Origin of the sequence: Paenibacillus sp. FSL H8-0079 (assembly GCF_037991315.1) — a bacterium.
Taxonomy (GTDB): domain Bacteria; phylum Bacillota; class Bacilli; order Paenibacillales; family Paenibacillaceae; genus Paenibacillus.
The window spans coordinates 4,208,772-4,266,442 of the sequence record NZ_CP150300.1; the positions used below are offsets into that span (position 1 = coordinate 4,208,772).

Genomic DNA, 57,671 nt, shown 5'->3' on the forward strand with positions numbered 1-57,671 from the left:
CCACATCTACAGCAGTCATAGCCATGCCAAGATAAGGAACGGCTTTTAGCGGTTTCAGTATGGACTTACCTAACTTACCTAGCTTCGCCAGTTTACCGGGTATTTTCTCACCCCGTGCCACTCTTTCAGCATTAATCTCACGCTGAGTGATAATCTGATTACCGGTTCCACTGCTATTCTGCTGAGTTCTAAGTACATTACCGTTTGAGTCACGAATAGGTGCATCGTTGTTAAAAAAGGCTTTGCGATTACCGGTTTCCTTCATATCCCTGAATCTTTGAATTAATCCTCTCCTCTTAGGTTTGTCCTTCTTTTTATCCGAACCGAAATCCATAACTTCCTCGATCTTTGATGTCGCCATATCCTTGATTACATCATTGATAAGATCTTGATGTCTCTCTATAAAAGGTTTGTTTGCTGAATCTTTCTTCTCGTCCTCTGTGCCAGCTCCAACGCTTCCCGCAATACCAGGAGTAACTAGCAATCCACCTGAGCCATTCATCATACTCGCGAGCTGAACCTGTTCGAGTTCTCTCAGTTTGGATATGTATGCTGTAGCATCAATCATGCCCTGTCTAAAAGAAGCATTTAACTCATTGACTTCGGTTCTCAGTGTGGAGAGAACATCATTCAATAGAGCTGACTGCTTACGTAGCTTCTGGATCTCGGATTCGTACCGTTGAACATCGGTTGAACCGTATTGAAACTCAGCGTTTAGAAAATACAACTTATTTCGTAGTTCAACCGCATCGAGGTCCATGTCATCCATCGCCATCATCAAAACTCTAGATTGGTGTTCAAGTTGCATCATTGCTCTACTCGTGTCATCCAGTTCTTGTCCTAGAAACTCAAGACTTCGCTTCGTCTTTGCGATCTGAATATCGAGAGAATGCATCTCTTCTCGCAACAGAAGAAGTTCTCGACTATACGTTTTGACTCGCTTCTCAGCTTCGTCACGTTCTTCCGCATGAACGGAAGAAGCCGTTGTATTCCCATCTTGTATAGCCTGATTGTACATTTCATGTTGATGATCTCGGTTAGTCCGAGCCTGAAGTACATCATTTTGCTTGGCTGCGGCCCTGCTTTGAATTTCTGTTTTGCGATGATCCAGAGTCTGTAAACGACTCTGCTGTCTGCTCATTTCCTGCGTTACACCAGCACGCTGCACATCCGTGACTCCAAGTCGCTCGGGAACATCGCTTCCCGTATTTCCGACTTTCCCCGGCTCTGATTTTGTAGTAGCATACTGTTTCTGATCGCCTTCATTCATCACTTCACCGAACTTGTCCCACGCAACCTGAACACCGACTTCATCCATAATTCGGTTAAGCAGTTCCATATGATCAACAATGCCACCCGTACGATCTCCAATTAACCGCATGACTGCGATAAGATAATCGCCCAGCTCGGCAAATTCCTCTTTCAACCCTTGCATCGCCTCATGTGTTGCAATCTGAAATGCGATTTCGATCTCTCGTTGTCGGAATTGAAGGTTGTCTCTACTACCGGTGCGCTGATGAATCGACGCTTCTGCATCCGCAGTCTTCAATTGTTCAGCAAGAAGATCGAACATGACTCGATTTGAAGCAAAAGCTTGCTGCGGAGCCATATCTCCGGTTGCCTGAACCGACATAGCTGCCTTACTAATCCAGTTGGCTAATGCATCCTCTTGTGCAAGCGTTCCATCAATGTTACCAGCCATCGGAAGGGTCTGACGCATCATATCCATCAAGTCCTGAATGCCGACATCCAACATCGTTGAAGCCCTGATCATCATGTCTGTGACTTGGGACAGATCAAAGCCACTGCTTCCCCGTACCGAAGTAACAGCTTCCAGACCTGTTGCCATCTGTTCTACATCTGTATTGCCCGCTGAATGCAGCTTGGCTACTTCTTCAGCAAACGCGACAGCTTCAGATGCATGATCATAATTACGAGAACCAATGCGATAGGCAAGACCTACATCTTCCTGGTCCATACCATGTTGCAGTGCAATTCGTTGCAGGTTTTTAACTGTTCCCGTTTGTGTGTATTGCCTACTATCATCCGATGTTCCAGACCATCTAAGCTCGAAATTCTGGTTGGCCCGGGTCATCTGTTGATCCATCTGTTGCGACGAGTCAAGGGATTTCTTGAGTAGTGTTGATGAATACCCCTTGGTTTCACCTGATGAAATATATTTCATCATATTCATAACGGAGTCTAACAACTCCTGTGATCCAGCTGCCGACACATCCTTCATTTCACTGAAAGCTTCACGATAAAAGTGCTCCAAATCAGTAGTCAGCGTTTCAATCATTTGCGACTGCATATCACTTCTGATTGTTTCCACACGTCTAACCAACGTGCTAACACCTGAAGGGGATCTCCCTTTCAGCGCTGCGTTTTGTCCAGTTAATTGATCCATATCCGTTAATATTTCTTGTGTTAAGGAGTGTTTCTCTCCTTGTCCTTCTGTTTCAGTCAAAAGAATCACCGCCTTTATGCATAAATCCCGTTCTACCTGCATTTAGGCAAAACGGGATGTCTCTCTCTTATCCTCCGAGCGCTTGTGCAAGCATACCGATATCATCTTCTGATATCTCAGTGTAATCCTCATCATTGAAGGTTCTTTTACGTCTGACGGTGCCATCTTCTTCGACTTCCTCGCCTCCACCGCCACCGAACATGCGGAAAGGTGCTGTCATAAGTTCAATTTCAAATTGAATATATTTCTCGGCTGACTTGCACAGCTCCGCAACCTGAGGGAGTGTGTACTCCCAAATCTCCCACTTGTTCAGCCCACAGTGTTTATGGAGGGTGAAGAAGATTTCTCCCCAGTGAACGGGTTCCTGTGTTTCCGTATCACGGATTTCGGTTCCCTCCAAAGACTCCCCCTCAGTGCGTTCTACTTTTTTAAACCATTGAGCCCTATGAGCATATCAATGACTTTGCGAGCTGTGTTCAGATCAAGATACTCATCCAGATATTCTCGATTGATGATATACTCACCGTGCTCGTCTTTGGTCACGATATGAGGATAATTTTTGAACGCCATTGCCAATACATCAAATAAATCCTGCTGCCGCTTTTCGTCCAGTTCATCATTCTCAGTCGGAATGAAGTTAAGAATAATGGCATCAATATTCACCGTCTTCAGTAACTTCATCAGACGACGGGCATCCTTCAGGTTACATGGCGGAATACGATATTTCCGTCGATCCCGCAGCGTAATAATTTCATCATCTTCAAAGAATGCACGCTCAGCAGCTTCCACTTCCTCCGGAGTAACCCGTTTGTTTTCCGGATCATCTTTGATTCGTTTCGCCGCTTCCTCATTCAGCTTTTCCGCAAGTTCACGCTCGGCTTTTTCTTGTTCTGTTTCCATGAATTTAAAGACCTCCCCAGGACATTCTCCCCCATATAATAAAGAACCTGGCAAGGCAAGGCTCTGTGAAGGGGAGGACACAGATGCCATTTGATACCTTGCCAGGAGCAATCAACCTTATTTAGATATTAGATCTTGCTTGGTGCACTAAAACGTTTAATACTGCCGATTTTTCCGTCAGCACGTTCAGGATCAAGAATCTGCAAGGAGATTGCAGATGCAGAAGCGGCAGCGCGCTGCGCATTGATGCTGAATGTTCCTTTTGCACGGCACATGTACAGCTCGGTTTCAACACCTGCATACGAACCATCTTTTTGCTGGAACGTACCGTGATGAATGACAGAGATCGGGAATGGTACTTCGTCAACCAACAGATCAACCATGTCTACAATTTCTTCACGTTTGTAGTTCAGTACAATCTCCTTGTCGATATGGGCAGCATTCAGAATGACTACACCTTCCGCTTCATCGTAGAAGAACGCATTAGGTGCCACCGCCGTTCCTTTGGTGCTGAGTTGTTTCAGCAACGTGTTGGAATCTTTGAGACGAACTGTAATACCGCCGTTCTTGTCATAGATTGTACTTGCGTATTTCGGCTTGGCTTCAGCAAATCCAGAATTGGATACACCTGCAGCCACTGTAGACTGCTCATTCAGCACCCATACATAAGACTTCACTTGTTCTTGTACCGTTGAACCCATCATCAGCTGGATCGCATCCAGATCGAATTTGGCGTCTGTTGCCGATACTTCGATCGATTTGGACTTCACCAGTACATCAATGGCGAACAGACCGTCGCCACCAAAGATGTCCTCAAGCTCCACGTTAAGGTCAATTTTCAGATCTTGCAGGGTACCCAGGGTAACTACCTCAATTTCGCCCATCGGATCTTTGGGAAGGCGTTTAGCCATAAAAGTACCTACACCTTTGATAATCATTTTTTTAGCCATTGAACAGTCCACTCCTTAGGATATTATGTATTTTTAGCTACGGAGACTTGCTTAAGTCTGTACCAGGTTAAAAGACTTCATGATCGGGAGATCCTTCTTTAACCCGTCTGGCTGTTCGCTGTCTCTGCTTTTTATAGTGTAGAACGCTATCTTCATTCCCTAACGATAATGCAAACGAAATATATTGAAGCACGAATATGCCTGTCATTGCAAAAGGAAAAGGCCTATATACGATCAAAGAAAAGACCCCTACATTAGAGGGGCCATTCTGTTTGGCAAAGCATCTATAATTTGGGCTACCTGTTCTGCTCGTTCTTTGATCTCATATTCATCGGCAGTAACCAGATGAACATGTGAGCAGTATTTGCCATGCTCATAGATTCTCTCAGGTGTAATGAAGACAACGTCAGCAACTGCTTCCATCTTGTGTTTGTGCTTCTCATATTGATCGGGATCGGTCAACGAATCGAATACGACCAGATCAGGATATGCTGTCTCGACAGAACTTGCCAGCCGACTATCGTTCACCCAGTAGATCACGCGATCACCTTGAAACAGCGTACGGACATTCTGTCCTACACGGGCCACGACAAAGTTTGGAAGCGCCGGATGAGGATACTCCAAGGCATCTACCTGATAGAATTCATCACTGGAATTGATATATATTACATTGTAGCCTACTTCCGCGAGTGCCTTTAACAGCCGCTGTGGTCGACGCCCAAATCTTTCACTATGAAAATCGATCGCAGGCAGATATACAATCGTTGTATCCGTGTTTGGGATGTATGTCGTAACATTGAACTCCGTCGTGTCAATCTTTATTTCTTCAAGTTCAATTGGCGGTGGTGTAGATTGGCTACCAAACATTCGCTTAAATATCTTTTTCATTTTTTCTGCCTCCCATGACCTGATTAATCATCTTCACTGCATCCAGTGCCCTGCCATCCCAGCTATTAGACTTTGCCACTCTTACTCGTGCTGCAATTTTGGAAGCACTATTCTCACGAATCGCTTTCTCCAACATCAATCCACAATTATGCTGATCCATAAAGTAAGTTACATCGCTGTATTTATGAACAATTTCCTCCATACGAGTCGTCAACACAGGCTTGCCCGCAGACAAGTATTCGTAATATTTGATTGGATCGCAGCCACGGATCATCTCTGTCAGCTTGAATGGAACGATACAGACATCAAATTGGGCAATGTAGGCGGGAAGCACTTTGTAATCTTTGTGCGGAAGACAAGTCACATTGGGATGCACAATATTTTTTTGATAGAGGGCATTGTTTCCAATTAGAACGACACGATAACCTTTATCTGCAATAGCGGTAATCAGTGAATAATCCACCCACGATGCCATTGCCCCATGGAAACCCACGATCTTTTGCCCATCATGAACATCGGGAAAGTCCGCCGGTTTGGGTAGAACTGCCCGTGCTTTCTCAAAATGATGAACATCTGCCCCGTTCGGGCACATAAAAATCGGTTTGCCGTCATGTTTGTGGGCTTCATACATCACCTTGGCAGTCGTAGCAATAAGATCCGCACGGTCAAAACATTTCGGGATATAGGATTTCCACACAGCAAACTCGTCAGCCGAATTATCAAGGTAATCAAATACGGTAAAATCAAACTTCCTTCCATTCGAATAATTGTACTGACCTGGATTCGAGAACCAGAGTACCTTCTTTCCTTTGACCAGGTGATCGTAGTTCACACCTTTTTGCACAAGGAACAGATCCTCATTTAACCTTTCAATCGGGCGGCTCTGCTTTCTGTACGTTTCTTCATTGATAAAGATAGCCCGTATACCTGGAATTTTGGAGAAGGCGGTCATCAATTGCTGAGGACGTTGGAACAAGAGGTTCCAGTCAAGGGCGGGCGGGTAGACAATGGTCATTTCTAAACTTTCAAAAACCGGATTTTCTCGTTTCTTTCTACGAAGCAGCCAATTGAGCAATCAACTCCACCCCTTCCGCATAGGCATGAACGGGACGCAACCGAGTATCTACAAACAGTTCAAACCCCAATCTTCGAGCTTGCTCACAGAATGGTGCATCTTCACCTGTTGGATGAGAACCATATCGAACGCCTGCTTCGATCACTTCACGCTTAATTAAATACACGGCACCTGTCAGTTCTACCGGGAACAAACCCGCTTTGAATTCAGGCATATGTTTTCCGCCGATCATGGCATTATGAGCCTTCAACTTTGGATGATTCCGTATAAGCATGGCGCATACATCCTTGTCATTATCCATTAACTGCTGCAAGCTGTGCTCCGGAATGATGATATCCGTATCAATCGAGAACAGATAATCACAGTCCGATTTCAGAAACTCATCCAGCAGCATATTTCTCAACAACGCCAGATTGTGGTAGGAATATTGCCCACGCATATGACCGTATGTTCTCCCCAAATTGTGAGTCAGATAAGGAATCTGATAATGATCAAGGATGTGCTCCGTCTGATCTTCACTATCATTCAGGATGTACATATAATGCTTCTGCACAGCTTGTTGCTCAAGTGATTGCAAGTGCCGTTCCATAATCCAAGCCCGGTTTCGCACAGGACTACCTATAAATACGTTTTTCACAGTCCATCCCCTCTCCCTTTTTACCTAGTCTAGACTGTTCCTCAATAACCTTCGCACGTTGAACAAAAAAGGAATGATTCCTCAAAAGAAGAGAGAGAACGAAGCATTTTTCCTATCCTAGTACAGAAGGAGTTGATGAATATGTATACCGAAGAAACTATTATTCACACATGGGAAGAAGGTGACATGCATGCTCGGAAGTGTCGAATTAATCCGTAACTGGTTCCAAATGGCCTCTGATGGAGAAGCCCATGCTTCTGTTCGATTTGGAGATGCTTCCAATACCATTCTGGCTCACGATACCGTTCTAACTATGGATTTCATTAAGTCTCATTACGGCTGGTTGAACGATCCCACCTACTGTGGCATAACCTTACCCAATGCGAGTGCGAGAGAAATTATCGTACACTGCCTGCGAAAAGCGGATTACGTCGGACATCTGATTCAGACAGATCACTGGTATTTCAAGCCGTTGTTCGATATGTGTCTTGCATATTACAAGGTTGAACCCAAGGAAACCTTCTATGCTTTTGAGAATAATTACATCGCCCGATTCAAGTTATTCTATGAAACATTCAAGAATATGCCTATTCTAATCTGCGGAGCCAAGGCCGAGCAATATCGAGAAGTTCTGGAGCGGAGATACGGGTGGACAAGCATCGTGGGAACGGTGGACTGCCCCTCGTGGTCTCATGTGAGCACGGCATCCAAACAAATGGAACATATATACCAACAGACACCGTGGAAGCTCGCTCTGGTGTGCGCAGGTGCACCCGGTAAAGTACTCGCTATTAAGGCGAAAAAACTGCAAACCGTGGGTGTGGATTTCGGCTCTGGAGCAGATGTTGCCATTCAAGCTGACATCGAAAATCTGAATGCCTGGGATTACAACGGATTTCCCGACTATTGGGAAGGCAGACCCAAAAAATGACCCTCTCCGGGTCTTTTTTACTGGGTAAAACTGTGATTCTATTCCGATTTCATCGCCTTAGTGGCTGTTGATAATTTAAACTATCTGCCTTATTATTGTTAAGATAACTCCTAATCTAACCTGGTTTAAACTTGCATGAAGAGGAGCTCTGCTAAGATATTCAAACCGTTGGAGGGAAATGTAATGGCGTACTCGCAGTCAAAGACCGAAATAGTAGCAACTCATTTACGAACAAGATTTATGGAAGGTAACGTAGAGGGACATGAGATCGTTGTTGCCTTGATCAGTATGGTCAAAGCTGAGAAGATTAATTTAGATGAGGTTGCCCCTATTCTCTCTACAGTCTTTTTTGAACAACCGCAAGGTATTCTGTTGGCACTCGAAAAAGCTAGCACTCTGATTGATGATGAATTAATTGATTCCATTCTCCACGAAGTAAACGAAAAGGCTTAATCTTACATACAAGGGGAGAGCTTATCATCTGATTTTAATTTACATCAATCAATTATTCTCTCCACACTTTTAGATTGAATAGATTCATCACTGAGAAATTGGACTTTCTCGTTATTTTCCGTCCTTCTCCGCTTATTCTAGTAGTATTACGAAGGAGGGGACACCGATCGAGACAGTGAATAAAGCCATTTTATTTCTAGCAGTTATTGAAACCATGCTTGAAGCGCTCCACCATACTGAAGTAGATCAGACCGAACTTGTGGATTCGCTGGTCATGTTAGGCTTTGATCCTATTGAGATGTTGTACGAGACAAATACGATTAGATCTTTCCAAAAGATATGCAGGGCTTTCGCAGAACTTCATCTTACAGATGAGGCCCTGAACACGTTCTCAAAAGAGTAGTTACATAGGCAGAACCCCACATCACAATGACGTGGGGTTCTGCTTTTCTATATTTTAATTTTCAACCCGGTTTGACCAGTTCAGCTTAACCTTCTCCATCCTGCCTCGTATAGGTCATCTAGGGACCATGGACATCTCCATCGCCCCTGTTGACTCTGACTTAATTAACGAAAGGATGGTTGTATGAGCCCAGCCAAACCAACACATGTGATCGAAACGAATCAACTCGCTGTTATTGGAGTCATCGATGCATCCTCGATTCAGACCCAATATGAACTTGAGTATCCTGATCATATCGTGATAATACAACATTATTATTTTTTAAAAGATCCAGCTCACTTTAACTCCTGGTTAACAAGCAGGCAGGCATAGCCCCTTTTCAAGATGCACTTTAGGTCAGGCTTTTTTTGCGTCTGCGCTCATCAATTAAGACCTTCAGCAACAATAACTCTCCATAAGTCAACTTCTTCTTACGTGCCTTCTCTACCCATGCCCAATCGTCAATTACTTTGTCGTTGTAGGCATCTCCGATGTACTGATCAAGTTCATTCCAGGCCCATTGTGCGTAATCCAGAACGGTATTCATATCATCATCCTCCATGACTGCTATTTCTTGCAGCGGGTTTAATTTTGTATGTACTGCTTGCTTAAATCTTTCATATTCACTTGGTTGTTTAATCCATGGGAGTGGGCATTCCTTCCATCCAACCACTTCTTTATGTGTGAAGAAAACGGGTGGGAAGCCCCGTTCCCTGATGAGGTATACCGCGAGGTCTACAACGTTATTGAATGTATCTTCATGGATACTGCCATCCTTTTCAATGCACATCTCAATGCCCACTGTACTATTGTTTGGATATGTCCCAAGCTTGGCTAGCGCTTCCTTCGTGTATGTTGCGCTCCCGCAGTGGTAGGCCAGTTCATCATCCGGTAGACTGTTATATATCGATGTTCGATCTACCGAGAAATGTGCGCTTGCATAACGGCCTTGCACTGCTTTATTGGAATCTTGCTGTGCCAAACTTGCAAAGTATTTGCTAATGTTCTTCGCGGGCGCTCCGGGAGAAGCCGTATAATGCATCACAATTCCACGTTTCGCTTTTAATTTCAGTCCGGCTCGACTGTATTTATTAACAGGTATGTAATCCTTGGTGATCTGTATCATGACATCTTCTCCTTGTCTTCAACTTGATCTTCATTACCTCGAAGCTTAAAGAGAGCTGAAGTGATAAACTTCGGTACAGGCAGGCCTAGTTTCCCCAGGTTCTCCAATATACTGATTCCTTCGGTACCAATGATGAACATTAACATCGCATCTCTCATAAAATCATTTGAATTGCCTGCAACCATATCCAGTTGATGTGCAATAATGACAAAGACAAATGTCAATGACTTACGAGCAAGCCCCCACCATCCAACCCTACTGGATAACTCCTTCCTATACCATGCAGACAGCACCCCTGTGATGTAATCCAGCCCCACAAAGATGGTCACTGCAATAAACAGGTGATCAATTCCTCCTACCAAATACACGACTGCCGATAGCAGCCAGCCAAACAAAACCATAAAAACGGTGTCTCTGTGCATTCACGTTCCCCCTTCAATAACCTATTTCATGTCTAGGTTAGGCGGATTACAGATATAAGTCTCATACGATACGGAAACCTCCGAAAAATCACTCACTATTCGCTAAACAAACAGCAAAAAATCCCTCACGCTGGGAGGCGGGAGGGATCATGAGGAGATGATTCAGCTATAGGTTGATGGATCTGGTGTAACAGGTACACCTGTTGTATTCGTTGGCGTTGTTGTATTGCGTTGGAACATACCCTGAATTCTGTCGAGAACATAAGGGGTGGAGTCAATGAGTTTCTCAAATAGATGTGTTGAATTATCGAGTGGTACGATGTGCACGCCCTGTTTGCCTACGACCAGGAACGCGATAGGACGAATGGATACACCACCACCACTACCACCGCCAAACGGAGAAGCAACTTTAGCTGAACTAGCATGTTCAGTTGATGTACCTGTAGCACCACTTTTGCCACTACTTCCTTCATTGACGTTAAAATCACTGCCACCAGCAGCGAACCCGAATCCTACCTTACTGATCGGCAGAATCACGGTACCATCTGGTGTTTCGACTGCATCGCCAACAATTGTATTGACATCCACCATGGCCTTGATATTTTCCATAGCAGTTTCCATTAAGCCTTGAATTGGATGATCTGACATTTAAATTCCCTCCAGTTTCAATGTAAGCTAGGTTTGATCTAACCATATCATCCCCAAACTTGAAGGGACTTATGTAAATAAGCAATTGAAGTATACACAGCGAACTTACAACTCATTTTTCAAAACAAAGTAGCTGTGATGGGGATTTATAGTGTGGTCCCACTAAGCTTCCTCTTTTGCTTCTCCTTATGCTTGCGGCGCTGTTCCTGAAGAAGTTTGAACCACATCCGCCATCCGCCTTCGACTTGGAGCACACGGGTGAGTAGCGTAACTCCAGCGATCAAAAGGGCTGTAATCCGAATTTTCACTCTGCAATCGAGCTCTGTTCTGAACTCCATTTCGTCTGACCATACCGGCATAACTTGAAGCACGGGTGTTTCATCGAAACGGATCTGATAGGTGAGAAAACCAATGATAATGGACTTGATGCTCCACACCCAGCCCGTCAGCACCGCTGTGTATGCTGCATCGCCAACACCGATGTGGGTAGACCAGGAAAGTTGAGTCATATGTACACGTGTGAGTGTTTGCTTGAGCCACAGCTTGAGCGCATCGGTCGCCCTTAGCATAACCTTTACATCTTTGGCCCACTTCTTGACTTTACGTTTGTTAACTTGCTCACTTCCCTGGGCTTCTCCTCTGGAGTGATTCATGGATTGTTCGGTCTTGACCAGAAAACCTTCCTTCATATTGCGAAAAACAATACTCGGGATCTCATAGTTAATCCGCACGATTCCATAGAGAAGACGAACATTAATATTGGCGTAATCATCACTTTTATGTTTACTGAATGTAAAATGTACATGAACATTTGAGATGAGGACTGCGGCAATCAGCAATGCGAACAATAAACCGATTCCTCCAAGCCAAATCCACACAGGCCTTACCTCCAAGCCCTCAATTCTTTTCTCGTCTAGTATGGCACTCTGGATAGGAAAAAATTCACGCCTGACCTAAAAATCCCATTTCATATTTGTTTGGAAACTATTGCATTCACCGTTTATCTAAAAATAATGCACAAAAAAACCGACTCCACTGATGGGTGTCGGTTAATATGAACTTGCAGATTAAAGTGAAGAATCCGTATTATCGTCATCGCTGTCGATATGATTTGCATCATCTGCCGGATCAGCACTTTCCGGTTCCAGTTGTTGCAAATCCAGTTTGTTGAATAACAGTTGTGTCTCTTCCTCCAGGTTTTCCGAATCTTCGAACAAGCCTGGTTCCGGAAGGTCTTTAATTGAAGCCAGTCCAAAATAATCCAGGAATGACTTGGTCGTTCCGTACAGAATTGGTCGTCCGATCGCCTCGGCTCGTCCTACTTCAATAATCAGATCCTTATTCACAAGTGTATGAATAGCCCGCTCTGATTTCACACCGCGGATTTCCTCAATCTCAACCCGTGTAATCGGCTGCCGATACGCCACGATGGCCAGTGTCTCCAGAGCCGCCTGGGATAAGGAAGTTCGTGCAGGAGAGTACGCGAGTTTCTCGAAATACACAGCATGCTCAGGCAAAGTTCCTAGCTGGACTACACCAGCGATTTTGAGAATCTGTACACCTCGTCCCTGCTGTAAAAATTCACCAATCATCTCCTCAATCGCGTCCGTTACAAGCTCCACTCGCTGGTCGACGATCTCGGCAATTTGTTTGATACTCAGACCTTCTTCTCCGGACAAAAACAGCAGGCCTTCAATAATCGATTTCAATTTCCGAAAATCCATGATTCTTTGTTTCCCCTCTCCACTCCATAACGATATCCTCAAACATCCGCTCCTGATAACAGACAATCTGCTTCATCTTCATCAGTTCCAGCACCGCCAAGAAAGTCACGACAATCTCATGGCGATAGATATGCTCATCCATCAACTTGGAGAACAAAAGTCTGCCTCCCGGCCCCATACTTTCCAAAGCGCCGATGACATCCCGTATCCGGTCCTTAACCGATATTTCATCCCGTTTGATCCGGGTTACGGTTGTACGCTTCTCAGCCTTGCGTAGCGCCTTCTGAAATGCAGCAATCAGGTCAGAGGTGTGTAATCCCTCAACTGGGTTCGAAGGGGCTTCTACAGGCATATAAGGGCGCAGATCCTCGGGCTCTTTGGAAAAAATAAGGCTGCGTTCCCACTCCCGTTCATGAAGATGACGCGCAATCCCCTTGTACTTGCGATATTCTATCAGACGTGCGATCAACTCTGCACGTGGATCATAATCTTCTTCTTCCATATAATCATAATCCTCGAAATCCTCAATTACCGGTGGTTTTGGCAATAAAAGTTTGCTCTTGATCGACAGCAGTGTTGCTGCCATGACCAGAAATTCACTCGTAATATCCAGTTCCAGTTCCTGCATCGAATGCAGATACGCCATGTATTGATCGGTAATATCGCTGATGGGAATATCCTGGATATGAATTTCAGCCTTATCAATCAGATGAAGCAGCAGATCCAAAGGCCCTTCAAAAGTCTCCAGTTTGTATGTAACTACCGTCACTAGACGAATCCTCCCGCCAGAAAAATACAAAACCCTGCTAAGCCGTCCGAATCCGGTTTCCCGTTTTCGTCTGCGCAAAGCAGGGCACTACTATTAAATAAGCACTATTTTAGCTGTTTCGTCAAGTTTGCCATCTCAATTGCCGCCGTAGCTGCATCCCAACCTTTGTTACCCGCCTTGGTTCCGGCACGTTCAATTGCTTGTTCAATATTTTCAGTTGTAACCAGACCGAAGATCGTAGGCACGCCTGTTTTCAGGTTAATTGCTGCTACCCCTTTAGCCATCTCGTTGCACACATAATCGTAATGAGTAGTTGATCCACGAATAACAGTTCCCAGAGTAATCACTGCATCATACTTGCCGCTCTCTGCCATTTTCTGCGCAATCAAAGGGATTTCGAATGCACCTGGAACCCAGGCTACATCCACTTCATCATCCTGCACGCCGTGACGTTTGAATGCATCAAGTGCTGCGCTAAGCAATTTGCTCGTGATGAATTCGTTGAAACGTCCAACAACAACTCCATATCTTGATCCTTCTGATACTAAATGTCCTTCAAAAAATTGTGGCATTCAAGTCATCTCCCTAACGGTATAATATAATGTAAGCAACGGAAATTCCGAAGTAATCACTTCCATAAATTACATGGTAAAAGTGTGTTCATCTACAACGCATTTACTCTTCGTTCTGCTCGATATCATCAAACTTCAGCATATGTCCCAGCTTGGCTTGCTTGGTATGAAGATAAACGGTGTTATCCTCGTTCTCCTCCATCTGGATCGCGACACGCTCTACCACTTCAAGTCCATATCCTTCAAGGCCTTTGATCTTGCGAGGATTGTTTGTTAGCAATCTGATCTGACGAACCCCAAGGTCTTTCAGAATTTGAGCGCCAATCCCGTAATCACGCAAGTCGGCAGCAAAGCCCAGCTTCAGGTTTGCATCCACCGTGTCCAGACCTTCTTCTTGGAGCTTGTAAGCTTTGAGTTTGTTGATCAGCCCAATGCCCCGACCTTCCTGTCTCATATAGAGCAATACGCCGTTGCCTTCCTCATGGATCTGTTTGAGTGCCGCATCAAACTGCGGACCACAGTCACAACGATGAGAATGGAATACATCTCCTGTCAAACATTCAGAGTGTACACGCACCAGTACGGGTTTGGAACCATCAATCTCACCTTTGACCAGAGCCACGTGCTCCTTGTTGTCCACAGCGTTCGTATAGGCCACCGCTTGGAACTCACCAAAGTCTGTTGGCATGCGTACAGCCACTTCACGATGAACCAGCTGCTCTTTTTCGTTACGGTAACGAATCATGTCCTGAATACTGATCAGCTTCAGATCATGCTTGCGGGCAATCTCCTGCAGATCCGGAAGTCTGGCCATCGTGCCATCTTCCTTAATCACTTCACAGATAACGCCAGCAGGGTAGGAACCACACATGATAGCGAGATCTACAGCCGCTTCCGTATGTCCGGCACGACGAAGTACACCGCCGTCTTTTGCAATCAGCGGGAACATGTGACCAGGCTTACGGAAGTCCCCGGCTTTTGCCTCAGGATCGATTAGACCTTTCACGGTAATAGAGCGTTCATGTGCCGAGATACCTGTTGTTGTATCTTTGTGATCCACAGAGACGGTGAAGGCTGTTCCATGGAAATCCGTATTTTGTTGAACCATGGGTTTCAGGTTAAGTTCATCCGCACGTTGCTGTGTAATCGGAACACAGACCAGACCTCTACCTTCAGTGATCATGAAATTAATGACTTCAGGTGTCGCCTTTTCGGCCAAAGCGATAAAATCGCCTTCATTCTCCCGATCTTCATCATCCACAACAATGACGGGTTTACCACGCATGAGATCATATATGGCTTCTTCTACCGTGTCCAGAATGGATTGTTCTGACATTGGTCCACCTCCAGTTTATTTCTGTTCTCTACTTTCTTTATGCAAATCCGTGATTGGAGAGAAAATCTTCACTGATACTGCGGGGCTTGCCAGCACCCGTCTCCTGATGTCCTCTCCCATACTGCAGCAAATGATCCACATATTTCCCCAAAATATCGCATTCGATATTGATGGTATCCCCTGTCTTTTTGACATTTAGTACAGTCTCACCAATCGTATGAGGGATAATGGAAACTGTGAATGCGGTCTGTGAAGTATGGACAACGGTCAAGCTAATGCCATCCAGTGTAACTGACCCTTTGGGGATCAGATATTTGAACAACTGGTGATCATCCGGCTTGATCTCAAACACAATTGCATTCTGATCACGAGTGATACTGCCGATCACTCCAGTACCATCGACATGGCCCTGAACGATATGTCCGCCAAAACGGCCGCCTGATTGCATGGCTCGCTCCAGATTAACTTTACTGCCAGATTGCAACTGACTGAGATTGGTATGACGATACGTTTCAGGCATTACATCGGCGGTAAAACCTCCACCTTCCAGCGTTGTCGCTGTCAAGCATACTCCGTTCACTGCCACACTATCGCCAATCTTTAGATCGTCCATGATGGCGGAAGCCCCGATATTCAGGACCATCGCTTCGCCCTTCCGACCAATACGCCGAATCTGACCAACTTCTTCCACCAAACCGGTAAACATGCTGCCGCCTCCCTCGATCATTTCTAAGGATCCTTACTTATTACTTTATGATCCATTTATTTATTCAGGCCACACCGGAATACCGCCAATGCTGATATTATCTCCAACTTGTTCGATTTCCAGCTGATTCAACTGAATCGCCTGATTCATACGTTCCACACCCTCGAAGCGGAAGCTTCCAGGTGTATCATAACCGCCTACAATCTTAGGAGCGATAAACATCAGCAATCGATCGACCAACCGTGCCTCCAACATGGCTCCATTCAGAGTGCCTCCACCTTCAAGCAAAATTGAACCGATCTCACGCTCACCCAGCTTGCTAAGTCCGCTTAACAGATCAACACGTGGTCCAGGACCACAGCGTATAATTTCGATGCCGTAGGCTTCCAAACGCTCAGCAGCTTCAGGACTGGCTTCGTCTGTTGTCAGTACCCATGTTGGGGCTAGACCATCTTTAACCATCTTGGCACCTAAAGGAAGACGCAGCTTGGAATCCACCACAATGCGTACCGGACTAATGCCTTCTACTTGCAAACGGGTTGTAAGCTCCGGATTATCGGCAATAACTGTGTCCACGCCAACCATAATTCCCTGGTGACGATGACGAAGCGCATGAACAATCTCACGAGCGGGCTCGTTGGAGATCCACTTGCTGTCTCCGCTGCGAGTAGCAATCTTTCCATCCAAAGTCGTAGCCGTCTTCAGCGTCACGAAAGGTAGACCCGTTGTAATAAATTTAATGAATTTTTCATTCATGCGTCTTCCACGCTCACGCAATACACCAACTTCAACTTCAATGCCTTGTTGACGGAGCATGCTTATGCCCTTGCCGGATACTTGCGGATTTGGATCTTCACAACATACCACGACACGTTTCACCTTTTCATGAATCAGGCGTTCACTGCAAGGTGGCGTCTTGCCATAATGACTACAGGGCTCGAGTGTAACGTATACCGTACTGCCCTCTGCGTCGCTTCCTGCCATGTTAAGTGCATGCACTTCCGCATGACCGGTTCCACGTTTCAGATGGCTTCCCAAGCCTACAATACGCCCTTCTTTTACAACTACACATCCAACGACCGGATTAATTCCCGTCTGTCCCTGTGCTCGTTCCGCCATATCAAGTGCCAGTGCCATATAAAATTCATCATTGATCATTTCCAAATCCGTTCACCCCGCGGTTTAAAGTCTTAGTCTTAATTATAAAAAATCCCCGTCGAACAATCAGTTCGATGGGGATGATGAGAGACAAATGTCAACAGCAGGAATGAAATGGATACAGCACGCCAACACTTTGCCCAAAACTTCATTTCGAGCAAGTGAAAATAGACACATACCTTAATGAACATCAATTACAGGTAAAGAGCTTCTATAGTGTGGCATATGTATGGAACTGTCCGGCGTATCCGGATCTTCCCTGCACAGTGCAATACATCACAAATAGTGACTGTGCAGCAATACTCCTGCTGAATGCAAACCCGTTAGGTCTGCACCTCTCCTTCTCCCATCCAGACTATACTGTCGGTTCTGGAATTACACCAGATCAGCCATCTGCCATAGGCAGACAGGTCACGGACTTTGCATCAAATGCTGGACTTGTGTCCTTACACTTCTTGCATCACCGCCGGTAGGGAATCGCACCCTGCCCTGAAGGATTGCTTTCGTTATTAATTGGATGTTAGCACTTTAATGCCAAAAAATCAATTGTTTTTTGTTCCTTTTTGTCACATACTAACTTTTAATAAGCTAAGAAACAACAAAAAAACTGCTTCCTCCCAAGGAAGCACGGTTTTTACTTGGAGGCATTTCACATCCATCCATCGCATCATCCTACATATCAGGAAAACACCAGCTCGCCATATGCTTTAATTCTTTGGCATTATAAAATGGAATGCGGTCAGGTTCTTGCAGGGGCGAAGTCGGAAGCGGAAACTCTCTTGTCACTCTTCTGACCCAACTTGTGGAGTCGATCGCGATAGCAGAACATTTCCAGCGTCCATTCGTTCTCGGTCGAAACGTCCCATGCAAATTTGCTTTTGCCGGCATCTCTGGAAAGACACCATCCAGATATTCGACGATGACACGCTTGTCTCTCACTTCATGACAGTATACCGTCACCCATACCCCATCCCGGACCCGAACAGCATATACATCTCCAGACTGAACCTCCCCGGTACCTGCATCAGGAGATGCCTTTGGTACTTTCCCCCGAACACTCCTCTTCTTCTCTAGTGCTCCTAAGATCGTGTCCTTTACTGCTGGACTCACTTCAGGCTTATCCGCAAGAGATATGTTACTCAGATCAAAATCATGGAATATCTTGTTCAGGTTGTTCTCATTGATTCCGACAGATGAGTCCCACCACGCCAGAGGCGCCTGCACTTCAACCCGAACATTGGGGCGCTCGTCACGCTGTATGTAAGTCGTAAATTGAGTTATCATTCCGGGATGTTCCGGCGTATCCAGTATGCCAATCAGAGCTAACGTCTCAAGTAAGTCACGGTAAGCGTATTCCTTTTGTGTAGGCAAAAGACGTTCCTTCTTGAGCGCAACTGCTGCCTTACTATAGCGTGTTTTGGGAGGTAATTCGCGTAGCACCGTTAATACTGCACGGAATGTCCAGCGGTCGTATTCATTGGGTATTGGAAGCTCCTGTGCGGCAGCCAGCTCTCGAAGTGCCAGCATTTGTCCAAAGGGATCACCGTCCAACGGGGTTCCATTGGTCATGCGCCAATACCATTGCAACGTCGTGTCGGTGGCTTGATCTACACTTAATCCGCAGATCTTACAAGTGCTCGAAGATGGATACGGCGTGTGTTCATGGTCTGGCATACTACTTGCAATAAGCTTGCCCGTAAGAAGCGAGCGCCAGATCATGGGTGCTGACCACAAAGAAGAGACAAAGGCCTGCGCTGCATCCTCTATCGTCCATTGATTCGCAAGTTTTTTCAGCTCAGTAATCGTTTCATCATGTTGCGGACGCACAAATCGATTCGGTTCATGCCCGGCTGCCTCAAGCGCTTCTCGATCCTGTGCGGGTACACTATCCGGAACGACATGTCGCGATGCCTGCAGTTCTTCATCCCACAACGAACGATCACTATAAATTTGCTTTAACAAGCTTAGCTGAGTAACGATATCCAAGGTTCATTCATCCTTTCCAATCATCGATTTCGAATACGTGACATGTAAAAAATAAAAAAAGTGCTTCTATAAAAGAAGCACTTCATGTTTGGATCCAGTTAAGCTGAAGGTATTAAGCTTCTACGACTTCAACAGTTTCCATTTTGTCTTTACCTTCTAAAGCGTCTACGAACTCCATACCTTTAGTTACTTTACCAAATACAGTATGTTGTCCATCCAAATGTGGTTGCGGTTGGTAGCAGATGTAGAACTGGCTTCCACCTGTGTTACGGCCAGCATGTGCCATAGCGAGTGTTCCGCGCTCATGTTTGTTCGGGTTGATTTCACAGTTGATTGTGTAACCTGGGCCACCTGCACCGCTACCGTTAGGGCATCCGCCTTGAGCTACGAAGCCCGGGATAACGCGGTGGAATGTAAGACCATTGTAGAAACCGGAGTTAGCCAGTTTCTCAAAGTTTGCTACTGTGTTTGGAGCTTCTTGATCGAACAGGTCGATCAGAACTTCTCCGCCGTTTGCCAATTTAATTTTCGCTTGTTTCGCCATATGTAAATGACTCCTTTCGTATTGACCATCGTTAATGGTACCAAAACGCATGACCCTGGGCCAAGCATTACAGCACTTTTCTTAGTGTACACCGAAAATGTCTGGATCGCAAAAAAAACGGCAACTTTTTTCATGAATTAGCTCAAATACGCAAAAAGCAGACGAAAAAGGAAGTTCCCTTTTCATCTGCTTCAACCGTAAAACTCATATATCCTGAATAATGTAGAGACACATTATCTTTTGACGAATTAGCGAGTTACTGGCTGTTTGCCAATACGTGCAGGTACCAGGTCATTCTGGATGATATCCTGATACGTCTCACGGCGTACAACAACATCCCCTTGACCGTCTTTGACAAATACAACGGCCGGACGACGAATCCGGTTGTAGTTGCTTGCCATGGAGTAGTTATACGCGCCTGTGCAAGCTACAGCGAGCAGATCGCCACTTTCCACTTTTGGCAAGTCCAGATCCCAGATCAGCATATCTCCACTCTCGCAGCATTTACCCGCAACGGATACGGTTTCCTGAGCAGCCTCATTCGCACGGTTGGCAAGCACAGCTTCATACTTGGATTCATACAAAGCAGGACGTGGGTTATCGGTCATACCACCATCAACGGCAACATATTTACGCACACCTGGAATGTCTTTGCTTGTTCCAACGGTATACAGCGTTGTTCCCGCTTCACCCACGATGCTGCGGCCTGGTTCAACCCAGATCTCAGGTACGGCATAGCCGATTTGAGCAAAATGATTTTTAACTGCATCTGTAATAGCCTTCACGTATTGCGCAACTTCAAGCGGCGTATCTCCATCGATATAACGGATTCCGAATCCACCACCAAGGTTAACCACTTTGAAAGCAACGTTAAGACGCTCATATACGCTTGCTGCAAATTCAGCAACACGTTGAACAGCCATCTGGAAGCCTTCAACTTCGAAGATCTGGGAACCGATGTGGGAATGCACACCGAGCAATACCAGGTTAGACTGCTTGGAAGCCAGTTCAATCGCTTCAAATGCTGTACCATTACCGATATCAAATCCAAATTTCGAATCCGTCTGACCAGTGGAGATATATTCATGCGTATGTGCCTCAACACCAGGCGTCACACGAAGCAAAATGTTTACTTTACGATTTTTGTCCGCTGCTACAGCCTGCAACAGATGCAATTCATTGAAGTTATCAACAACAAAGCATCCGATCTCTGCATCAAGAGCCATTTCGATCTCTTCCAGCGTTTTGTTGTTACCGTGGAAATGAATGCGCTCAGCTGGGAATCCTGCTTGCAAAGCAGTAAACAGTTCACCGTCAGATACAACATCCAGGGAAAGTCCTTCTTCAGCTGCAAGGGCACACATCGCCATTACACAGAATGCTTTACTTGCGTAAGCAACCTGGAAGCCCAGTCCGGAAGCACGGAATGCTTCCATGTACTCTCTGCAACGCTCGCGAACCAGTTGCTCGTCCACGACGTACAGGGGAGTTCCAAATTGTTCTTTCAGATCAGTTGCATCGACTCCGCCAATCTCCAGATGTCCTTGCGCATTTATTTTACTTGTACCATGTAAATACATAATCTGCATTCCTCACTTTTTATATACTGGAACAATTGATATTCCAATGATTTTACACCAGTATATCAAATTAGGCAGCGAGATGAATGGATTTTTCGGAAGATCATTTGTGTTTTTTACTTTTTCGCAGTTCCCCGTCCGGATCATCGGACATTTTGGTGTTGTCACGGGTTTTATTGAATGATGGACGTTTTTTATTTTCCAGCAACGGAAGCCGGAATAAAAAGTTGCCCAGGGCCTTTGCATTAAACGGTATAAAAGGCCAGAGATACGAAGAATTGTACGACCGGTGAACGGTAAGCGCCAATATAAGCAATGTACAGCCCACGACCAATCCCGGAACCTTGAATATCGCTACGGCAATGAGCAGAACTAACCTGACCAGCCTATTGGCGAGACCCAGCTCGTAACTCGGCGTGGCAAACATGCCGATGGCTGCGATGGCCATATAGAGTACAACTTCATTGACAAAATATCCCGTTTTCACGGCGATATCCCCGACTAGAATGGCCGCGATCAAGCCCATGGCCGATGCCAGAGGTGTAGGCGTATGAACCGCTGCCATCCGTAATAAGTCGACGCCAAGTTCGATCAGGAGAAACTGTAGAATTAACGGAAGCTTTACATTTTCCTGTGGACCAATGAAGTCGAGTCCCATGGGTTTAATCGAAGGGTCGATAACCATGAGAAGCCATAGTGGTAGCAAAAACAACGATATAAGAATCCCTGCAAAACGCACCCATCGTAAATAGGTTCCCATCAAGGCCGTCTGTCTGTTCTCTTCCGCATGCTCACACAGGTCGAAGAAGGTCGTAGGCAGAATCATCACACTGGGGGAAGTGTCTACGAAAATGACGACTCGTCCTTCCAGCAAATGAGAAGCTGTAACATCTGGTCGTTCTGAATAACGAACGAGTGGGAACGGATTCCATCCCTTGTTGATAATCGCTTCCTCCAGCTGCTTATCGGCGGCGGGAATACCATCGATATCCACTCGCTGAATTTTTTCCCGGACTGAATCCACCTGCACTTTATCCACAATATCATCAATGTACACCACGCAGACGTCCGTTTGTGTTCTCCGCCCCACCTGCATGATCTCAAACTTCAATCCAGGGTCGCGTATTCTGCGACGCACTAATGTTACGTTGGTCAGGAGCGTCTCGGTAAAGCCGTCTCTGGAACCTCGGACTACCCTTTCCAATGAAGGTTCTTCCGGTGAACGTACCGGGTAACTGCGGGTATCCATAATTAGGACCGAGCGATCCCCTTCAACGAACATTGCGCTCATACCGGTAAGAACCTTGTTGATGACAGCACTCATCTTGTCGACTTTTTCTACCTGAATATGGGGAATATAACATTCAAAATAGGATTTGAGTGCGTGTCCGGACACGTCATCCGGTGTGAGATAGGTCAATCTTTTTAACACTTCAAGCAATATCTCATCCTTCGCGAAACCGGTGATCATCAGCAATCCAACGTGCTTGCCACCCAGAACCATTTCCCTCATGTTAACGTCGAATGATTCTCCGAGCCCGAGTACCTGTTGCAGGGTATATCTGTTCTCACTCATGCGTGGTGAAATATCATCATTTTCTTGCCAATACTGCACTGATTCCTCAATACTATCGGACATCTCATTCTGTTTTTTCTTATTGTACGCTTTCTCCTCTTCCTCCTTTTGAATCTCATAAGCCGACTTGTGTAACATCTCTTCCGTTATACCTTCACTATTTTCCTGGTCTGTATGTTCCGTTCGTTCATCCATTTTCCATCCTCCTATGGCCCCGAGCTACCGCTGATATATAAAAAAATCAAACAGGGAACCTGTCATTTTGCCCAAAATCATGGCGAGCAGTAATCCAAACAAATAAGGTTTCATGCCCAGCCTTTTGGCTAGCACGGGCAGTACATTGAGTACCTCAGTGAGCGCCGCGGCCAGCAGACCGATGAACACACCACAGAACAGACCAATGATCGGGCTGAGCAATAGCACTCCATGCATTTTCCAGTGCCAGAAATCCGCCACAGTACCGAGCAGCGAACCACCAATTAGTGCCCCTTCGTACCAATGGGTTTTGTCATACGATTGCGTAATTTGAGCCAATCTGGGAATCATATCGAGCACCAAAATGAGCGCAATTACGCCGCTTCCTACGGCAATCCCCCCTGCGATGCCCAGTACAATGCTGATCGCTCCATTAAGAACGCTCATCCGCATTCATCTCCCCGCGTTCCTGCTCATGCATCCGTTCGCTTTCTTCAATCACCACATATTTATCTACATTTTGTTGGTACAAAAACATCTCCACTTCGAGCGGGGTAGGCTCCTCATTCCACTTCTTCTTGAACAAATGGTTAAAGAATACCGCCATCCCGAATCCAATGCCGATGGAATACGCCACTTGGAACAGATAGGGATGTTCATCCCGATGCCCTGTAAGCATCTCCACAATACGAATCTGTACTTCCTGCATGTTCACATCGGCATGAAAATTCATAATGGTTAAGGCCGATCCAAAGAAAAGTAGCAGCCAAACCAATATGAACAGGGACTTGGAGGGTTGACCATTTCCCGCAATGACTTCAACAAGCGTATGGCCGGATCCAATCAGTTCCACGCTTACCTCCGGCAAGATGTGCCGAATGCGGGGAATAATCTGCAATATATCAATGAGGATCAGATTGCCGTCCTCCGGTCCAGGGTGCAGCAGTTCAAGCTCCAGTAGCCTGTCCTCCTGATCTTCAGAAGAAGTCAGCACATGGGCAATATCTCCAAGCTTGACTGCTCTGCCCCTCTGGATGCGAATACGGCTGCGTAGACGAACGTAGACCATTGGAGTGGGTGTCTGGGACATCCATAGCACTCCTTTACTGCGTAATTTAGGTTAGTATTTGAAGAATGTGCAAATTTATTACAAACGGGTTGGAAAAAAGGTGGAAGGCTGAGTTGGCGCTGCGGGATGGATCGGTCATTGGTCGCTGTTGCTCGGGGGAGGATACACGCAGACACTCCGACGGCAGACCAACCTTCTGATCGCTGTTGTCTCCAAATTCTTTTGATTGATTTCTAAGTGTTAGAAATTTGGAGACAAAGGCGAACGCTTCGCTTCTTCAGGTCTAATCTGCCGCCTGCGTTGCTTATGTATCCTTAGATGAACCCTCACGCTTCGCTCCTTTTGACCGATTCCATCCCTCCGCTGCCCATCGTCCTCCCATTTCCAAACGTTTGAAATAAATATGCTGGGGAGTAGGCAGTAAGGGAATTAAAAGAAGAGCTTTTGGGGGTTATTTTGCTCAAAATTCTATGACTCTTGAAGTTATCTTCTGGAACCTTTTACACTACAGCTGTGTAGAAAATTGGTGACAAAGGTGAAGGCTTCTTCAGGTCTAATCTGCCGCCTGCGTTGCTTATGTATACTTAGATGAACCCTCATGCTTCGCTCCTTTTGACCGATTCCATCCCTTCGCTACCAGTCATCCTCCCGTTTCCAAACGTTTGTAGTAAATATACTGGGAGGTGGCAGGGAGGGATTTAAAAGAGAGGGGAGGTTATTTGTTTCACTAACAACAAATAACCTCCCTCGCCATAATGCGCGATAGAAGGTTGTTAGTTGTCGTATATTGGTGTATAAACGCCAATACTGTTGTTTGCAATCCCGAATCACTGCGCGATTTGGTCGCGGATGGATTGCAGTATTTTTTTCTCCAGACGTGATACCTGCACCTGAGATATTCCCAGTCTGCTGGCAACCTCGGACTGCGTCTGATCCCGGTAATACCGAAGATAGACGATTAACCGCTCCCGCTCGCTGAGACCACCGATGGCTTCGTTCAGCGCCAGTTTGTCAAACCAACGTTCTTGAGACTCGTCGGCAATCTGATCCATTAATGTAATGGGATCGCCGTCATTTTCGAATACGGTCTCATGGATGGAGGTCGGTGGTTTGTTCGCTTCCTGGGCAAATACGACTTCCTCCGGGGTTACCCCCAGCTCCGCAGCAACTTCCTTGATCGTTGGCAAACGATCCAAATGCTTGGACAGTTCGTCCCTTTTCTTGCGGACTTTATTCGCCATCTCTTTCAGTGAACGACTGACCTTCAGGGTACCGTCATCCCGCAGGAATCGCTGGATTTCTCCGATGATCATCGGCACCGCGTAGGTCGAGAACTTCACGTCATAACTGAGATCGAATTTGTCCACTGACTTGAGCAGACCGATACAACCAATCTGGAACAGATCCTCCGGGTCATATCCCCTGTTCATAAAACGCTGTACGACGGACCAGACGAGTCTGATGTTGCAGTTCACCAGCGTATCCCGTGAGACATGGTCACCCGACTGACTGAGCGCAATCAGCCGTTTGACCTCGGCATCGTCCAAATAGGTCTGTGAAGATGGTTTCACTTCAGCATCCATAAGAACACCAACCCCTAATTATACAATGCTTTCTTGGATTCAATCCTTTTTTTCATCTTGATGGAGGTGCCTCTGCCGGGCTCACTGCTGACTTCGAATTCATCCATGAAGTTTTCCATAATGGTGAAGCCCATGCCCGACCGCTCAAGTTCGGGTTTGGACGTATATAGCGGCTGTTTGGCAAGTTCAAGATCTTCGATTCCTTCACCACGGTCTTCCACAATAATCGTAATCATGTCTTCCCGAATCTCGGCCTGGATGGACACCACACCCTCGGAGTTGTTGTTGTATCCGTGGATGATGCTGTTGGTCACGGCTTCCGAAATGACCGTCTTCAGGTCACTGAGCTCGTCCATCGTTGGATCAAGCTGAGAGATAAACGCAGCAACGGTTACCCGCGCAAACGACTCATTCTCTGACTTGGCCGCGAATTGCAGATTCATGAAATTTGTTCCTGTTCCTTCATTCATGAGACGACCTCCAGACCTGAGAGAGCAGTTCCCTCATTTTCGTATATCGGCATAATCTTGAACAACCCCGACATTTCCAGCAAACGGTACACTGGCGAATTGACGTCACAGACCACCATCTTGCCACCTTTATTCTTAATGAGCTTGTATCTTCCCAAAATGACACCCAGACCTGAACTGTCCATAAATTGCAGATCTTTCAGGCTGAGTACGAGATGCTCGCTTTGTCTCCGCTGGATGGCTTCATCCATCTGCATCCGTACCATGTCAGCTGTATGGTGATCCAGCTCCCCGGATAATCGTACAATCAGAATCCCGCGATGGTGTTCCATTTCCACATGCAAGTTCACGTTTGCTCACTCTCCTCCCTGTCTTAGAACAAGGATTTCTACGTTTCCGAAGGCTTTTCCTGCCCCCCGACAAAACTAGAAGAAAACCCCTATTTAACTACAAAATATGTTCGAAGGATGCGTGCAACTCGCGGAAATCGCCGTTTTAGTCAAACAGGTTGGACGTCGTCCGCTTAAACAGCTTCCACCAGCCAGCCTTATTCACATCCTGCGGAGCCTGAATGTCGAACTCCTTAATCACGTCATTGCCCTGGTACACCACAAGTTTACCAATACTTTGCCCGGCTTTGATCGGAGCTTTCAATTCTTTGGCGACCAGCAATTCATGCCGGATGTCGTTGGATTTGGCTCCTTTGCGCATCAGCACACTATAATTTTGCGTGGCATTCAGAGGCAATTCAGCAACTTCCCCTTTTTCGATTCTCAGACTGCCCAGCAGATCCCCTGCCTTGTATAGAGCCTTCATCGTATATTGACTAAAAGCATAGTCAAACATCGAAGACACCTCACTGTTCCGTGTTTTGGTATTGGGTTCACCGAGTACCACGGAAACGACACGCAGTCCATCCTTGGACGCTGTTGCGGAGAGGCAGAACTTCGCTTCGGACGTGTAACCTGTTTTCAAACCGTCTGCCCCTTCATAAAAACGAACCAACTTGTTCGTATTAACCAGCCAGAATGGTTTTTCCGTATCTTTGCGAAGGTAATCCTGATATGCACCGGTGTACTTCGTAATGCCGGAATGCTTCAGCAGTTCACGGCTCATGACGGCAATGTCATGGGCGGAAGAATAATGATTATCGACCGGAAGGCCGTTACAGTTGGCAAAATGAGTATCCTTCATCCCAAGCTCCTTCGCACGCTCATTCATCAGCTGTACAAAGGCTTCTTCCGAGCCAGCGATCTTCTCAGCCATGGCTACCGAGGCATCATTGCCCGAAGCCATTGCGATCCCTTTTAACATATCGTCAACCGTCATTTCTTCCCCGGGCTCCAGGAAGATCTGCGAACCGCCCATGGAAGCTGCGTATTCGCTCGTTCTTACCTTGTCCGTCAGCTTCAGCTTGCCCGAGTCGATCGCTTCGATCGTGAGCAGCATCGTCATAATCTTCGTAATGCTCGCCGGAGGCAGCTGATCATGACTATTTTTCTCATAAATAACCGTTCCCGTATCTGCATCCATTAAAATCGCAGACCGCGCCGACGGGGCCAGATCCGTTCCTCCCGCTGCCTTCGGTGTTTCTTCAGCCAATGCCGTTGATGCCATAAGGGACAGCAGGATACAAAGGGTCATGAACGATGCCATTATTCTTTTCTTCACAAGGTTACCTCCTCAAATGACTTGCTTACTGCATGTTCCATGCATGTACTGCTAATCATTGTCGGCCCGTTTCCAGTAAATTATTCCATGTGAAGCATGATTTCCCGAACTTTTATTGAAAATGTGGTCATAGCCAAAAAAAACGCACTGCACTCAAGGAATGAGTAACCGTACGTTCAACACAACAAAAAAAGTTACCCCGATGATTTCTCATCCAAAGAGGTAACCTTCTCTACTCAAATCTTAATTACATTTGTGGAATAACTGCCAATACCAGCGCCAGGAACGACTCACGCACACGTTCCGTCGTTTCCATCACCTCATCATGTGACAGCGGCTGGTCCAGAATTCCGGCAGCCATGTTGCTGATACAGGAAATACCGAGCACTTCCAGGCCTGCATGGCGCGCCACGATCACTTCAGATACAGTGGACATACCCACTGCGTCTGAGCCCAATGTACGCAGCATTTTGATCTCTGCCGGTGTCTCGTAGTTCGGACCGAGCATGCCTGCGTATACCCCTTCACGTACGTTAAAACCTTGTGAGGCGGCCGTATCCTTCGCCAGTGCGCGCAAACGGCGGCTATATGCTTCCGACAGATCCGGGAAACGCACGCCCAGTGCAGCGTCATTTGGTCCGATCAGTGGATTTTTGCCTGTAAGATTCAAGTGATCCGAGATCAGCATCAAGTCCCCAGCTTCATATGACGTATTCACGCCACCTGCAGCATTCGTTACAAGCAGGCTACTTACACCCAGTTCCTTCATAACACGTACCGGGAAGGCTGTCAGTTCCGGACCATAACCTTCGTACATGTGGAAGCGGCCTTTCATCATCACCACTGGACGACCTTTGATGGTTCCGACCAATAGCTCACCTTCATGTCCTTCTACTGTAGACACTGGAAAATGTGGAATATCCTGATAAGCGATGCTTACGCCATCTTCAATCAGTTCTGCCAGAACACCAAGACCCGAACCCAAAATCAAACCGACTTCCGGCTTGATGGAGCTTTTGCTTTGAATATAAGATGCTGCTTCCGAAATCATTTGTTGGTTTAATGCTGTCATGCGATGTATGTTCCTCCTTGAGTTGAAACGATCCGTCTTATGTATAACGGCGTTTAGATGTATTCAATTTATTTTATCCTAAATCGGCCCAATGTTCCGCATTTATTTGTGAATGCCATGCGTCAAAATCTATCTTGCCCTCGGATGATGGGTTTCATAGATTTCTTTCATGGTTTTGCGACCATGATTGCCATATTGTTGTCCCGGCTGCTCCACATGGCCCAGCATGTCCTGTACGGCACGTGTGTCTGCCCCATTGGCAATCAGGTGTGCTGCGAACGAATGACGAAGGGTATGCGGCGTAATTTCTTCCGAAATCCCCGCATCCACCGCCGCTTTTTTGAGCAGCTTCCAGAAGCCTTGCCGGGTTAAACGCCTGCCAGACACATTCACGAACAGTGCCTGCTCGTCCGAATCAGTTTTGAGCAACTGATTGCGGAATTCCTCCACATATACACTTGCCCAATGTGCGGCTGGCGCACCGATGGGAAGAATGCGTTCCTTGCCTGCCCCACCGCACCGTATAAAGCGCATGCCAGGCTGTACATCCCGAATGTCGAGCGCAATCAGTTCCGATACCCGAATGCCTGTAGCATACAATAGCTCAAGCATCGCTCGATCTCTCACACCCTGCGGTGAACGAATATCAGGTGCTGTCAGCAGCTGTTCGATCTCCGGAATGGTTAACACCTGTGGAGGCGTCTTATCCGCCTTGGGGGCTTCCACATCAAACGTAGGGTCCTGTATAATATCACCCCGCCGCATCAAAAAATGAAAGTAGGAGCGCAGAGATACGATGCTGCGGGCAATGGTTGCGTTAGCACGTCCTGCCTGTTTGAGTTGACCTGCAAACAGGACGACATGCGTACGTCTGACCTGATCGGCTTCGCGTATGCCATATTCCTTATCTGCAAATTCAATGAACTTGTCCACGTCTCGGAGATACGATTCAAGTGTACTGCTTGACATCCCTTTATCATCTTCCAAGTATAAGGCATAGGCGTGTATCGTCTGTTTCATGTACAACGCTCCTCAACTGACAGACCTGCCGCAATGGCAGACTGCTCCCGTATTTGCATCCCTGGCTGTTCGAAGCTACTCCCCGTACCAATAGAACAGACGGAGACGCTCTGCCATCGTAGGACGTCCTTCCCCATTACCCGGCCAATCCGTTTCCTGAAATACTTTGATCGCATTTCCAGTCGGCATCTGATACTGATCCACAGGTGAGATCCAGCCATTAAACAGATCCAGAACATGATAGAACAGATAAACTAATGCGGCAAAAAATATAATAAATCGAATAAAACGGAGCCCTCTCCGCACTGATATAATCATGGGCGTGTCCCCCTCCTGATTCGAATCCGGTATTGTCCTTGAATCAGGGTATGTCCATAAACACAGGTTTATGCCATTCGGGGTAAACTCCAGATCACTCCGGTGCCAAAAAAGCTCTCCCGTCAAAACCGCCGGTGAGAGCTTGAAGATATGCTATGTTATTCTTCATCTTTGGGTTTCTGTTCATTTTTAGCTTTGCAACGATAACAAATTCCATGAAAGTCCAGTCGGTGATCTACTACCGAAAAGTTAAATTCCCGCTCCAAACGCTCTTCAAGCGGTCCAAGCCAGTCTTCACGTATTTCATCCATACTTCCGCATTGAACACAGATTAAGTGATGATGGTGATGCTTGGATGTATCTCCGCGCAGATCATAACGCGCTACACCGTCGCCGAAGTTGATTTTCTCTACAACATGCAGCTCACTCAGCAGTTCGAGGGTACGGTACACGGTTGCCAGACCGATTTCGGGAGCCTTTTCTTTAACGAGCATGAATACATCTTCTGCGCTCAGATGATCTTCTTCATTCTCAAGAAGTACTCTTAAGGTGGCTTCCCGCTGGGGCGTTAATTTATATCCTTGGGACTGTAGTTGCTGCTTAATTTTATCAATCCGTGCTTCCATTTTCTCCCTCCCCCTAGGAAATCACTGCACACTGCAACTTAACCCACTCTTTTCATTATAGGGGGAGTGCGTAATTAAAGTCAACATTTTACACTATACGGTGCACGTTAGGCCGGTAGTAGCATTGGTGTGACCCAGCGCATCATCGCAGGTGTAACCCATGTTTCAAAAGACGCCACGCCAAGCAGCAGTGCAGCCATGACCAAAGTTAACACTATATATGAAGCAAACGGCCTTTGTCGACCCGGTGTTCGCTGCATTAAAACACGATTGCGAATGATGTATAACGAGAACGTCATAGCCGCCACACTGCAGATCAGTAGGATCGGAATGACGAACAAATTATGCGGTGCCACGGACACTAGTGCAAAGAGCAGCCCTTTCCAGGAATACTGCCCAACAAGGTACCCCACTGTGAATCCAATGAGCACACCTTTCAGAAAATCCAGAACCAGTATGCCGGGCAGTCCGACGACGGATAAACCCAGAATAAAGATCAGACCTACCCATTTCAGATGAAGCATGGCAATGTCCCAATATGCCCCGGTATCAGTCACTTGTGCGCTGTGCTGCACGGTCATAAAGAAATTTCCGAGATAACCCTCCAGATCCTGACGTTGCTCAAGTGACAATGCATTGACCATGAGTGCGCCAAAAATGACGCCAACCAGAAACAAGACAGCCACGAATACATATAACGAAGTCTGACCTTTAAATGTAAAGTAGGAAGAGCGCATACAGGTACGAGTCCCCTTTCCGGTTATCATGCTGCAAGGATTCTCAGTTACATCCTCATAGTCATTCTTATGAACCGGAACGCACCTGTATGACTTCTTGTCCAGATTGGCTCTACGTGAAGTGAAGCTATATGAGTTGAACTAAAGATTATTTACACCGGTCACTCCGAGGCTTTTTCCTGAACAGCAACTTTACCGTACGTTCCGCCACCTCCGGAGGACAACTCCAGTTTTCCGTTCCGTGCAGCCACAATCAGGCCTGCCAGCACAGGTCCAACAACCGTAGCAAGCTCTTCCTCACGCGTGCGATGAAGTACGTTCATTTCTGTACCAAAATGGTCCAGTAGCTGGCGCAGTTTGGCCTTGCCAAGTCCCGGAATGAACTCCAGTGGCACCTGATAATGATAGGCTGGTCTGTTTGCAGGAACATGAGGACTCTCTCGATCAGAGATCGCCAGAATGCGATCCAGCACCCCCTGCACCAGCTTCAGACTGCCACAGTGAGGACAGCGCTCTGCTGACATCGCCTGCTCGTCCATAATACTGCCACATGCTGCACAGTAAGTACGGTGATATTTGCCCAGCCTTGGATTCAGTCCATAATTGGCGGCAATGCTTCTGCCTGATTCTCCTTGGAGTGCCATACGGAATTCATCAAAAGAAGGTGCAGCCACTTGCAGTTCATTATACTCCCGTCCAATCTTACCGAGAGAGTGGGCATCCGAATTGGTCAGGAACGGAACATAATCCAATTCTTGAATATAACTGGCCATGGATGAATCAGAGCTTAAGCCCAGCTCGACCGCATCCACAAGACGGGTATCCAGTACATCGCCCATACGAGGCGCCGTACTGCCATAGATGCCTTTATGCGGTGTAAACACATGTGCAGGCACAATAAGTCCACCACGGGCCTTAATCTCGGCCTGCATCTCAAGAGCGGGCACGTATACCCGCTGAGAACTGAGGTTTACATTTTTCATATAACGTTTCATCCAGTCCGTGAAGGACTTCATCGTTTTCAGATCACGAAAGTACGCCAGCATATGAAATTCACGTGTTCCAGGCTCGCGCAGCTCAATCTCTGTACCCAGCAGAATGGTGGTGTCCTGGTAGGCAATGCCGCCTCCCTCAATCTCGGACATCGTCCCACTCTCCAGCAATTGCTCAATATCCATCTGTACAACCGGAGAATGACAATCAATAACACCAAGCAAATGAATTCCTTTACGTTCCGAAGCTTCCCGGGCAATATTCTCAAATGTCAGATCCCGACTGCCACTGATTTTAACAGCCTCGCCGCGAGACGTTCGTCCGATGTGAATATGCAGGTCGGTATAACAGGGATCCCACAAGGCGGACGTTGCCAGTTGATCTTGCATCCTTAGAACCGTCCTGTCGTTCTGTAAAGGTCCCACGCGTACACGGCCATCATCGTTTTGGCATCGCTAATCCGGTTCTCGTCCATGAGCGCATAGGCTTCCTCCAGAGTTATTTCGGCAACTTCAAGGAATTCATCTTCGTCCAGCGCCATGTCCCCTGCTTCCAACTCTTCGGCAATGTAAAGATGAATGATCTCATCTGCGAACCCTGGTGAGGTGTAGAACGAACGCAAATGACGTAGCGACTTAGCCACATATCCTGTCTCTTCTCGCAATTCACGTGCTGCTGCCACTTCTGGCTCTTCTCCCGGATCCAGTTTTCCCGCAGGAATCTCTACTTCGGTGCGTCCCATCGCCTGACGATACTGATCTACAACAAGCATGCGATCTCCATTCAGGGCAAGTACAGCTACAGCGCCAGGGTGTCGGATAATCTCACGTGTAGCCGTCTGGCCGTTCGGCAGCTTAACCGTATCGACCTGAAGTGAGATCACTTTTCCCTCGAAGATTGGCTTGGTGGATACGGTCACTTCATCCAGCTTCGGATTGGCAGGTTGCGCCGCATGGATGGATTGGGCAGATTGGTTTGGTTTCATTCGTTCTTCAACTCCATATCGTAGGATTATATATAAATGGACTAAGAATATTTACACTAACCACTCCAATGACAGAACAACCCTTCGATCGCTGTTATCCCCAGATTTTTTTGATTTCTTTAACTAATAGATAAAATTTGGTGATAGCTTATGCTTACGATGCAGCTTTCTTTCAGAAAGCTTTTAGGCGAACGCTCCGCTTCTCTTGGTTATTTCTGTCCTCTCCGTTCTTGTGTAAAGGATTAGCTCAATTTATATATTGGTGAATGTATAATTTTCTGATTTTGGGCATATGGTGAGCGTATAGAATTCTCACAGCAAATATAAACGAATCAGGGGGACCTTCAATGAACAGTTATAAGACGCCTCAATCCGTACACGTAGTAGGACAAGCCCGGCAAGTGAAGCTCATACTCAAACAATGGTTGCGCGAGTGGGGCCCGGATGCCAAGTTAATCGATCTGCTCGCAGGACGTAAATAAACGAATCTTCTCCCATGAAATATAACATGAATTCACAAAAAGTCCGAATCCACAGACAGGGTTCGGACTTTTGTCTAAAAACATGTGAGGTAACACGTGCTCTATATTATTTCTTGTCTGCTGCTGTTTCCTGAATAATAGCCACAACCACCTGAGACAACTTCACAATATCTTCAGCACGAATGCGCTCTTTGGTTGTATGAATATCCTCATACCCTACCGCCAGGTTCACTGTCGGAATGTCGAATCCGTTAAAGATATTGGCATCACTGCCACCACCGGAAGCAAACGTACTTGTCTCCAGCCCCAGACTGCGAATGGCACGCTGCGCAAGTTGTACAACCTCATGTTCATCATGGAAACCAAATGCAGGATACAGGATCTCGCTTCTGAATTCAGCCGTTGCACCGTATTTGCGGCATGTCGTTTCCAGCGCTTCACGCATCTGTGCAACCTGCAATTCCACTTTCTCCTGTACAATACTGCGGGCTTCCGCCTCAATCTGTACAAAGTCACATACCACGTTGAGTGCTGATCCACCCTGGAATTTGCCAATGTTCGCGGTTGTCTCATCATCAATTCGTCCAAGCTTCATGGCTGCAATGGCTTTCGCTGCAACCTGTATGGCGCTGATCCCGTCTTCCGGGTTCACGCCCGCATGTGCGGACTTCCCATAGATGCTCATTTGAATTTCAGCTCTGGCCGGTGCAGCTACACAGATCGTGCCTACAGCACCATTGGAGTCAAGTGCATAACCAAACTCAGCATCGATATCCTTCGGATTCATGGCGCGCGCGCCTACCAGACCAGACTCTTCACCGACTGTAATAACCAATTGAATTTTGCCATGCGGAATGTTGTTTTCCTGGACCACACGAATCGCTTCGAACAACGCCGCAATCCCAGCCTTGTCATCTGCTCCAAGGATCGTTGTTCCATCACTGCGAATCCAGCCATCTTCACCCAGTTCAGGCTTAATTCCCTGTCCCGGCGTTACGGTGTCCATATGACATGTGAAAAAGATCGGTGCAACCCCTTCTGTTCCTTCGGCTTCCCAGGTAATGACGAGGTTTCCGGCGCCATGTCCGGTTTGCTCCATGGTGTCGTCCTCATAGACATGAAGCCCAAGATCTGTAAACTGCTCTTTTAACACCTTCGAGATGTTCTGTTCATTTTTCGTTTCACTATCAATCTGTACCAGTTCCATGAACTGATCGATAACACGTTGTTGTTTAATCATAGGACTTTCCTCCCTCTCGTGGATGCGGTACAATACAATTACTATGGCTTGTTTATTTTGTTGAAAGGAGTTCTCTCATCATGCAAAAAAAGAAATGGTTCAAAATCATCATCTATCTCATGCTGATCGCCATGATCGGGTCCACCCTTTTCATAGCTCTCGAACCGTTACTGTTCGGATAGCAACCTGAAGCCTTTCGATGGTCTGTTTACAGACGTTGAAGGGCTTCTTTTTCGGTGACCCAATTGATTTGATATGGAAAAATGCGATTAAAGTACGGAACAATCTCGCGCGCTACCTGTTCCACTACATAGGACTTACCCGTTATATCCTCCAGTGAGGTAACGCCATACTGCTCAATTCCACAAGGAACGATCCCCTGAAAACCAGCATGTTGAATGCCTGAGGTGATGTTAAAAGCAAACCCGTGACTGGTCACGAAACCGCGGCGGTGTTTACACCGATTAAATTTGATGCCGATCGCAGCAATCTTCATATCGCCAACCCACACACCGGTGTAACCCTCTTTGCGTCCGGCTTCAATGCCCTGGTCTGATAGATAATCCATAAGCACTTGCTCAAGTTTACGTAAATATGCGTGTAGATCCAAGTCTTCATCCCGACCAAGAACCAATAACGGGTAGCCTACCAACTGGCCCGGACCATGATAAGTAATATCACCGCCACGGTCAATTTGAAACAAAGATATCCCTTGCTCGCGCAACTCTTCCGGACTGAGAAGCAGATGCTCCGGATGATTTTGTGAGCCCATCGTATACGTTGGCGGGTGCTGTAAAAGCAGCATCTGCTCCGCTCCCTCGCCCTCGTCCAATCGCTGTACAATCGCTTTCTGGCGGTTCCAAGCCTCTTCATAATCAAGCATCGGTATGTATGCAACATCCAGCGGCTTGTTCATGATTTCCCCACACCCTTCTGCTTCATGTTCAATGTAAAATTGAGCACCTGTCCGTAGACAGCCGGAAAAGTGCACGGCCTGCGGCACATACACTTTCCCGTCCTTCATCTATTTACTTAATACACCTTGGTTTCCATGGTGTATCCTTCCAGATTTTCTTTGACACGTTGCAAGAAACGTCCGCTGATTACGCCATCCAGGATTCGATGATCCAGCGACAGACACAGGTTAGCCATCGAACGAACGGCGATCATATCATTAATCACCACTGGCTTTTTGACAATCGACTCGAATGTAAGAATCGCTGCCTGTGGGTAGTTAATGATCGGTTGGGACAGGATCGATCCGAATGAACCCGTGTTGTTCACTGTGAACGTACCACCCTGCATATGGTCCAGCTTCAATGTACCCTCGCGCGTTTTGCGAGCCAGCTCATCCACTTCACGAGCCAGACCTGCGATATTACGCTGATCGGCATGTTTGATTACCGGTGTCAGTACGGAATCTTCGGTCCCTACCGCCATGGACAAGTTAATGTCCCGTTTAACGATAATTTTATCGACTGCCCATACCGAGTTCATAATCGGGAAGTCTTTAATCGCGTTAACGACTCCCTTCATCATGAAGGAAAGATATGTCAGATTGATGCCTTCCTTACGCTTGAACTCATCCTTGAGTTTATTGCGCAGCATCACGAGATTTGTTACGTCTACTTCGATCATCGTCCATGCATGCGGGATTTCAGATACGCTCTGACGCATGTTTCGAGCAATGGCATTACGCACAGGGGTGACATCGATGAAATACTCCGATCTTCCCTGGCCGCCACCTTCCACTTCGATCTGTGGAATTTTCGGACTTTCGGTCAGATGAATGCCAGAATGTCTCACAGGAACACCCGCATCGGATGCTGAGATCGCTTCTCCCGCGGTTAAACCCATTTCACCATTTCCACGATTCACTCCGCTGAATGGAGAAGCAGACGGCACGCTAGAAGGCGCATGCTGTACAGCTGCAGATGATGCTTGTGCAGACGACCCAGCCGCGTTACCTCCTTGTGCAACAAATGTCAGCACATCTTTGCGGGTAATGCGGCCACCGGCACCGGTGCCTTGGATGCTTTGCAAGTTCAAGCCATGCTCAGCTGCCAAGGATTGCACTGCCGGGGAATACCGATTTCGCATCGGCTGGTTGGGGTCATGTGCTGCTGTATTTGAGGCGGCAACAGGAGTGTGGCTCGCATGTTGCTGCACTTGCTCCTGTTGCTGCGATACTTGTGTTACTTGCTCAGCCGCTTCTTCGTCGGAAGCTGCGACCTGCATGCGGCAGATTGCTTCACCAACAGCAATCGTTGTGCCCTCTTCCACCAAAAGGTCACCCATAATTCCATCCACAGTGGATGGAATCTCAGCATTGACTTTATCGGTAATTACTTCACAGATCGGCTCGTACTGTTCCACACGGTCGCCCGGTTTTTTCAACCATTTGCCTATGGTAGCCGAGACCAGCGATTCCGCCAATTGCGGCATAATGACCTCGATCCATTTCATACGTTCAGCCATTTGATTATCACTCCAAACTTTACTTTTAAAAAACGATCCAAAAAACGAAATTAAAACTCGGCCAGTGTACGCATTGCTGCTTTGGCTTTGTCCTTGCTCAGCATGTAGAATTTCTCCAATGTTGGGCTAATTGGCATAGCCGGCACGTCAGGTCCGCAAAGACGCTGAATCGGTGCATCCAGTTCAAACAGACATTCCTCACTAATAATCGCGGCAACTTCGGCACCTACACCACCCGTTTTGTTATCTTCGTGTACGATCAGCACTTTGCCTGTCAGACGAGCGGAAGCAATAATCGCTTCGCGATCCAACGGTTGCAATGTGCGCAAATCCAGAACGTGTGCTGTAATGCCTTCTTCACGTTCCAGCTCCTCAGCAGCCTGCATGACAAAATGCAATGGCTGACTGTAACCGATCACCGTAATATCCGCACCTTCACGAAGTACGTTGGCTTTACCAATCGGAACGATGTAATCATCTTCTGGCACATCTTCCTTGATAAGTTTGTAGCATTTTTTATTTTCAAAAAAGAGTACAGGGTCCGGATCTCGAATGGCCGCTTTAAGCAATCCCTTGGCATCGTATGCCGAGTAGGGAGCTATAATTTTCAGACCAGGTGTACCAAAGAAGATCGATTCCGGACATTGGGAGTGATACAACCCACCGAAGATCCCGCCACCAATCGGCGCACGGATAACAATTGGACAGCTCCAGTCATTGTTGGAACGATAGCGGATCTTGGCCGCTTCACTAATGATCTGGTTTGTTGCTGGCAGCATAAAGTCCGAATATTGCATTTCGGCAATCGGCTTCATGCCATACATCGCTGCACCAATGGCAACACCTGCAATAGCGGATTCAGACAATGGTGTGTCCATCACTCGCATTTCGCCAAACTGATCTTGCAACCCTTTGGTTGTGGTAAACACACCACCTTTGAGACCTACGTCTTCACCAAGGATAAAAACATTCTCATCCCGTTCCATCTCTTCTTTCATCGCGAGACGGATTGCATCAATATATTCCATCACTGCCATCCTTACCGTCCCCCTTCTTCGCTGTCCGCATAAACGTGCGTCAGAGTGTCCTCAGGTTTCGGATATGGCGCGTTGTCTGCATATTCAGTTGCTTCTTTCATTTCCAGCGCAAGCTGGGAAGCCAGATCCGCATCCCGGGCTTCATCCCAGATGCCACAATCAATCAAATAGTTTTTCATGCGAGGAACGCCATCTTTCTTCCAGTTCTCCTCCACTTCCTCTTTGGTCCGGTAAGCCAGATCATTGTCGGAGGTGGAATGAGGAGACAACCGATACATCATCGCTTCAATCAGTGTCGGGCCTTCTCCGGCAATAGCACGGCGACGTGCTTCCTTCACTGCAGCGTATACTTCCAATGCATCGTTACCATCTACACGCAGTCCGGGGAACCCGTATCCTTGTGCTCGATCGGATATTTTGCCGCTCAGCTGTTTGTGAATCGGTACCGAAATTGCATACTGATTGTTCTCACACATAATAATGACAGGTAATTTGTGCACACCTGCAAAGTTGGCTCCTTCGTGGAAGTCCCCCTGATTGCTTGATCCTTCACCAAACGTAACAAAAGAAACAAATTCTTGCTTCTTCATTTTGGCAGCGAGCGCAAAACCAACAGCGTGTGGAACTTGTGTTGTTACCGGGCTGGAACCCGTCACAATCCGCAGCTTTTTGTGACCGAAGTGACCCGGCATTTGCCGACCGCCACTATTCGGATCTTCTGCCTTCGCAAATGCAGACAACATCAACTCACGCGGAGTCATGCCTACCGCCAGTACAAAACCGTAATCGCGGTAATAAGGTAAATAATAATCGTGATCCCGATCCAGACCAAAAGCGGCGCCTACTTGCGCAGCTTCCTGTCCTACACCGGATACGTGAAAGTTAATTTTGCCGGCACGCTGCAAGAGTAAGCAACGCTCATCAAACTTGCGTGCGAGCAGCATGTATTTGTACATATCCAATACTTCACCATCGCTAAGTCCCAGCTGTTGATGCCTGTGGACCGCGTCTGCAGTACCTTTTGAACTCATATGAGGTACCTCCTTTTAATCAGAGCCTGTGCCATTCTTACCACCCGATCTTATAACCTGGTACTAAGACTTGGCTTAACCTTATTATAATCCCTTTTACCCAAAAAAGGAAAGGACCTTTCTCATAAGCCTGTTTGACTTATATTCCAATGGCCTTTCCATCGACCGCCAGCATGGCTTCACCCATGATTTCCGACAGAGAAGGGTGTGGATGGATGGTTTGTCCGACTTCCCAAGGTGTGGCATCCAGCATCTGAGCCAGTGAAGCTTCAGCGATCAACTCCGTCACATGGGTGCCAATCATATGTACCCCCAATATATCATTCGTCTTGGCATCTGCGATCACCTTCACGAATCCATCCCGACTTCCGTGAATAAGCGATTTGCCAATGGCCGAGAATGGGAACTTGCCTGTTTTAATGTCATAGCCACGTTCTTTGGCTTCACGCTCGGTGAATCCAATGCTGGCTGCTTCCGGGCGTGTGTACACACAGCGCGGGATACGGTGGGATTCTACGGCATGTACCGTTTCGCCCGCCAGATGTTCGACAGCGAGAATGCCTTCATGACTTGCGGCATGTGCAAGCTGTAGACCGCCGATGCAGTCACCAATAGCGTAGATGTGACCTTCACCGGTCTGTAACTGTTTGTTCACAGCGATGAACCCACGCTCCAGTTTGATATCTGTATTTTCGAGTCCGATATTTTCGACATTAGCCTGACGTCCAACCGACACGAGCATTTTCTCCGCTCTCAGCGTTTCCTGCTTATCTTCACCAAGCTGCACATCAATCTGGATGCCCTCTTGATCTGTGCTATATGTTTCCGTTAGAACAGTGGCACCTGTCAGGAAACGAACACCTCGTTTGCCGAGCAATCGCTGCATTTCTCTGGCAACATCCTCATCCTCGGCAGGCAACACGTGAGCAGCTGCTTCTACTACTGTGATGTCTACGCCAAAGTCATTCAGCATGGATGCCCACTCCAGTCCAATCACACCCCCACCGACAATGATGAGTGATGCAGGAAGTTCATCCATACGCAGTGCTTCGTCACTGCTCATAATGAACTTGCCGTCCGGTTCCAGGCCCGGCAGCACACGTGGACGTGAACCGGTAGCAATAATCAGATTGGTTGGCACAACCGTATCCATCTCGCCATCTTCGAACTCTACAGCAACCGCTCCGCTCTGTGGGGAGAAGATGGATGGTCCGATGACGCGACCTTTCGCGTGTACAACCTGGATTTTATTTTTTTTCATCAAATATTGAACGCCCTGATGGAGCTGTTCGACAATTGCATCCTTTCGCGCCTGTACTTTGGGAAATACAAGGGTGGCTCCAGCTGTCTCGATACCATACGTCTCGCTCTCCTGGATCTCGGCGTATACTTCCGCGCTTTTCAGCAGAGCCTTACTCGGAATACAGCCACGATGCAGACAGGTTCCGCCAAGCTTATCCTTCTCAATAATAACGACCTGTTTCCCCAGCTGTGCAGCCCGGATCGCGGCTACATATCCACCGGTCCCTCCTCCAAGTATTGCAACATCACATGTAATTGGCATCTCTCATGCTCTCCTCTATGAATCAAATTTCAATATGATTTATTAAAATGATGATGGCTTGAATCATGGTTTGGCTTATACCCTCTATCTACCATTGTACTCTCCTTGAGCGGTCAACTCAAAGTTTGAGCCAATCACACATGGACAGCCTATGCATTCCAAGCTATGATGGAATCAGGTATGATCTGTAAGCGTAACCTTTATTTAATGTCGACTTTGGCAGAAAGGGTATATTGCTCATGAATACAAGATTAGTCTTTGCCCGATTTTTGGCGATTGTTGTTCTGGTCATTCCCGGTTTAATGGCAATGAAGGGTTTTCTGATGATGAAAGATGCCCTGTTCCTATATTATGCCGAGCACGGGAACGAACTGATCTCACCAGGTTTCCAGTGGCTTTCCTTTGCTGGTGGACTTGTCCTTTTTGCGGCAGGTATGAGTTTTCTGGGAGGCTGGATCCTGTTCCGTGACCGCAAGCGTAATTATGTAGGTCCCCGTTTCCGGTCCAAAAGTGTATCTGAAAAAGCAGAGACGCCCGGAAGGACTCCATGAGTCCGGGCTTTTTGTGTGTTTATACAATATACCTACAACTTTACATAGACGGGATGGATCATCATGGTATCATTTCTAATCACGTTACAACGATTGCTCAAAGGCATTTTTCATGCGTTCAAAGACCCCAAGTTTCTGGCTCTGTTCGCGTTAACCGCAGCAACGTTGCTGTCAGGCACTTTGTTTTACACTCGTGTTGAAGGTCTGCACTGGATCGATGCGTTATACTTCTGTGCGGTTACTTTGACTACAGTGGGACATCCTGATTTTGTGCCATCCACCGGATTCAGCAAAGCCTTTACCGTGATCTACATGTTTGCAGGCATTGGTCTCACCTTTGCCATGATTGCCAGAATTACAGCAGGTATTCTATTCCCTCGCAAATTAAAGACAGAAGAGGACCCGGAGTAACCCCCGGGTCATTCGTATAAAGCATCCCGCAGTTTGGTAGACATACGTGATTCTTTGGAAGAAGACTTCAAAATCGTTCTGCGTAACGTCAGGTTACTTGCCTGAAGTCGCTCCGCTTCTGCGAACAGTTCTGCAAATAAGGCCTGAGCCGTTTCATCCAGAGACACCTGCTCTTTCAAGCTTTCATACCGCTCTTGAAGTGATGTTAATGCTTCACTCATCTTAAACACCTCTTTTCCATAACTCCTATTAACAGCTGCCGGAACCAATAACTTAACAATCCATATAGTAACACAAAGCTGTACAGATTAGTTCTGGCTCTTTCCAAAGATTTTGTGGTACTCTGTAAAGGTCGCTTTTTTTGTTGAATCCCGTATGTGAGAGGAGTAGCAGCACCGTGCAAACAGGACGTATTACCGTAATTACTGGGCCTATGTTCAGTGAAAAATCCGGTGAACTCATTCGCCGTTGTCAGAAATTAATACAATTTGGCCGTAAAAAGGTTGTGGCCTACAAACCAGCCGAGGATGATCGATTTGCCCAGGACGAGATCGTGAGCCGAATTGGTTATCGATTACATGCTCACTCTATTCCCCGGCAATTAACCCCGGAATCCGTAGAAATGATCCTGAACCAAACTATAGATGCTGATGTTGTTGCATTTGATGAAGTACAATTTTTCAGCAGTGCCATTATGGAACTCGTATCGGAGCTAGCCTATTGTGGCAAACATGTTATTGTGGATGGACTTAATATGGATTACCGTGGTAAGGAATTCGGATATGTCGGCGGTTTGCTCGCCATGGCAGATGACATTGAGAAACTCTCGGCTTTCTGTGCCGTATGTGGTAGCCCGGATGCTGCCTTTACGCAACGTATCGTCAATGGGGAACCCGTTACCTTGGGTCCGGTTGTTATGATTGGCGATTCAGAAGCTTACGAGCCACGCTGTCGTTGCTGCTTCATTCCTCCTCACAAAGTTGAATGCTCATCATAATTTCTAAGAGATCTCTGAGATCCTCGAAAAAGCCCTTTCGGGCTTTTTTTGTTTGTTGTAATGAACAATTACAAAAAAAAGCACCGCTTTGCAGCGATGCTTCCAGGCTCACTTCCCGCTAGTCCCGGGAAACAAAATATTTGTTGGTCATGTAGTAAGCGTCACCACGCGACGTTTCCACCATTCCTTTTTTAGCATCCAAAAATACAATCTCTTTACACTTTGTGCAGTACCATTTCGTGCGCTTATATGGAGATTCCGTCACGTAAGCCGTGCCGCATTTACAATCAATCTTCATTAATAACTCGGTTGATTTATAAGCACTGGACAGGCGCTCCAGGTTATCCTGCTGCTGTGTAGGCATAATGGTCTGCTGATAATCCGATAAATGATTCTGAACCTTGAAATCTGCTACCAATCCTGCATTCAATCCAAAAAACTCCTTGCCGATTTCGGTCACGAAGCGCTTCTCATTTCTGTAGCAATCCAGCCACTCAATAATCTGCTTATTAGACAGTGGAACCGTACCCTTGATACCGCTGTTTAAGGTGTAGGTCATGATGTATAAAGTATCGTCTTGTCTACCTGAGTACATTAGAATCCTCCTTCGAATACATTTGCTAATGTACTACAAAAACGCGCATAAATCAAAGAATTGTTATTTCCTGAGCGCATCTCTTCTTATTAAATGGGGAACATTCCTCGTTCATCCGCCAAAGTCTTACAGGAACTGCATACACCTGAAACATTTCCCTGTGGAGCCGCATAATGCACAACCGATTTAACATTTTTCTTGCATATGGAACAGTAGTGCCTCCTTTCCTTTTTTGGGGTGTAGTCCGATAGCTTCACTACGTTTTTGTTCAGTCGGAATCGGCGTAAGAAGCCCGGCCATTTCATCTCGCTTCACTCTTTCTTGTTCGCCTACTTTTGTAGTCGTTTTTTTACTCTGGGCTAAAAATCATCGCGCCTTTTTTTATGTATACGATTCCAAGTTGTGCATGCCTATCTCATAATCTATTCGACGTTTTGAGCGTTTTTCCTGTTTTTAATCTCTACACATATAAAAAAAACCGACATAACCTGCTTTTCTTACTTTCGGAAGAACAGCATTTTAGTCGGTTAGAGCCTTATTTATAAAAAGTTCCCAGAACGTCCAGCTCTGGTGAGCGCTCAATTCGAAAAGGATAAATATATCCCTGATTCATTCGGGTAAACTTGCGACTCCACAGGTCCAGTCCGGATGTGAACTGATAGGCCTGGTATATAAACTTGGAGCAGTAATTGCGCTCAATACTGCGCAGATTGGTCTGCAAACGATAGAATTTGACCTGTTTGTAATGGTCCTGTACCCACCCGGCTGCCTTCATGCCGGCCTCATTCAGTCTGGAACGGAATACGATGAAACGATCTCCTTCATAGAAACGGGTGAGATACCAATCTAATGAGTCAGCAAATACAGGCCCATAAGGGTGCACATGATACACTTTGCCATCGAGTCCAATAATGCCCATATGCCCGGCGTAATAGGTGGATTCCGAGCTTGGTGTGTACACGATATCCCCTGGCTCCAACTTCATCTCGCCCAATGCGTTGATAGGTAAATCCTGTTGTATCCGTTTGGCTGCTGAACGTTCACGCCGCCCTTCAACCAACAAGCGATGAAGCGCACCGGCAAGTGCGAGATACATTTCGGACCATTTGATCTTTTTCTTATCAGGTCGTTTGAACCACCGCTGAATGAAGGTGAAACCTCGTTGTGGTTGTGAACCCTTTTTCATACGCTGCACTCTACTCTCATCTATTTATTGTATCTATATAAGTTGAATTAAAGTTTATTTACACTGACACTACGATGACAGAACAATCTTCCAATCGCTGTTATCCCCAGATTTTTTCGATTCCCTTTTTCTTAAGGGAAAATCCGGTGATAAAGGCGACCGCTTCGCTTTTTCAGATTTTTTCTGTCCTCTCCGTTATCGTGTAAATGATTATTTCAACTTATATAGTGTCATTCTACAGTTTCTCAGCCTTATTATAGATATTTGGTGATTCATGTTCAATTCTAAGCGTGTTCTATCTTGTGCCAATTATGCCTTCTTATTACCCATTTTATGCAAAAAAGATGACTTCGGAATGAACCCAAAGTCATCTTAATCGTATCCAAATACAGACTTTTATTCTTCTACAACACCAAGTGCTTTATTTTTCTCCTTAAAGCGGCTGTTATGGGAAGAAACATAAGCCACTTTCTCCGCTTCAGGGTCCATGTAAAGCTTCGCACTGTTTACCGCTAGGGCTGCATCCGTGAAAGTACCCGCAATCAGGTACAGCTTGCTACCATAATCTACAAAATCGCCTGCGCCAAATACGCCAGGAATATTCGTTTGCAATCTATCCGTCGTAGTCACATGCCATTCACCAAGATCAAGTCCCCAATCACGGATTGGACCAAAATCACTCTTCATGCCATGGTTTACGATGACAGCATCCACTTCAAGCAGTTCAGTTTCACCTGTGTCCACGTGTGAAATGGTCACCTGCTCAATCACATCGCCGCTCAAACTATGCAGTGTCTCTACCGCATAAGGTGTCCGGATATCTACAGAGGATTCTCTCATGCGCAGTACATTACGCTCCAGCCCGCCAAAGCGGTCACGACGATGCACAACCGTAACTTTCTCTGCCAGTGCTTCCAGTTCATTCGCCCAGTCTACAGCAGAGTCGCCTCCACCTGAGATCAGCACCCGCTTACCACGGAATGGCTCGAGTTCCTGCACCGTATAGTGCAGATTGCTCACCTCATAACGATCTGCACCTTCAAGCTCCAGCTTGGCCATTTTATATATACCATAACCGATTGCCAAAATGACAGTACGTGTCCAGTGTTGTTCACCTGTTGCAGAAGTTAACAGAATCGTGCCATCAGGTTGACGCTCGAATCCTTCGATCTGTTGTTCAAATACAAGGGTTGGCTCGAAAGTTCGTGCCTGTTCTTCCAATTGTTTAATCAGATCCTCACACAGAATTGGCGTCACACCTCCAACATCCCAGATCATTTTCTCCGGATAAAAGAGCATGCGACCGCCCAATCTGTCACGTGCCTCAATCAACTTGGTCTTCATATCCCGCATGCCGCTATAAAAGGCAGAGTACATACCCGCTGGGCCACCGCCGATAATGGTTACATCATAAAGTTCCAACTGCTGATTCATATTGAAAATACCTCCGTTAATTCGATCCAGAACATCGAGTATTTGATATCGATTCTCATTATCACTTAAATCCTAGTGTAATGGTAATCTTATCAAATTACAATGACTAAAAAACAAACTTTTCTTGTACAAAACTTCTACGAAACAAGTTCCTTCTTAACTATTGTGCTCTTGGAGCCGCCAACAGCTTTTCTACGACAAAATCAAGCTGTTTATTGATTGAATAAATATCCGAATAATAGAAGAAATCAAAATCAATCTCAATCAACCGACCTTCTTTGATCGCAGGGATGCTGCTCCATATTGGATTATCCGTCAAGTTATCTGCCCCTTCATACACCGAGCGAAAGACATAGTCCCCGATATATTCAGGAAGGACTTCCATGGAAATGGTGGAACCTGCTGCGTCCGAAACCACATCAATTTTCTTCTGTACGACTTCAGGTGCTTTCATCCCCAAGTACTCATATACCGCCTGAGATCCCCGGCCAAATTGCTTGCTCTCTACAATGACCATACCTTTCAAACCGCCCTCCACAATAGAGATTGTTTTGTCCAATATGCCTGCATCTGCAAGAGTCTTCTTACTCTCTTCAACTTTGGTGTTGAGATTAGTGATTAACGTCTCAGCTTCCTGCTCTTTGCCAAAAATGCTCGCTATACTATGGAGTCTTTCTTCTGTAGACAATTTCTCATACGGAATATATACCGTAGGTGCGATATCTTTTAATAACGTATACGTCTCTTCTGAAGGAACAATGATCAGATCCGGATCAAGATCAATAACAGCTTCAGGATTCGGTTCAAACCAGGTACCCAGTGCGTTTACACCTTCAAGCTCACTCTTGTATGCAGCCCCGTCATATACATCTGAGGTAGCGATTGGCTTAACTCCAAGTGCGACGACATCCCCCTGGAGATACAATACAACAACCCGTTTGGGATTGGCTGGAACAACCACGTCACCCTTAACCGTTGAGACGGTGCGTGTTTCATTGTCTTTGTTCGTCTGACTTCCTGTGTCTGATGACACTGCCGTACTGCTGTTATTGGAACTGGCACCCGTTCCTTCGCCAGCTGCTGGTGTTGTTGTTGCTGTACCTGAAGAGCAGGCTGCGAGGAGCATCGTTATGCTCAATAATGCAACCATGATCATACTGGAACTTGTTTTTCTTCTTTTCATTGATGTAGACCCTCCGTCTATATATTGATAATGATTCTCATAATCAATATATCCCGACTTCCATCTCCGGCCAATGGACGATTCAGAGATTTGCAATGGACGATCCTCTCTTCGCGACTCTTCTCTCATCTTTCGTTGGTATAGAATCGGAGAGATCCCTACATGTTTTTTGAAGATACGACTAAAATAATACACATCCGAATAACCCACTTCTGCTGCAATTTCACTCAGCGTTGCATCCGATCGCAAAAGGAGATTGCGAGCCTTAGCGATTCGAGTCTGAATTAAATAATCAATGGGACTGTAACCCGTCTGTCGTTTGAATTGCATGGATAAATGCCGGGAGCTGTAGTTGAACTGTTCAGCCAGGAAATCAAGCGTGACCTGTTCCCTATAATGGTTCTGGATATAACGAAGTGTTTGTTTCACCGGATCAGCAAGCTCTGTTTTGATCTCCTGCTCTGCCAATTGAACCATCATTTCATGAATGAATTGGTAAAATAAACTTTTCGTATGAAGCAGATCCAGACTGCCAGATTGTACCCACGCACCCTCAAGCTCATCAAGGTAACGTAACAACCCAAGTGGGCTACTTGGCGTAAATCCATATTGCAAAGAGAACGGTGCAACCTCTGGCTGTGCCAATAACCACTTTTTGCGATAACTAGGAAAGGCAAGGAATGCTCTGTAATACAGCAGAATATATTCAAAATCTTCGTTGGTTTGAATATCCAGTGAAGATCCTTTCGCCCCATGAAGCATGTAAAATCGCTCTGCCTTGTAGGTTTGTCCATCCAATTGAAGTTGAGCCGTTCCTCGAATCGTATATATAAAACCATTTGCCGGAAGTGTATAGGCATCCAGTTGCGCTCCCGCCTCCATAACGATCCGGCGTATATCCAGAACCTTAACAGCGGCATGATTCCAGCATTTCATTTGTTCGTCTAATTGCATTGAATACTCTCCAATCCCAGCCTCACCCGGAACAAAGACCTTTACAAGGTCATCATTCTGCCACACATCCTACTACATATGAATAGCAGAGGTTCACTAATATATATTCATTATAGATGATAATAATTTTCATTATCAACTGTAATTTAGACTGGAAATGGATTTCATCTTATCAAGCACACACTATGTTTATTTTTGTTCAGAGATCTTCGTAAACCACGTGGCCAATTCCTCGGTCTGATCCAATGTTGCAATCGGGTCAAAGTACCATGAACGATCCGGGCTCCAGATAAACACTCGATCAATTTTAACCGCATCCAGTGAACTCCAGACCGGTTTGGCTTTCAACTCTTCGAGGGTCAGATTATCTGCTGTTAGAATAATGTAGTCTCCGGCAAATTCAGGAATCGCTTCCGATGAAACTTCAACCAGTTGATCCTTCATTAAGATCTCTTTTTTATCTGCAGGAGGATTCAAACCAAGCGCGCTATAGACTGCCTGACCTCCCCGACCAAAATTATCACCAAAGGCCAACGGTGCTTTATCATAGAACTGCATGACCGACACCTCGGCCTGCGGATCAATTGCCTCACCAACACGTTTCTTGGCATCTGCAATTCTTGCGTCATAATCGGTTAACCATGCCTCAGATTCTTTTTCTTTATTTAGCACTTCACCGAAATAGGCAATTTCTTCGTGGGTGTTTTTCAATTCGCCATAAGGTACAACCAAGGTAGGTGCAATCTTGCTAAAGGAATCAAATAAATCAGGATTACCTGTTACAATGAGATCCGGTTCAAGTTCCAACACCTTTTCGAGAGAAATGGTTTCATATTCACCAATATTCTGCACACCCTCAAGTGATTCGATAAAATAAGGATTCTTCAGGTTCATCTCGGGTGTACCCACAGGCTTGATCCCCAGGGCGATCAGACTTCCCAGATACAAGTCAACCACAATCCGTTTAGGTTCAGCAGGGATTGTAATATCTCCCTTCACCGTTGAAATTGTACGTGGTTCAGATGTTTTGGTTTGATTTTCCGCTGTTACTGTGTTCGTTGAACTTGACGCACTTTTGCTTCCGGATGCATCCCCGCTCGAATTACTGGCAACACCTGTTGAGCAGGCACTTAGCAGTAACGTAAGACTTAGTAAAATACTAAGCAGCATTCCCGTTCTTGTCTGTCTGTTCATATTTATTGACCCTCCATGCTTATATTGATAATGATTATCACCATCACTATAAACATACCTTCCACTTCCGCCTCTGAAAATGTCATTTCGAGCCACGCCTGATGTCAGATCAGGCCAATACAGAGGTGCTGAGGTCTTTTCTTTGAATTGCAAAGGAGAAAGACCCGTATGTTTCTTGAACATACGTCCCAAATAGTATCCATCAGGATAACCAATGCCTGCTGCGATCTCATCCAACGTGGCGTCCGTTTGCAGCAACATCTCCTTGGCTTTGAACAAACGAAACTGAATCAGATAATCGATGGGACTATATCCCGTCGACTGCTTGAACTTTCGTGACAAACTCCTTGGGCTGGAGCCGATCATTTCTGCCAAAGCATGCAGTGTAAGCGGCTTGGTGTAGGAGGACTCTATAATTTCAATGACTTTGCTCACCTGATCCACAATACTCGGATAGTGATTGTATGCACGAGGAATCTGTGATGATATCTGCTCCACAAAGGGATAGAACAAACTCTTGGCATGAAAGTGCTGAATGGGGTTCTTTTGATCCCACAAAAAGTGCATCTGCTTCAATTGCTCATATAGAATGGTTGGTGTATCGGGGCTAAACCCATAGTTCAATTGGAACGGATTGGTACGCTCCATTAACCTTCCCAGATCATTTCTCCCGCCACTGGGCAGGTTCGCTTTGTACATCAAGTAATATAGGCGCAATCCGGATTCGCCTGCTCGAATCACCAACTTACTCCCTTTTCCCCCATGGAAAATATAAAAGCGACTCACTTCATATGTTTGATTGTCAATCGTCACTCCAGCATCACCCTGAATGGTGAATACAAAGGTACTTGTCGGAAATTTGTATTTCATCTCTTCATATGCCTCTAATTCATTGAAACGGATATCTGTTATACTCACCGCAGCATAGTTCCAGAGGATATAATAATCATTCCACATTTTGCTAACCCATCTCCGTCTACATAGATTGTGTCTGAACTTCCACTCACTTATTGATAACCATTATCAATTATTATGATGAAGTACGCAATACAACCGACGTAAAATGAATCCATTGCGAGGAAACAAGAGCTATTCAAATCTTTCTCTTAACATCCGATATATGTAAATAGAACCATGATAAAGCGGAGAAGGAGAACAGAGGATATGAATTCAATCTCATCTGCAACCAAAAGCAGTTTCACTCCCGGGAATCAAGTCTCCAATCGGGATAAAGAAATTCAGGGACTCATGCAGCAGAAGATCCGGCTCAATGAAGAAATGCAAGGTGTAAAAACCAATGACGAGTTGGATACCAAAACCAAAGCTCAGCGAATAAAATCCTTAACAAGCTCCATTTCCCAGATCGACAGCCAGATTGCCCAAATTAAAGCTGAAGAATTGCAAGAAAAGAACAAATTAAGACAGCCCGAAAAGGCTCAACAGCAACAACCCAAACCAACCGACGAGACACAAGCCTCTTCACTGGATCACCTAATTAAACATAGTCAGACTTATGATCAATTGGGTAAGCTGGTCGGTTTGCGTGATCGCATGCAGAGCTCCATTCAGACCTGCGAAGGAGAAACTCGCTTCGACCGACTCGTCCTGGAGATCAATGCAGACAAAGATGCAGGCAAATCAATGATGCTGGAAAATGCAGAGCGCACCGTCTTTCAGGCAAAGCGAGAAATAGTTCAAGACGTCAACTCCCAGTTGAATAAGGTTAATCAGAAGATTGGGGAACTCGTAGAAGAGCTCCATCAGCCCGCACCTCAAGAAAAGGTACAACCTCCTATCTCTGTAGCAACTGGGAAAGAAGATCAGGAAGTAAATGAAGGAAAGAAAACGGAAAGTAAGGAGCTCCCATCTGACGGTGGAACCACAGATCAGGAATCAGGAAATGGTCCGCAAACTCCGGCTTCTGCATCTCCTGCTACTTCATATCCATCCGTCGATATTCGAATCTGAGTACCCTTTGCTCTGCCATACTTATATGTATACATAATGGGGTTGAAGTATTTTCGCAACACAGCACTCAACTGGCATCACATAATAGATAAACCGCTATTACAGGTGACTAACTCCTGATAAGTAGCGGTTTTTCTTGTATCTTTAACGTTAGTAGTTGTAGCTCCTATGAGTATTTCTTATGTCTAGCACGGAGTAGTGGCGGTATCATTTGCACAGATGATGCTGCCGGCAATCGCTTTACAACCTTTTTTGATTCGTGTGGCCTCATCGATAATCTGATCTATGTTTTCATATTTTTGCTTGCTGTTGGTTACAACGGCGATCGATACCGACACGAGAGGAATGGGTCTATTCAGCCCGGAACGTCCTTCCCCCAGAACATATTGATGACGCCAATCATGTTCGTTGTAGAACGTCTTCTTCATTTCCTCAAAGCCTGAGATGACTTCCTCGCTTATATCCTTGTAATCATGGTGATTCAGAATCACAATAAAGTCATCACCACCGATGTGTCCAAGAAAACCTTCAGGGAAAACAAAAAGTTTGCGAAGCAAATTAGCTGTCGCCTGAATAAGCTGATCTCCCATTTTGAAGCCGTAACTATCATTGTAGGATTTGAATTGATCGAGATCGACGTACAGAACGCTAAATTGGTCCAACTGAAGAGCCTGAGACAGCCTATCATCTATGATATGGTTTCCTGGAAGGCCTGTTAGCGGGTTCATAAAAATCGCCATTTCAGCCCGTACATCAGCAACAGCAAGCAGCAAACGGCGAATACTCACAGCTCCAAAGAAACTGTCACCGGATGTGACCAGCACAAGGTCATATATTTCCCCTTCATCTCGGTCCATGGCGAGAACACTTACATCTGTAATCTGTTCCGAATAATCTACCACCAGTGCCTGCGTGTTCATCACGAGTTCTACAGGACGTCCCATATACAGATTATATCCATACTGTGTGCCAATCTGCTGAAAGAATCGGGGTCGCATCATTAACGACACCCCCTTCTCCCCCATAACAGCTATACCTTCCAGATGAGGATTGGACTTGAAAAGATGATATACGATATCGCATTTTGTATCAGATCGTACTACAGGAATTGGTTCAGCAATCTCGCCTATTTGCGTAAACATACTATTCTACTCCTCTATTCGTAGCATCTAATCCATACTTACAAATATATATGTAGGTCTTTATCAATGGTCACATCGTACCACTTTCTACTTGAAAAAGCGTTAACTGAAGGTAAAAGTTTATAAAAGATAATTTTCACCACATGATTCTGTGATATTTCGTTATGCAAAAATACCGTCATGTACTGGATATTATAAATCCAATAAATGACGGTATTCGTTGGCCTATATTACAGAAGTTTATCGGCATGAAATGAACGAATTCAGATATAGGCCGCCAAAATTCATTTGGCTAGAACCTATCCTGAAACCAAACTATACTTGCCAGCTCACTACTCCTGACCCTTTCAGCTTACCTTATGCTCAATTCTCAGCTTGTCAGCGACCATCGCGATGAACTCGCTATTTGTTGGTTTCGACTTGCTGATATTGATCGTATAGCCAAACAAGTGGCTGATGCTGTCGATGTTACCACGAGTCCATGCCACTTCAATCGCATGACGGATCGCACGTTCGACGCGGGACGGCGTCGTTTTGAATTTTTCGGCAATGGCCGGATACAATGTTTTGGTGATGGCTCCCAAAATTTCGATATTGTTATACACCATCGTAATCGCTTCGCGCAAATACTGATATCCCTTAATATGCGCAGGAACGCCGATTTCATGTATGATGGACGTAATGCTGGCATCCAGATTTTTGTGTTTGCCCATTGGCACAACATTGGATTTCATAAACATGGATGATCCGCTGCTTGTGGACATTGCCGTCTGTGTTCCGACCAGTTGACGCACACGATTTGCGAGCACTTCCATGTCAAACGGCTTAAGAATGTAATAGGAAGCTCCGAGTTGCACGGCACGCTGTGTGATATTCTCTTGTCCGAATGCCGTAAGCATAATGACTTTAGGCTGTGGAGACAGGTTCAGGTCGCGCAAGCGCTCAAGTACGCCCAGTCCATCCAGATGAGGCATGATAATATCCAGAATCAATACATCCGGAACATCTCGAGTTTGCTCCAGCAATTGCAGTACTTCTTCTCCATTGTATGCAATACCGGTTACTTCCATATCTTCCTGTTCAGATATATATTCGGCAAGCAAATTCGTAAATTCACGATTATCATCGGCCAGCAATACCTCAATTTTTTGCAAAACGGTATCCTCCTTTAAATTAAACATCGTTTCGTACATTTCCTTACAGGTTAAATTTTCGACACAGCAAGTTAAATTCCTCCTGTCGAAAATTATTTTTCTTTATTTTTTTTTCTTGATCCTATATAATAAATAATTTATTTCATTATCCGATATATTATGTTTGCTTTCGACAAAAAAGAACCTCAGGGCTGTTTAGCCAGCCTTGAGGTTCTTATCGTTTTCCTTTTTCATCATAACGCCAGCATCTTGTAACATCCATTCAATGAAGCAACCGTAACCCGATTTCGGATCATTGACAAATACATGAGTAACCGCACCAATCAATTTACCATTTTGCACAATAGGACTGCCACTCATACCTTGAACAATGCCTCCGGTCTTATCCAGCAATTTCGGGTCCGTGATTCGAAGTACCAGACCTTTGGTCGCTGGCTCGGATTGATCTGCCACATGAACAATGTCAATCGAGAAGCGTTCAACTTGTTGACCGTCAACCACGGTAAGTATTTCGGCCGGTCCTTCCTTTACTTCATGAGAAAAAGCGACGGGAATGCCTTTCGAGTACAAACTGTGCTCAGGATTTCCGGACATTTTACCAAAGATGCCAAAAGCCGTATTGCGTTCAATATTGCCCAAAATCTTGCTTTCCTTGAGGAAATGAGCACGTTTTTCACCCGGATCACCGGTCTCGCTCTTCGAAATTGACGTTACATTGGACTGAACGATCTGACCACTACCCACAACAATAGATGTCTGTGTGTTCATATCTGTTATGACATGGCCGAGTGCGCCATATACGCCCTGATCGGGAGCATAGAAGGTAAGTGTCCCAACACCAGCAGCGGAATCACGAATGTACAAGCCAAGCCTCCACGCTTGATCTTCAGAGTCGTAAGCAGGAGTTAATCGAGTCTTGACCGTTTCCTTACCACGTTTCAATACCACATCGATGCCTTTTTTACTTTTGCCTGCAAGTTCAACGGCTTCGGAGACACCTGCCACGCCATCCAGACGTTTCCCATCCATATGCGTAATCAGATCTCCGAGCTTAATGCCCGCTGTTTCTCCGGGCGATACGCGCTCATCCTGTCCGGAACGGACCAGATGATGGCCGACAACCAGAATGCCTGCCGATTTAACCTTGACGCCAATGGTTTGACCCCCGGGTACAACACGCAAATCCGGAATCACATTCACATGCACTGTTTTCACCGGAATTTTACCCCACAACTTTAACGTTAATTTGGCATGTCCCGTTTGTTGGGGGTGAAGATGCAAAGGTTGTTGCCTGGTAACATGCATCGCTGCCTGATCATCCAAACCAACAATATCAGGACGATCTACAACGGCGCTTGAAGCAGCAGGTACAGCGAGCCGGACATCCGCTTGCCTGCCAGCAAACACCTGTAATTCATCCGGCAGTGAAGCATAACTTTGCACAGGCTGAATGGCCTGGCTAATCACACAAAGAAAGAAGGCAAATAAAAGACCTAGCAATTTCTTCCTGAGGGGGGGATTCAATGGCTGTCACACTCCCTTTGCTTCTTTCGCTTGACGAAAGGTGGTCGCCAATTGCGTACCTTTAAGATAACCTCGCCCCCAGGCTTTTATTACTGTCAAACATTACGCCAGCCGTTCGTTTAACCCTTTTTTGGCTTCCGCCAAATTCAGCATTTCCTGTGCATGATGCAGCGTTTTTTCTGTAATTTCCACACCGCCCAGCATACGTGCCAATTCCTTCACTCTGCCTTCGTCTGACAGCGATTCCACCTGTGTCATCGTTCGTCCATCGTAAACATGTTTCTCGATGAGGTACTGATGATCTGCCATACAAGCCACTTGTGGTAAGTGAGTTATTGAGAAAACCTGACAGGTCGAAGACAAACGGAACAGTTTTTCCGCAATGGATTGAGCTGCTCTACCGCTAACTCCTGTATCAACTTCATCAAAAATCAACACAGGTATCCGGTCATGTCGTGCAAAGATACTCTTCATCGCCAGCATCATTCTCGACAACTCACCACCTGAAGCAATCTTGCCCAGTGGTCGCAGTGGCTCACCAGGGTTGGGTGAGATCAGGAATTCCGCATTGTCCGCACCATGACGATTCAGACGAATACGGCGTCCATTCCATTCAATGCCCTTCGGATCTTCGAATGGAGTAATCTGAACACGAAGTGTGGTTCGCTCCATCTGTAGATCCTTGAGCTCACTTTCCACCTGAGCAGCAAGTTCCTCTGCACATTGTTTGCGAACCTTGCTGAGTTCTTCGGCAGACTCCATCACAAGGTTAAGCATTTTGTCACGTTCAGCTCGCAATTTCTCCAGCCGTTCGTCCTTGTTCTCCAGTTGGTCGGTTTCATGGCTAATCTGATCATAATAACTCAGAATAAGTTCCACACTGTCTCCGTATTTCCGTCTGAGGCCAGAAATCAGATTCAGCCTTTGCTCCACTTCTTCCAGCCTAGCCGGATTAAATTCAATCTTCTCCCGGTAATCCCTTAACTGGAATGTCGCATCTTCCAATTGATAAAATGCCGATTGCAACTGCTCTACAATCGGTTGCAGACCTTTGCTATCGTAGCCAGAGATATCTTCAATTCTAGAAAGAGCAATGCTAACAGCTTCAAGCCCGCGTTGACCACTGAGCAGATCATATGCACCAGCAACACTGTCCATCATTTTCTCACTATGGGATAGTTTGACCCGTTCTTCCCCGAGTAATTCATCCTCACCTCGTGTAAGGCCTGCGGCTGCGATCTCTTCAAGCTGAAAGCGATACATGTCCAAGAGTTGATATGCACGCTGACTGGACTCCTGAAGCGCACGCAGTTCTTTTTCCGCCGTGATAAACTTGCTGTAGCGCTCCTGGTACTTCGCTTTGATCGGTCCGATGACTTCCGAGCCATAGGTGTCAAGAAGCCCCAGATGGCTCTCAGCTCTCAGCAGACTCTGATGTTCATGTTGTCCATGGATATTGATCAGCTTCTCGCCTACTTCCCGCAGCATGGTCAGATTGACCAATTGCCCGTTAATGCGGGATGTACTCTTTCCCTGTGTATTCAGCTCACGCCGAATAACCAAATGCTCTTCCGGCTCACAGTGAATACCAAGCTTCTCTAATGTTTGCCATACCGGATGACTCTGCTCCATCTCGAACAAGGCCTCCATCTCTGCCTTCTCACATCCGTACCGGATCAGATCCGCTGAACTGCGCCCACCGGCAATTAAGCCAAGTGCATCTATAATAATCGACTTCCCCGCACCCGTTTCCCCTGAAAGTACATGGAATCCTGGATGGAATACAACGTCCACTTCTTCCACCACAGCCAGATTGCGAATCGATAAAGTAACTAACATCTGCAAAAACACCTCCGGATGACTAACTCAGAAATTATGCTTTTGAACCATTGCTTTAAGCAATATAACCCATGATGC

General features: G+C 46.1%; 61 protein-coding genes and 1 riboswitch (2 of these 62 cut by a window edge). Of the genes, 10 read left to right on the forward strand and 51 right to left on the reverse strand.

All coding sequences use genetic code 11. The features are described from left to right. The 7 genes from MHI06_RS18730 to MHI06_RS18760 all read right to left on the reverse strand — a co-directional run. Window positions 1-2,467: the 5' portion of a hypothetical protein gene (locus MHI06_RS18730; protein WP_340398732.1), read on the reverse strand. It extends 1,385 nt beyond the left edge of the window; only the first 2,467 of its 3,852 coding nucleotides appear in the window; it begins with the start codon at window positions 2,465-2,467; its stop codon lies beyond the left edge, outside the window. Between the two features lie 67 nt (window positions 2,468-2,534). Then, window positions 2,535-2,867, reverse strand: a complete 333-nt coding sequence (locus MHI06_RS18735) for a hypothetical protein (protein ID WP_211175732.1) — start codon at window positions 2,865-2,867, stop codon at window positions 2,535-2,537. Between the two features lie 20 nt (window positions 2,868-2,887). Beyond that, the gene (locus tag MHI06_RS18740; protein ID WP_076331342.1) at window positions 2,888-3,367 is read right to left on the reverse strand and encodes a hypothetical protein; all 480 of its coding nucleotides are present in this window, start codon (window positions 3,365-3,367) and stop codon (window positions 2,888-2,890) included. A gap of 128 nt (window positions 3,368-3,495) precedes the next feature. Next, window positions 3,496-4,317 (reverse strand): hypothetical protein, encoded by an 822-nt coding sequence (locus tag MHI06_RS18745; protein ID WP_340398733.1) that lies wholly within the window; start codon window positions 4,315-4,317, stop codon window positions 3,496-3,498. A 249-nt stretch (window positions 4,318-4,566) separates the two neighbouring features. Then, window positions 4,567-5,205, reverse strand: coding sequence for a hypothetical protein (locus MHI06_RS18750; RefSeq protein ID WP_169482049.1), 639 nt, complete (start codon window positions 5,203-5,205; stop codon window positions 4,567-4,569). Beyond that, window positions 5,189-6,280 (reverse strand): glycosyltransferase, encoded by a 1,092-nt coding sequence (locus MHI06_RS18755; RefSeq protein WP_340398734.1) that lies wholly within the window; start codon window positions 6,278-6,280, stop codon window positions 5,189-5,191. The genes MHI06_RS18750 and MHI06_RS18755 overlap by 17 nt, the downstream gene beginning before the upstream one ends. Further along, window positions 6,258-6,917 carry a hypothetical protein gene (locus MHI06_RS18760; RefSeq protein ID WP_340398735.1) on the reverse strand — a complete coding sequence of 220 codons (660 nt, stop codon included), beginning with the start codon at window positions 6,915-6,917 and terminating at the stop codon, window positions 6,258-6,260. Before MHI06_RS18760 ends, MHI06_RS18755 begins: the two co-directional genes overlap by 23 nt. A 190-nt stretch (window positions 6,918-7,107) precedes the next feature. On the opposite strand from MHI06_RS18760, the gene MHI06_RS18765 reads away from it, so the two are divergent. From MHI06_RS18765 to MHI06_RS18780, 4 genes are all read left to right on the forward strand, one after another. Continuing rightward, the gene (locus tag MHI06_RS18765; protein ID WP_169482046.1) at window positions 7,108-7,848 is read left to right on the forward strand and encodes a GT-D fold domain-containing glycosyltransferase; all 741 of its coding nucleotides are present in this window, start codon (window positions 7,108-7,110) and stop codon (window positions 7,846-7,848) included. 183 nt (window positions 7,849-8,031) lie between these two features. Continuing rightward, the gene (locus MHI06_RS18770; protein ID WP_036607821.1) at window positions 8,032-8,301 is read left to right on the forward strand and encodes a hypothetical protein; all 270 of its coding nucleotides are present in this window, start codon (window positions 8,032-8,034) and stop codon (window positions 8,299-8,301) included. 175 nt (window positions 8,302-8,476) lie between these two features. Beyond that, complete coding sequence (locus MHI06_RS18775; protein ID WP_340398736.1) at window positions 8,477-8,704, forward strand: hypothetical protein; 228 nt, start codon at window positions 8,477-8,479, stop codon at window positions 8,702-8,704. 183 nt (window positions 8,705-8,887) lie between these two features. Continuing rightward, a complete protein-coding gene (locus MHI06_RS18780; RefSeq protein ID WP_340398737.1) occupies window positions 8,888-9,076 on the forward strand; it encodes a hypothetical protein in 189 nt (62 codons plus the stop codon). Between the two features lie 19 nt (window positions 9,077-9,095). Here MHI06_RS18780 and MHI06_RS18785 read toward each other — a convergent pair whose 3' ends face one another. From MHI06_RS18785 to MHI06_RS18915, 27 genes are all read right to left on the reverse strand, one after another. Next, entirely contained in the window at window positions 9,096-9,869 is a 774-nt protein-coding gene (locus MHI06_RS18785; protein WP_340398738.1) for an N-acetylmuramoyl-L-alanine amidase, read from the reverse strand. Next, window positions 9,866-10,291, reverse strand: coding sequence for a phage holin family protein (locus MHI06_RS18790; protein ID WP_169482043.1), 426 nt, complete (start codon window positions 10,289-10,291; stop codon window positions 9,866-9,868). The genes MHI06_RS18785 and MHI06_RS18790 overlap by 4 nt, the downstream gene beginning before the upstream one ends. 162 nt (window positions 10,292-10,453) lie before the next feature. Then, window positions 10,454-10,939 carry a GerW family sporulation protein gene (ytfJ, locus tag MHI06_RS18795; protein ID WP_169482042.1) on the reverse strand — a complete coding sequence of 162 codons (486 nt, stop codon included), beginning with the start codon at window positions 10,937-10,939 and terminating at the stop codon, window positions 10,454-10,456. A gap of 146 nt (window positions 10,940-11,085) precedes the next feature. After that, window positions 11,086-11,817 (reverse strand): DUF2953 domain-containing protein, encoded by a 732-nt coding sequence (locus MHI06_RS18800; protein ID WP_340398739.1) that lies wholly within the window; start codon window positions 11,815-11,817, stop codon window positions 11,086-11,088. Between the two features lie 189 nt (window positions 11,818-12,006). Beyond that, complete coding sequence (scpB, locus tag MHI06_RS18805) at window positions 12,007-12,663, reverse strand: SMC-Scp complex subunit ScpB (protein WP_340398740.1); 657 nt, start codon at window positions 12,661-12,663, stop codon at window positions 12,007-12,009. Further along, window positions 12,632-13,432, reverse strand: coding sequence for a segregation/condensation protein A (locus tag MHI06_RS18810; RefSeq protein WP_017687652.1), 801 nt, complete (start codon window positions 13,430-13,432; stop codon window positions 12,632-12,634). Before MHI06_RS18810 ends, scpB begins: the two co-directional genes overlap by 32 nt. A gap of 104 nt (window positions 13,433-13,536) precedes the next feature. Continuing rightward, the gene (gene ribE / locus MHI06_RS18815; protein WP_017687651.1) at window positions 13,537-14,004 is read right to left on the reverse strand and encodes a 6,7-dimethyl-8-ribityllumazine synthase; all 468 of its coding nucleotides are present in this window, start codon (window positions 14,002-14,004) and stop codon (window positions 13,537-13,539) included. 103 nt (window positions 14,005-14,107) lie between these two features. Continuing rightward, window positions 14,108-15,340 (reverse strand): bifunctional 3,4-dihydroxy-2-butanone-4-phosphate synthase/GTP cyclohydrolase II, encoded by a 1,233-nt coding sequence (locus MHI06_RS18820; RefSeq protein WP_340398741.1) that lies wholly within the window; start codon window positions 15,338-15,340, stop codon window positions 14,108-14,110. A 37-nt stretch (window positions 15,341-15,377) separates the two neighbouring features. Further along, the gene (gene ribE, locus MHI06_RS18825) at window positions 15,378-16,046 is read right to left on the reverse strand and encodes a riboflavin synthase (RefSeq protein WP_340398742.1); all 669 of its coding nucleotides are present in this window, start codon (window positions 16,044-16,046) and stop codon (window positions 15,378-15,380) included. A gap of 60 nt (window positions 16,047-16,106) precedes the next feature. Next, window positions 16,107-17,210, reverse strand: coding sequence for a bifunctional diaminohydroxyphosphoribosylaminopyrimidine deaminase/5-amino-6-(5-phosphoribosylamino)uracil reductase RibD (gene ribD / locus MHI06_RS18830; RefSeq protein ID WP_169482038.1), 1,104 nt, complete (start codon window positions 17,208-17,210; stop codon window positions 16,107-16,109). Between the two features lie 328 nt (window positions 17,211-17,538). Further along, a riboswitch (FMN riboswitch) is annotated at window positions 17,539-17,705 on the reverse strand. Between the two features lie 171 nt (window positions 17,706-17,876). Then, on the reverse strand, window positions 17,877-19,190 hold the full coding sequence (locus tag MHI06_RS18835; RefSeq protein WP_340398743.1) for a hypothetical protein: 1,314 nt from the start codon (window positions 19,188-19,190) through the stop codon (window positions 17,877-17,879). A gap of 112 nt (window positions 19,191-19,302) precedes the next feature. Beyond that, the gene (locus tag MHI06_RS18840) at window positions 19,303-19,734 is read right to left on the reverse strand and encodes a peptidylprolyl isomerase (RefSeq protein WP_017687646.1); all 432 of its coding nucleotides are present in this window, start codon (window positions 19,732-19,734) and stop codon (window positions 19,303-19,305) included. Between the two features lie 248 nt (window positions 19,735-19,982). After that, window positions 19,983-21,314 carry a diaminopimelate decarboxylase gene (gene lysA / locus MHI06_RS18845; RefSeq protein WP_145148860.1) on the reverse strand — a complete coding sequence of 444 codons (1,332 nt, stop codon included), beginning with the start codon at window positions 21,312-21,314 and terminating at the stop codon, window positions 19,983-19,985. A gap of 103 nt (window positions 21,315-21,417) precedes the next feature. Next, the gene (locus MHI06_RS18850; RefSeq protein ID WP_340398744.1) at window positions 21,418-23,085 is read right to left on the reverse strand and encodes a spore germination protein; all 1,668 of its coding nucleotides are present in this window, start codon (window positions 23,083-23,085) and stop codon (window positions 21,418-21,420) included. A gap of 24 nt (window positions 23,086-23,109) precedes the next feature. Beyond that, the gene (locus MHI06_RS18855; RefSeq protein ID WP_340398745.1) at window positions 23,110-23,538 is read right to left on the reverse strand and encodes a stage V sporulation protein AB; all 429 of its coding nucleotides are present in this window, start codon (window positions 23,536-23,538) and stop codon (window positions 23,110-23,112) included. Beyond that, window positions 23,519-24,175, reverse strand: coding sequence for a stage V sporulation protein AA (locus tag MHI06_RS18860; protein ID WP_340398746.1), 657 nt, complete (start codon window positions 24,173-24,175; stop codon window positions 23,519-23,521). The genes MHI06_RS18855 and MHI06_RS18860 overlap by 20 nt, the downstream gene beginning before the upstream one ends. A gap of 806 nt (window positions 24,176-24,981) precedes the next feature. After that, window positions 24,982-25,737 (reverse strand): RNA polymerase sporulation sigma factor SigF, encoded by a 756-nt coding sequence (gene sigF, locus MHI06_RS18865; RefSeq protein WP_036607856.1) that lies wholly within the window; start codon window positions 25,735-25,737, stop codon window positions 24,982-24,984. A gap of 14 nt (window positions 25,738-25,751) precedes the next feature. Then, a complete protein-coding gene (gene spoIIAB / locus MHI06_RS18870) occupies window positions 25,752-26,207 on the reverse strand; it encodes an anti-sigma F factor (RefSeq protein ID WP_036672324.1) in 456 nt (151 codons plus the stop codon). Then, complete coding sequence (gene spoIIAA / locus MHI06_RS18875) at window positions 26,204-26,557, reverse strand: anti-sigma F factor antagonist (RefSeq protein ID WP_017687636.1); 354 nt, start codon at window positions 26,555-26,557, stop codon at window positions 26,204-26,206. Before spoIIAA ends, spoIIAB begins: the two co-directional genes overlap by 4 nt. Before the next feature lie 145 nt (window positions 26,558-26,702). Further along, window positions 26,703-27,824 carry a D-alanyl-D-alanine carboxypeptidase family protein gene (locus MHI06_RS18880; RefSeq protein WP_264928821.1) on the reverse strand — a complete coding sequence of 374 codons (1,122 nt, stop codon included), beginning with the start codon at window positions 27,822-27,824 and terminating at the stop codon, window positions 26,703-26,705. A gap of 301 nt (window positions 27,825-28,125) precedes the next feature. Further along, complete coding sequence (locus tag MHI06_RS18885; RefSeq protein ID WP_264927662.1) at window positions 28,126-28,950, reverse strand: purine-nucleoside phosphorylase; 825 nt, start codon at window positions 28,948-28,950, stop codon at window positions 28,126-28,128. 129 nt (window positions 28,951-29,079) lie between these two features. Further along, complete coding sequence (locus tag MHI06_RS18890; protein ID WP_076333238.1) at window positions 29,080-29,970, reverse strand: tyrosine recombinase; 891 nt, start codon at window positions 29,968-29,970, stop codon at window positions 29,080-29,082. A gap of 75 nt (window positions 29,971-30,045) precedes the next feature. Then, on the reverse strand, window positions 30,046-30,288 hold the full coding sequence (locus MHI06_RS18895; RefSeq protein ID WP_017687632.1) for a DUF4227 family protein: 243 nt from the start codon (window positions 30,286-30,288) through the stop codon (window positions 30,046-30,048). A 158-nt stretch (window positions 30,289-30,446) separates the two neighbouring features. After that, window positions 30,447-30,914 (reverse strand): Fur family transcriptional regulator, encoded by a 468-nt coding sequence (locus tag MHI06_RS18900; RefSeq protein WP_036607866.1) that lies wholly within the window; start codon window positions 30,912-30,914, stop codon window positions 30,447-30,449. A gap of 107 nt (window positions 30,915-31,021) precedes the next feature. Beyond that, a complete protein-coding gene (gene spoIIM / locus MHI06_RS18905; RefSeq protein WP_169482030.1) occupies window positions 31,022-31,651 on the reverse strand; it encodes a stage II sporulation protein M in 630 nt (209 codons plus the stop codon). Between the two features lie 161 nt (window positions 31,652-31,812). Next, entirely contained in the window at window positions 31,813-33,033 is a 1,221-nt protein-coding gene (locus tag MHI06_RS18910; protein ID WP_340398747.1) for an endonuclease Q family protein, read from the reverse strand. A gap of 2 nt (window positions 33,034-33,035) precedes the next feature. After that, window positions 33,036-33,629: an NUDIX hydrolase gene (locus tag MHI06_RS18915; protein ID WP_051447058.1), complete on the reverse strand. Its 594-nt coding sequence runs from the start codon at window positions 33,627-33,629 to the stop codon at window positions 33,036-33,038. A 347-nt stretch (window positions 33,630-33,976) separates the two neighbouring features. Here MHI06_RS18915 and mciZ point away from each other — a divergent pair, with 347 nt between their 5' ends. Beyond that, entirely contained in the window at window positions 33,977-34,111 is a 135-nt protein-coding gene (mciZ, locus tag MHI06_RS18920; RefSeq protein ID WP_264927672.1) for a Z-ring formation inhibitor MciZ, read from the forward strand. 106 nt (window positions 34,112-34,217) lie between these two features. Here the strand turns inward: mciZ and MHI06_RS18925 are convergent, their stop codons facing one another. Beyond that, complete coding sequence (locus tag MHI06_RS18925) at window positions 34,218-35,351, reverse strand: M20/M25/M40 family metallo-hydrolase (protein WP_340398748.1); 1,134 nt, start codon at window positions 35,349-35,351, stop codon at window positions 34,218-34,220. An 80-nt stretch (window positions 35,352-35,431) separates the two neighbouring features. On the opposite strand from MHI06_RS18925, the gene prli42 reads away from it, so the two are divergent. Then, window positions 35,432-35,533, forward strand: coding sequence for a stressosome-associated protein Prli42 (prli42, locus tag MHI06_RS18930; protein WP_017687624.1), 102 nt, complete (start codon window positions 35,432-35,434; stop codon window positions 35,531-35,533). 26 nt (window positions 35,534-35,559) lie between these two features. Here prli42 and lipB read toward each other — a convergent pair whose 3' ends face one another. The 5 genes from lipB to lpdA all read right to left on the reverse strand — a co-directional run bounded on the left by lipB (window position 35,560) and on the right by lpdA (window position 41,461). Further along, on the reverse strand, window positions 35,560-36,267 hold the full coding sequence (gene lipB / locus MHI06_RS18935; RefSeq protein WP_340402150.1) for a lipoyl(octanoyl) transferase LipB: 708 nt from the start codon (window positions 36,265-36,267) through the stop codon (window positions 35,560-35,562). A 116-nt stretch (window positions 36,268-36,383) separates the two neighbouring features. Next, window positions 36,384-37,829: a dihydrolipoamide acetyltransferase family protein gene (locus MHI06_RS18940; protein ID WP_340398749.1), complete on the reverse strand. Its 1,446-nt coding sequence runs from the start codon at window positions 37,827-37,829 to the stop codon at window positions 36,384-36,386. A 50-nt stretch (window positions 37,830-37,879) separates the two neighbouring features. Next, the gene (locus tag MHI06_RS18945; RefSeq protein WP_017687621.1) at window positions 37,880-38,866 is read right to left on the reverse strand and encodes an alpha-ketoacid dehydrogenase subunit beta; all 987 of its coding nucleotides are present in this window, start codon (window positions 38,864-38,866) and stop codon (window positions 37,880-37,882) included. A 2-nt stretch (window positions 38,867-38,868) separates the two neighbouring features. Further along, window positions 38,869-39,897: a thiamine pyrophosphate-dependent dehydrogenase E1 component subunit alpha gene (locus MHI06_RS18950; protein WP_169482025.1), complete on the reverse strand. Its 1,029-nt coding sequence runs from the start codon at window positions 39,895-39,897 to the stop codon at window positions 38,869-38,871. Between the two features lie 139 nt (window positions 39,898-40,036). Next, window positions 40,037-41,461 (reverse strand): dihydrolipoyl dehydrogenase, encoded by a 1,425-nt coding sequence (gene lpdA, locus MHI06_RS18955; protein ID WP_340398750.1) that lies wholly within the window; start codon window positions 41,459-41,461, stop codon window positions 40,037-40,039. 239 nt (window positions 41,462-41,700) lie between these two features. Here lpdA and MHI06_RS18960 point away from each other — a divergent pair, with 239 nt between their 5' ends. Both MHI06_RS18960 and MHI06_RS18965 read left to right on the forward strand, forming a co-directional pair. Beyond that, window positions 41,701-42,012, forward strand: a complete 312-nt coding sequence (locus MHI06_RS18960) for a DUF2627 domain-containing protein (protein ID WP_169482023.1) — start codon at window positions 41,701-41,703, stop codon at window positions 42,010-42,012. 63 nt (window positions 42,013-42,075) lie between these two features. After that, on the forward strand, window positions 42,076-42,423 hold the full coding sequence (locus tag MHI06_RS18965) for a potassium channel family protein (RefSeq protein WP_062835249.1): 348 nt from the start codon (window positions 42,076-42,078) through the stop codon (window positions 42,421-42,423). Between the two features lie 8 nt (window positions 42,424-42,431). Here MHI06_RS18965 and MHI06_RS18970 read toward each other — a convergent pair whose 3' ends face one another. Then, window positions 42,432-42,644 (reverse strand): hypothetical protein, encoded by a 213-nt coding sequence (locus MHI06_RS18970; RefSeq protein WP_169482022.1) that lies wholly within the window; start codon window positions 42,642-42,644, stop codon window positions 42,432-42,434. Between the two features lie 176 nt (window positions 42,645-42,820). On the opposite strand from MHI06_RS18970, the gene MHI06_RS18975 reads away from it, so the two are divergent. Beyond that, complete coding sequence (locus MHI06_RS18975) at window positions 42,821-43,420, forward strand: thymidine kinase (protein ID WP_169482021.1); 600 nt, start codon at window positions 42,821-42,823, stop codon at window positions 43,418-43,420. Window positions 43,421-43,538: 118 nt separating this feature from the next. Here MHI06_RS18975 and MHI06_RS18980 read toward each other — a convergent pair whose 3' ends face one another. The 5 genes from MHI06_RS18980 to MHI06_RS19000 form a co-directional block, all read right to left on the reverse strand. Continuing rightward, entirely contained in the window at window positions 43,539-44,015 is a 477-nt protein-coding gene (locus MHI06_RS18980) for a hypothetical protein (RefSeq protein ID WP_017687614.1), read from the reverse strand. 535 nt (window positions 44,016-44,550) lie between these two features. Beyond that, complete coding sequence (locus MHI06_RS18985; RefSeq protein WP_340398751.1) at window positions 44,551-45,201, reverse strand: hypothetical protein; 651 nt, start codon at window positions 45,199-45,201, stop codon at window positions 44,551-44,553. Between the two features lie 396 nt (window positions 45,202-45,597). Beyond that, window positions 45,598-46,635, reverse strand: coding sequence for an NAD(P)/FAD-dependent oxidoreductase (locus MHI06_RS18990; protein WP_169482019.1), 1,038 nt, complete (start codon window positions 46,633-46,635; stop codon window positions 45,598-45,600). Between the two features lie 160 nt (window positions 46,636-46,795). Further along, window positions 46,796-48,772 carry an AraC family transcriptional regulator gene (locus MHI06_RS18995; protein ID WP_340398752.1) on the reverse strand — a complete coding sequence of 659 codons (1,977 nt, stop codon included), beginning with the start codon at window positions 48,770-48,772 and terminating at the stop codon, window positions 46,796-46,798. Between the two features lie 189 nt (window positions 48,773-48,961). Next, on the reverse strand, window positions 48,962-50,923 hold the full coding sequence (locus tag MHI06_RS19000; protein WP_340398753.1) for an AraC family transcriptional regulator: 1,962 nt from the start codon (window positions 50,921-50,923) through the stop codon (window positions 48,962-48,964). Between the two features lie 207 nt (window positions 50,924-51,130). Between MHI06_RS19000 and MHI06_RS19005 the strand changes: the two genes are divergently transcribed. Then, window positions 51,131-51,934, forward strand: coding sequence for a hypothetical protein (locus MHI06_RS19005; protein ID WP_340398754.1), 804 nt, complete (start codon window positions 51,131-51,133; stop codon window positions 51,932-51,934). 185 nt (window positions 51,935-52,119) lie between these two features. On the opposite strand, the gene MHI06_RS19010 is transcribed toward MHI06_RS19005, so the two are convergent. The 5 genes from MHI06_RS19010 to argR all read right to left on the reverse strand — a co-directional run. Further along, entirely contained in the window at window positions 52,120-53,076 is a 957-nt protein-coding gene (locus tag MHI06_RS19010) for a GGDEF domain-containing protein (RefSeq protein WP_340398755.1), read from the reverse strand. 347 nt (window positions 53,077-53,423) lie between these two features. Continuing rightward, a complete protein-coding gene (gene spo0A, locus MHI06_RS19015) occupies window positions 53,424-54,230 on the reverse strand; it encodes a sporulation transcription factor Spo0A (protein WP_253438786.1) in 807 nt (268 codons plus the stop codon). 195 nt (window positions 54,231-54,425) lie between these two features. Beyond that, window positions 54,426-55,754: a SpoIVB peptidase gene (spoIVB, locus tag MHI06_RS19020; RefSeq protein ID WP_340398756.1), complete on the reverse strand. Its 1,329-nt coding sequence runs from the start codon at window positions 55,752-55,754 to the stop codon at window positions 54,426-54,428. A gap of 102 nt (window positions 55,755-55,856) precedes the next feature. Continuing rightward, a complete protein-coding gene (gene recN, locus MHI06_RS19025; protein WP_340398757.1) occupies window positions 55,857-57,593 on the reverse strand; it encodes a DNA repair protein RecN in 1,737 nt (578 codons plus the stop codon). A 55-nt stretch (window positions 57,594-57,648) separates the two neighbouring features. Then, window positions 57,649-57,671, reverse strand: partial view of a transcriptional regulator ArgR gene (gene argR / locus MHI06_RS19030; protein ID WP_169482013.1) — the end only. The gene runs 427 nt beyond the window's last position; only the last 23 of its 450 coding nucleotides appear in the window; the start codon falls outside the window, past its right edge; it ends in the stop codon at window positions 57,649-57,651.

What these genes read in the sequence shown, in the direction of transcription:
- MHI06_RS18990 (WP_169482019.1), bottom strand. Translation starts at nt 46,635, where the DNA reads ATGAATCAGCAGTTGGAACTTTATGATGTAACCATTATCGGCGGTGGC.
- MHI06_RS18780 (WP_340398737.1), top strand. Translation starts at nt 8,888, where the DNA reads ATGAGCCCAGCCAAACCAACACATGTGATCGAAACGAATCAACTCGCT.
- ribE (WP_017687651.1), bottom strand. Translation starts at nt 14,004, where the DNA reads ATGCCACAATTTTTTGAAGGACATTTAGTATCAGAAGGATCAAGATAT.
- MHI06_RS19005 (WP_340398754.1), top strand. Translation starts at nt 51,131, where the DNA reads ATGAATTCAATCTCATCTGCAACCAAAAGCAGTTTCACTCCCGGGAAT.
- MHI06_RS18925 (WP_340398748.1), bottom strand. Translation starts at nt 35,351, where the DNA reads ATGATTAAACAACAACGTGTTATCGATCAGTTCATGGAACTGGTACAG.
- spoIIM (WP_169482030.1), bottom strand. Translation starts at nt 31,651, where the DNA reads ATGCGCTCTTCCTACTTTACATTTAAAGGTCAGACTTCGTTATATGTA.
- MHI06_RS18785 (WP_340398738.1), bottom strand. Translation starts at nt 9,869, where the DNA reads ATGATACAGATCACCAAGGATTACATACCTGTTAATAAATACAGTCGA.
- MHI06_RS18745 (WP_340398733.1), bottom strand. Translation starts at nt 4,317, where the DNA reads ATGGCTAAAAAAATGATTATCAAAGGTGTAGGTACTTTTATGGCTAAA.
- MHI06_RS18900 (WP_036607866.1), bottom strand. Translation starts at nt 30,914, where the DNA reads ATGGAAGCACGGATTGATAAAATTAAGCAGCAACTACAGTCCCAAGGA.
- MHI06_RS18740 (WP_076331342.1), bottom strand. Translation starts at nt 3,367, where the DNA reads ATGGAAACAGAACAAGAAAAAGCCGAGCGTGAACTTGCGGAAAAGCTG.
- spoIIAB (WP_036672324.1), bottom strand. Translation starts at nt 26,207, where the DNA reads ATGAATGAAGGAACAGGAACAAATTTCATGAATCTGCAATTCGCGGCC.
- ribE (WP_340398742.1), bottom strand. Translation starts at nt 16,046, where the DNA reads ATGTTTACCGGTTTGGTGGAAGAAGTTGGTCAGATTCGGCGTATTGGT.
- MHI06_RS18850 (WP_340398744.1), bottom strand. Translation starts at nt 23,085, where the DNA reads ATGGATGAACGAACGGAACATACAGACCAGGAAAATAGTGAAGGTATA.
- MHI06_RS18790 (WP_169482043.1), bottom strand. Translation starts at nt 10,291, where the DNA reads ATGCACAGAGACACCGTTTTTATGGTTTTGTTTGGCTGGCTGCTATCG.
- MHI06_RS18895 (WP_017687632.1), bottom strand. Translation starts at nt 30,288, where the DNA reads ATGATTATATCAGTGCGGAGAGGGCTCCGTTTTATTCGATTTATTATA.
- MHI06_RS18980 (WP_017687614.1), bottom strand. Translation starts at nt 44,015, where the DNA reads ATGTACTCAGGTAGACAAGACGATACTTTATACATCATGACCTACACC.
- recN (WP_340398757.1), bottom strand. Translation starts at nt 57,593, where the DNA reads ATGTTAGTTACTTTATCGATTCGCAATCTGGCTGTGGTGGAAGAAGTG.
- MHI06_RS19010 (WP_340398755.1), bottom strand. Translation starts at nt 53,076, where the DNA reads ATGTTTACGCAAATAGGCGAGATTGCTGAACCAATTCCTGTAGTACGA.
- MHI06_RS18945 (WP_017687621.1), bottom strand. Translation starts at nt 38,866, where the DNA reads ATGGCAGTGATGGAATATATTGATGCAATCCGTCTCGCGATGAAAGAA.
- MHI06_RS18840 (WP_017687646.1), bottom strand. Translation starts at nt 19,734, where the DNA reads ATGGCGAAACAAGCGAAAATTAAATTGGCAAACGGCGGAGAAGTTCTG.
- lipB (WP_340402150.1), bottom strand. Translation starts at nt 36,267, where the DNA reads ATGAACAAGCCGCTGGATGTTGCATACATACCGATGCTTGATTATGAA.
- MHI06_RS18860 (WP_340398746.1), bottom strand. Translation starts at nt 24,175, where the DNA reads ATGTCCCAGACACCCACTCCAATGGTCTACGTTCGTCTACGCAGCCGT.
- MHI06_RS18995 (WP_340398752.1), bottom strand. Translation starts at nt 48,772, where the DNA reads ATGCAATTAGACGAACAAATGAAATGCTGGAATCATGCCGCTGTTAAG.
- scpB (WP_340398740.1), bottom strand. Translation starts at nt 12,663, where the DNA reads ATGGATTTTCGGAAATTGAAATCGATTATTGAAGGCCTGCTGTTTTTG.
- MHI06_RS18970 (WP_169482022.1), bottom strand. Translation starts at nt 42,644, where the DNA reads ATGAGTGAAGCATTAACATCACTTCAAGAGCGGTATGAAAGCTTGAAA.
- MHI06_RS18940 (WP_340398749.1), bottom strand. Translation starts at nt 37,829, where the DNA reads ATGGCTGAACGTATGAAATGGATCGAGGTCATTATGCCGCAATTGGCG.
- mciZ (WP_264927672.1), top strand. Translation starts at nt 33,977, where the DNA reads ATGAACAGTTATAAGACGCCTCAATCCGTACACGTAGTAGGACAAGCC.
- prli42 (WP_017687624.1), top strand. Translation starts at nt 35,432, where the DNA reads ATGCAAAAAAAGAAATGGTTCAAAATCATCATCTATCTCATGCTGATC.
- MHI06_RS18765 (WP_169482046.1), top strand. Translation starts at nt 7,108, where the DNA reads ATGCTCGGAAGTGTCGAATTAATCCGTAACTGGTTCCAAATGGCCTCT.
- MHI06_RS18910 (WP_340398747.1), bottom strand. Translation starts at nt 33,033, where the DNA reads ATGCAAGATCAACTGGCAACGTCCGCCTTGTGGGATCCCTGTTATACC.
- MHI06_RS18855 (WP_340398745.1), bottom strand. Translation starts at nt 23,538, where the DNA reads ATGCGGATGAGCGTTCTTAATGGAGCGATCAGCATTGTACTGGGCATC.
- MHI06_RS18950 (WP_169482025.1), bottom strand. Translation starts at nt 39,897, where the DNA reads ATGAGTTCAAAAGGTACTGCAGACGCGGTCCACAGGCATCAACAGCTG.
- lysA (WP_145148860.1), bottom strand. Translation starts at nt 21,314, where the DNA reads ATGTATTTACATGGTACAAGTAAAATAAATGCGCAAGGACATCTGGAG.
- MHI06_RS18960 (WP_169482023.1), top strand. Translation starts at nt 41,701, where the DNA reads ATGAATACAAGATTAGTCTTTGCCCGATTTTTGGCGATTGTTGTTCTG.
- MHI06_RS18820 (WP_340398741.1), bottom strand. Translation starts at nt 15,340, where the DNA reads ATGTCAGAACAATCCATTCTGGACACGGTAGAAGAAGCCATATATGAT.
- sigF (WP_036607856.1), bottom strand. Translation starts at nt 25,737, where the DNA reads ATGGATGCTGAAGTGAAACCATCTTCACAGACCTATTTGGACGATGCC.
- lpdA (WP_340398750.1), bottom strand. Translation starts at nt 41,461, where the DNA reads ATGCCAATTACATGTGATGTTGCAATACTTGGAGGAGGGACCGGTGGA.
- MHI06_RS18890 (WP_076333238.1), bottom strand. Translation starts at nt 29,970, where the DNA reads ATGAAACAGACGATACACGCCTATGCCTTATACTTGGAAGATGATAAA.
- MHI06_RS18965 (WP_062835249.1), top strand. Translation starts at nt 42,076, where the DNA reads ATGGTATCATTTCTAATCACGTTACAACGATTGCTCAAAGGCATTTTT.
- MHI06_RS18770 (WP_036607821.1), top strand. Translation starts at nt 8,032, where the DNA reads ATGGCGTACTCGCAGTCAAAGACCGAAATAGTAGCAACTCATTTACGA.
- MHI06_RS18915 (WP_051447058.1), bottom strand. Translation starts at nt 33,629, where the DNA reads ATGAAACCAAACCAATCTGCCCAATCCATCCATGCGGCGCAACCTGCC.
- MHI06_RS19000 (WP_340398753.1), bottom strand. Translation starts at nt 50,923, where the DNA reads ATGTGGAATGATTATTATATCCTCTGGAACTATGCTGCGGTGAGTATA.
- ytfJ (WP_169482042.1), bottom strand. Translation starts at nt 10,939, where the DNA reads ATGTCAGATCATCCAATTCAAGGCTTAATGGAAACTGCTATGGAAAAT.
- MHI06_RS18750 (WP_169482049.1), bottom strand. Translation starts at nt 5,205, where the DNA reads ATGAAAAAGATATTTAAGCGAATGTTTGGTAGCCAATCTACACCACCG.
- MHI06_RS18885 (WP_264927662.1), bottom strand. Translation starts at nt 28,950, where the DNA reads ATGACAGCATTAAACCAACAAATGATTTCGGAAGCAGCATCTTATATT.
- MHI06_RS18880 (WP_264928821.1), bottom strand. Translation starts at nt 27,824, where the DNA reads ATGGCATCAACGGCATTGGCTGAAGAAACACCGAAGGCAGCGGGAGGA.
- MHI06_RS18985 (WP_340398751.1), bottom strand. Translation starts at nt 45,201, where the DNA reads ATGAAAAAGGGTTCACAACCACAACGAGGTTTCACCTTCATTCAGCGG.